The 57,478-nt window shown below is 69.3% G+C and carries 48 protein-coding genes and 4 pseudogenes (1 of these 52 cut by a window edge); 28 read left to right on the forward strand and 24 right to left on the reverse strand.

What is annotated here, in order from left to right; all coding sequences use genetic code 11:
- Positions 1–4,130 (forward strand): annotated as a pseudogene (locus AC5Y7D_RS19315) (PE family protein); the annotation flags it as partial.
- 237 nt (positions 4,131–4,367) lie between these two features.
- Here AC5Y7D_RS19315 and AC5Y7D_RS19320 read toward each other — a convergent pair.
- The gene (locus AC5Y7D_RS19320; protein ID WP_499926948.1) at positions 4,368–4,592 is read right to left on the reverse strand and encodes a hypothetical protein; all 225 of its coding nucleotides are present in this window, start codon (positions 4,590–4,592) and stop codon (positions 4,368–4,370) included.
- 118 nt (positions 4,593–4,710) lie between these two features.
- Between AC5Y7D_RS19320 and AC5Y7D_RS19325 the strand changes: the two are divergent.
- Positions 4,711–5,531: pseudogene (locus tag AC5Y7D_RS19325) on the forward strand (oxidoreductase); the annotation flags it as partial.
- A gap of 148 nt (positions 5,532–5,679) precedes the next feature.
- Here AC5Y7D_RS19325 and AC5Y7D_RS19330 read toward each other — a convergent pair.
- Complete coding sequence (locus AC5Y7D_RS19330; protein WP_499926784.1) at positions 5,680–7,443, reverse strand: PE family protein; 1,764 nt, start codon at positions 7,441–7,443, stop codon at positions 5,680–5,682.
- Positions 7,444–8,141: 698 nt separating this feature from the next.
- Between AC5Y7D_RS19330 and AC5Y7D_RS19335 the strand changes: the two are divergent.
- The 3 genes and pseudogenes from AC5Y7D_RS19335 to AC5Y7D_RS19345 all read left to right on the forward strand — a co-directional run.
- Positions 8,142–8,351, forward strand: a pseudogene (locus AC5Y7D_RS19335) (PE family protein); the annotation flags it as partial.
- A 124-nt stretch (positions 8,352–8,475) separates the two neighbouring features.
- Positions 8,476–8,727 (forward strand): hypothetical protein, encoded by a 252-nt coding sequence (locus AC5Y7D_RS19340; RefSeq protein ID WP_499926949.1) that lies wholly within the window; start codon positions 8,476–8,478, stop codon positions 8,725–8,727.
- 326 nt (positions 8,728–9,053) lie between these two features.
- Positions 9,054–10,454 (forward strand): FAD-dependent oxidoreductase, encoded by a 1,401-nt coding sequence (locus AC5Y7D_RS19345; RefSeq protein ID WP_499926786.1) that lies wholly within the window; start codon positions 9,054–9,056, stop codon positions 10,452–10,454.
- On the opposite strand, the gene manA is transcribed toward AC5Y7D_RS19345, so the two are convergent.
- The 4 genes from manA to AC5Y7D_RS19365 form a co-directional block, all read right to left on the reverse strand.
- Positions 10,438–11,676, reverse strand: a complete 1,239-nt coding sequence (gene manA, locus AC5Y7D_RS19350; protein WP_499926788.1) for a mannose-6-phosphate isomerase, class I — start codon at positions 11,674–11,676, stop codon at positions 10,438–10,440. The genes AC5Y7D_RS19345 and manA overlap by 17 nt on opposite strands.
- Positions 11,677–11,683: 7 nt before the next feature.
- Positions 11,684–12,754 carry a TobH protein gene (locus tag AC5Y7D_RS19355; protein ID WP_499926790.1) on the reverse strand — a complete coding sequence of 357 codons (1,071 nt, stop codon included), beginning with the start codon at positions 12,752–12,754 and terminating at the stop codon, positions 11,684–11,686.
- Positions 12,751–14,142, reverse strand: a complete 1,392-nt coding sequence (locus tag AC5Y7D_RS19360; RefSeq protein WP_499926792.1) for a phosphomannomutase/phosphoglucomutase — start codon at positions 14,140–14,142, stop codon at positions 12,751–12,753. Before AC5Y7D_RS19360 ends, AC5Y7D_RS19355 begins: the two co-directional genes overlap by 4 nt.
- Positions 14,143–14,240: 98 nt before the next feature.
- Positions 14,241–14,717 (reverse strand): DUF3499 domain-containing protein, encoded by a 477-nt coding sequence (locus AC5Y7D_RS19365; RefSeq protein WP_499926793.1) that lies wholly within the window; start codon positions 14,715–14,717, stop codon positions 14,241–14,243.
- 146 nt (positions 14,718–14,863) lie between these two features.
- Between AC5Y7D_RS19365 and AC5Y7D_RS19370 the strand changes: the two genes are divergently transcribed.
- The gene (locus AC5Y7D_RS19370) at positions 14,864–15,283 is read left to right on the forward strand and encodes a metallopeptidase family protein (RefSeq protein WP_499926934.1); all 420 of its coding nucleotides are present in this window, start codon (positions 14,864–14,866) and stop codon (positions 15,281–15,283) included.
- Positions 15,284–15,298: 15 nt separating this feature from the next.
- On the opposite strand, the gene AC5Y7D_RS19375 is transcribed toward AC5Y7D_RS19370, so the two are convergent.
- Positions 15,299–15,643 (reverse strand): WhiB family transcriptional regulator, encoded by a 345-nt coding sequence (locus AC5Y7D_RS19375; protein WP_499926935.1) that lies wholly within the window; start codon positions 15,641–15,643, stop codon positions 15,299–15,301.
- Between the two features lie 358 nt (positions 15,644–16,001).
- Here AC5Y7D_RS19375 and cofD point away from each other — a divergent pair, with 358 nt between their 5' ends.
- From cofD to AC5Y7D_RS19395, 4 genes are read left to right on the forward strand one after another with little or no spacing between them, the layout of a single operon-like run.
- Complete coding sequence (cofD, locus tag AC5Y7D_RS19380; protein WP_499926795.1) at positions 16,002–16,988, forward strand: 2-phospho-L-lactate transferase; 987 nt, start codon at positions 16,002–16,004, stop codon at positions 16,986–16,988.
- Between the two features lie 5 nt (positions 16,989–16,993).
- Positions 16,994–18,343, forward strand: coding sequence for a coenzyme F420-0:L-glutamate ligase (locus tag AC5Y7D_RS19385; protein WP_499926936.1), 1,350 nt, complete (start codon positions 16,994–16,996; stop codon positions 18,341–18,343).
- Entirely contained in the window at positions 18,340–19,908 is a 1,569-nt protein-coding gene (locus tag AC5Y7D_RS19390; RefSeq protein ID WP_499926796.1) for an Eco57I restriction-modification methylase domain-containing protein, read from the forward strand. The genes AC5Y7D_RS19385 and AC5Y7D_RS19390 overlap by 4 nt, the downstream gene beginning before the upstream one ends.
- On the forward strand, positions 19,905–20,444 hold the full coding sequence (locus AC5Y7D_RS19395) for an NUDIX domain-containing protein (RefSeq protein ID WP_499926798.1): 540 nt from the start codon (positions 19,905–19,907) through the stop codon (positions 20,442–20,444). Before AC5Y7D_RS19390 ends, AC5Y7D_RS19395 begins: the two co-directional genes overlap by 4 nt.
- 28 nt (positions 20,445–20,472) lie before the next feature.
- Here AC5Y7D_RS19395 and manB read toward each other — a convergent pair whose 3' ends face one another.
- The 3 genes from manB to rfbD are packed head-to-tail and all read right to left on the reverse strand — an operon-like array spanning position 20,473 to position 23,366.
- A complete protein-coding gene (manB, locus tag AC5Y7D_RS19400) occupies positions 20,473–21,552 on the reverse strand; it encodes a mannose-1-phosphate guanylyltransferase (protein ID WP_499926937.1) in 1,080 nt (359 codons plus the stop codon).
- A 1-nt stretch (position 21,553) separates the two neighbouring features.
- Positions 21,554–22,462: a glycosyltransferase family 2 protein gene (locus tag AC5Y7D_RS19405; RefSeq protein WP_499926800.1), complete on the reverse strand. Its 909-nt coding sequence runs from the start codon at positions 22,460–22,462 to the stop codon at positions 21,554–21,556.
- On the reverse strand, positions 22,455–23,366 hold the full coding sequence (gene rfbD / locus AC5Y7D_RS19410) for a dTDP-4-dehydrorhamnose reductase (protein ID WP_499926802.1): 912 nt from the start codon (positions 23,364–23,366) through the stop codon (positions 22,455–22,457). Before rfbD ends, AC5Y7D_RS19405 begins: the two co-directional genes overlap by 8 nt.
- A 63-nt stretch (positions 23,367–23,429) precedes the next feature.
- Between rfbD and AC5Y7D_RS19415 the strand changes: the two genes are divergently transcribed.
- The 4 genes from AC5Y7D_RS19415 to ctpC all read left to right on the forward strand — a co-directional run bounded on the left by AC5Y7D_RS19415 (position 23,430) and on the right by ctpC (position 28,337).
- A complete protein-coding gene (locus tag AC5Y7D_RS19415; protein ID WP_499926804.1) occupies positions 23,430–24,905 on the forward strand; it encodes an LCP family protein in 1,476 nt (491 codons plus the stop codon).
- Complete coding sequence (locus tag AC5Y7D_RS19420) at positions 24,893–25,612, forward strand: TIGR03089 family protein (RefSeq protein WP_499926806.1); 720 nt, start codon at positions 24,893–24,895, stop codon at positions 25,610–25,612. Before AC5Y7D_RS19415 ends, AC5Y7D_RS19420 begins: the two co-directional genes overlap by 13 nt.
- A gap of 253 nt (positions 25,613–25,865) precedes the next feature.
- The gene (locus tag AC5Y7D_RS19425; protein ID WP_499926807.1) at positions 25,866–26,147 is read left to right on the forward strand and encodes a DUF1490 family protein; all 282 of its coding nucleotides are present in this window, start codon (positions 25,866–25,868) and stop codon (positions 26,145–26,147) included.
- 3 nt (positions 26,148–26,150) lie between these two features.
- Entirely contained in the window at positions 26,151–28,337 is a 2,187-nt protein-coding gene (gene ctpC, locus AC5Y7D_RS19430; protein ID WP_499926810.1) for a manganese-exporting P-type ATPase CtpC, read from the forward strand.
- Positions 28,338–28,351: 14 nt separating this feature from the next.
- On the opposite strand, the gene AC5Y7D_RS19435 is transcribed toward ctpC, so the two are convergent.
- A complete protein-coding gene (locus AC5Y7D_RS19435) occupies positions 28,352–29,011 on the reverse strand; it encodes a cation efflux transmembrane domain-containing protein (RefSeq protein WP_499926938.1) in 660 nt (219 codons plus the stop codon).
- Between the two features lie 81 nt (positions 29,012–29,092).
- On the opposite strand from AC5Y7D_RS19435, the gene AC5Y7D_RS19440 reads away from it, so the two are divergent.
- The 3 genes from AC5Y7D_RS19440 to AC5Y7D_RS19450 all read left to right on the forward strand — a co-directional run bounded on the left by AC5Y7D_RS19440 (position 29,093) and on the right by AC5Y7D_RS19450 (position 33,750).
- Positions 29,093–30,022 (forward strand): SAM-dependent methyltransferase, encoded by a 930-nt coding sequence (locus tag AC5Y7D_RS19440; RefSeq protein ID WP_499926940.1) that lies wholly within the window; start codon positions 29,093–29,095, stop codon positions 30,020–30,022.
- The gene (locus tag AC5Y7D_RS19445; RefSeq protein ID WP_499926812.1) at positions 30,022–31,212 is read left to right on the forward strand and encodes a CoA transferase; all 1,191 of its coding nucleotides are present in this window, start codon (positions 30,022–30,024) and stop codon (positions 31,210–31,212) included. The genes AC5Y7D_RS19440 and AC5Y7D_RS19445 overlap by 1 nt, the downstream gene beginning before the upstream one ends.
- A 267-nt stretch (positions 31,213–31,479) precedes the next feature.
- A complete protein-coding gene (locus tag AC5Y7D_RS19450) occupies positions 31,480–33,750 on the forward strand; it encodes a SulP family inorganic anion transporter (protein ID WP_499926813.1) in 2,271 nt (756 codons plus the stop codon).
- Here the strand turns inward: AC5Y7D_RS19450 and AC5Y7D_RS19455 are convergent.
- From AC5Y7D_RS19455 to AC5Y7D_RS19480, 6 genes are all read right to left on the reverse strand, one after another.
- Positions 33,736–34,176 carry a response regulator gene (locus AC5Y7D_RS19455; RefSeq protein WP_499926815.1) on the reverse strand — a complete coding sequence of 147 codons (441 nt, stop codon included), beginning with the start codon at positions 34,174–34,176 and terminating at the stop codon, positions 33,736–33,738. The two genes, AC5Y7D_RS19450 and AC5Y7D_RS19455, sit on opposite strands and share 15 nt — an antisense overlap.
- Positions 34,173–35,693 carry a sensor histidine kinase gene (locus AC5Y7D_RS19460; RefSeq protein WP_499926941.1) on the reverse strand — a complete coding sequence of 507 codons (1,521 nt, stop codon included), beginning with the start codon at positions 35,691–35,693 and terminating at the stop codon, positions 34,173–34,175. The genes AC5Y7D_RS19455 and AC5Y7D_RS19460 overlap by 4 nt, the downstream gene beginning before the upstream one ends.
- 74 nt (positions 35,694–35,767) lie before the next feature.
- Positions 35,768–36,913: a PP2C family protein-serine/threonine phosphatase gene (locus tag AC5Y7D_RS19465; protein ID WP_499926942.1), complete on the reverse strand. Its 1,146-nt coding sequence runs from the start codon at positions 36,911–36,913 to the stop codon at positions 35,768–35,770.
- A 292-nt stretch (positions 36,914–37,205) separates the two neighbouring features.
- On the reverse strand, positions 37,206–38,375 hold the full coding sequence (locus tag AC5Y7D_RS19470; protein ID WP_499926817.1) for an acyl-CoA dehydrogenase: 1,170 nt from the start codon (positions 38,373–38,375) through the stop codon (positions 37,206–37,208).
- A 14-nt stretch (positions 38,376–38,389) separates the two neighbouring features.
- A complete protein-coding gene (gene purE / locus AC5Y7D_RS19475; protein WP_499926819.1) occupies positions 38,390–38,914 on the reverse strand; it encodes a 5-(carboxyamino)imidazole ribonucleotide mutase in 525 nt (174 codons plus the stop codon).
- Entirely contained in the window at positions 38,907–40,130 is a 1,224-nt protein-coding gene (locus tag AC5Y7D_RS19480; protein ID WP_499926821.1) for a 5-(carboxyamino)imidazole ribonucleotide synthase, read from the reverse strand. The genes purE and AC5Y7D_RS19480 overlap by 8 nt, the downstream gene beginning before the upstream one ends.
- A gap of 99 nt (positions 40,131–40,229) precedes the next feature.
- Here AC5Y7D_RS19480 and AC5Y7D_RS19485 point away from each other — a divergent pair, with 99 nt between their 5' ends.
- Entirely contained in the window at positions 40,230–40,904 is a 675-nt protein-coding gene (locus AC5Y7D_RS19485; RefSeq protein ID WP_499926943.1) for a GtrA family protein, read from the forward strand.
- On the opposite strand, the gene AC5Y7D_RS19490 is transcribed toward AC5Y7D_RS19485, so the two are convergent.
- The 4 genes from AC5Y7D_RS19490 to AC5Y7D_RS19505 all read right to left on the reverse strand — a co-directional run bounded on the left by AC5Y7D_RS19490 (position 40,859) and on the right by AC5Y7D_RS19505 (position 44,201).
- Positions 40,859–41,377 (reverse strand): PH domain-containing protein, encoded by a 519-nt coding sequence (locus AC5Y7D_RS19490; protein WP_499926823.1) that lies wholly within the window; start codon positions 41,375–41,377, stop codon positions 40,859–40,861. The genes AC5Y7D_RS19485 and AC5Y7D_RS19490 overlap by 46 nt on opposite strands.
- Before the next feature lie 20 nt (positions 41,378–41,397).
- Positions 41,398–42,213, reverse strand: a complete 816-nt coding sequence (locus tag AC5Y7D_RS19495) for a biotin--[acetyl-CoA-carboxylase] ligase (protein WP_499926825.1) — start codon at positions 42,211–42,213, stop codon at positions 41,398–41,400.
- 70 nt (positions 42,214–42,283) lie between these two features.
- Positions 42,284–42,568 (reverse strand): hypothetical protein, encoded by a 285-nt coding sequence (locus AC5Y7D_RS19500; RefSeq protein WP_499926827.1) that lies wholly within the window; start codon positions 42,566–42,568, stop codon positions 42,284–42,286.
- A 52-nt stretch (positions 42,569–42,620) separates the two neighbouring features.
- Complete coding sequence (locus AC5Y7D_RS19505; RefSeq protein ID WP_499926829.1) at positions 42,621–44,201, reverse strand: FAD-binding protein; 1,581 nt, start codon at positions 44,199–44,201, stop codon at positions 42,621–42,623.
- Between the two features lie 64 nt (positions 44,202–44,265).
- Here AC5Y7D_RS19505 and AC5Y7D_RS19510 point away from each other — a divergent pair, with 64 nt between their 5' ends.
- The 8 genes and pseudogenes from AC5Y7D_RS19510 to AC5Y7D_RS19545 all read left to right on the forward strand — a co-directional run bounded on the left by AC5Y7D_RS19510 (position 44,266) and on the right by AC5Y7D_RS19545 (position 51,197).
- Positions 44,266–45,906, forward strand: coding sequence for an acyl-CoA carboxylase subunit beta (locus AC5Y7D_RS19510; protein ID WP_499926831.1), 1,641 nt, complete (start codon positions 44,266–44,268; stop codon positions 45,904–45,906).
- Positions 45,897–46,157, forward strand: a pseudogene (locus tag AC5Y7D_RS19515) (acyl-CoA carboxylase subunit epsilon); the annotation flags it as partial. The gene AC5Y7D_RS19510 and the pseudogene AC5Y7D_RS19515, both read left to right, overlap by 10 nt.
- Complete coding sequence (locus tag AC5Y7D_RS19520) at positions 46,154–46,807, forward strand: Maf family protein (RefSeq protein ID WP_499926833.1); 654 nt, start codon at positions 46,154–46,156, stop codon at positions 46,805–46,807. The pseudogene AC5Y7D_RS19515 and the gene AC5Y7D_RS19520, both read left to right, overlap by 4 nt.
- A 10-nt stretch (positions 46,808–46,817) precedes the next feature.
- Positions 46,818–47,306, forward strand: coding sequence for a pyridoxamine 5'-phosphate oxidase family protein (locus AC5Y7D_RS19525; RefSeq protein WP_499926835.1), 489 nt, complete (start codon positions 46,818–46,820; stop codon positions 47,304–47,306).
- A gap of 14 nt (positions 47,307–47,320) precedes the next feature.
- The gene (locus AC5Y7D_RS19530) at positions 47,321–48,214 is read left to right on the forward strand and encodes a sulfurtransferase (RefSeq protein ID WP_499926837.1); all 894 of its coding nucleotides are present in this window, start codon (positions 47,321–47,323) and stop codon (positions 48,212–48,214) included.
- A 4-nt stretch (positions 48,215–48,218) separates the two neighbouring features.
- Positions 48,219–48,638 (forward strand): SufE family protein, encoded by a 420-nt coding sequence (locus tag AC5Y7D_RS19535; RefSeq protein WP_499926839.1) that lies wholly within the window; start codon positions 48,219–48,221, stop codon positions 48,636–48,638.
- A gap of 117 nt (positions 48,639–48,755) precedes the next feature.
- Complete coding sequence (locus AC5Y7D_RS19540) at positions 48,756–50,555, forward strand: acetyl/propionyl/methylcrotonyl-CoA carboxylase subunit alpha (protein WP_499926841.1); 1,800 nt, start codon at positions 48,756–48,758, stop codon at positions 50,553–50,555.
- 249 nt (positions 50,556–50,804) lie between these two features.
- Positions 50,805–51,197 carry an STAS domain-containing protein gene (locus tag AC5Y7D_RS19545; RefSeq protein ID WP_499926843.1) on the forward strand — a complete coding sequence of 131 codons (393 nt, stop codon included), beginning with the start codon at positions 50,805–50,807 and terminating at the stop codon, positions 51,195–51,197.
- On the opposite strand, the gene AC5Y7D_RS19550 is transcribed toward AC5Y7D_RS19545, so the two are convergent.
- From AC5Y7D_RS19550 to AC5Y7D_RS19560, 3 genes are all read right to left on the reverse strand, one after another.
- Entirely contained in the window at positions 51,168–51,956 is a 789-nt protein-coding gene (locus tag AC5Y7D_RS19550) for an RNA polymerase sigma factor SigF (protein WP_499926844.1), read from the reverse strand. The genes AC5Y7D_RS19545 and AC5Y7D_RS19550 overlap by 30 nt on opposite strands.
- Positions 51,957–51,963: 7 nt before the next feature.
- Positions 51,964–52,401, reverse strand: a complete 438-nt coding sequence (locus AC5Y7D_RS19555; protein WP_499926846.1) for an ATP-binding protein — start codon at positions 52,399–52,401, stop codon at positions 51,964–51,966.
- A gap of 379 nt (positions 52,402–52,780) precedes the next feature.
- On the reverse strand, positions 52,781–53,164 hold the full coding sequence (locus AC5Y7D_RS19560; RefSeq protein ID WP_499926848.1) for a hypothetical protein: 384 nt from the start codon (positions 53,162–53,164) through the stop codon (positions 52,781–52,783).
- 248 nt (positions 53,165–53,412) lie between these two features.
- Between AC5Y7D_RS19560 and AC5Y7D_RS19565 the strand changes: the two genes are divergently transcribed.
- Both AC5Y7D_RS19565 and AC5Y7D_RS19570 read left to right on the forward strand, forming a co-directional pair.
- A complete protein-coding gene (locus tag AC5Y7D_RS19565; protein WP_499926850.1) occupies positions 53,413–54,090 on the forward strand; it encodes a TetR/AcrR family transcriptional regulator in 678 nt (225 codons plus the stop codon).
- A 44-nt stretch (positions 54,091–54,134) separates the two neighbouring features.
- Positions 54,135–57,478, forward strand: partial view of an ATP-dependent helicase gene (locus tag AC5Y7D_RS19570; protein ID WP_499926852.1) — the 5' portion only. The gene runs 1,213 nt beyond the window's last position; 3,344 of the gene's 4,557 nt are visible here — the first part of the coding sequence; the start codon lies at positions 54,135–54,137; its stop codon lies off the right edge, out of view.

The raw sequence follows: 57,478 nt of genomic DNA on the forward strand, positions 1-57,478 counted from the left end.
GTCAGGGCGGAATCGGGGGGGCCGGCGGGGCCGGCGGGGCTGGTGGGGCCAGTGCGGGGTTGTTCAGTACGGCCGGGGCCGGCGGGGCCGGCGGGACCGGCGGTGTCGGCGGGGTCGGTGGGGTCGGTGGGCCGGGTGATGTGGTGCAGGCCGGCGGGACCGGCGGGATCGGGGGCACTGGTGGCGGCGCGGGGGCGGGCGGTGCGGGGGGCGCGGGGGTTTGGCTGTCCGCCCCGGGCGCGGACGGCGTTAACGGCCGCGGCGGGACCGGCGGGGTCGGCGGTGTGGGGGGTGTGGGGTCTTCCGGCGGTCCTGACAGCGTGGCCGGCGCGGGGGGCCTCGGTGGTGGCGGGGGACGCGGCGGGGCCGGCCTGGGTGGTGTCGGCGGCGGCGATGGTGGCACCGGCGGGGCCGGGGGCCGCGGCGGGGCCGGTGACGGCGTCATCGCCAACCTCCCGTTCAGGTTCGCGCAGTCCGGCGGGACCGGCGGGCTGGGCGGTGTGGGTGGTGTCGGTGTGGAGGGCGGACTGTTCGGCGCCGGCGGGGACGGCGGGGAGGGTGGTGTGGGCGCGCATAGCGGTGGGCAGGCCAGCGCCGGGCGCGGCGGTGTGGGCGGGGCCGGCGGCCTCGCCGGCGCTCAGGGGCCCGGGTACGGCGGTGGTGGTGGCGGTGGCGGCGGCGGTGCGCTGCTGGATCAATCCGGCGGGGGTAGCGCGGCGGGGGTAGTCACTGGCGGTGACGGGGGCCGCGGCGGTGCCGGCAGCGCTGTCAGTGCCGGCGGTGACGGGGGGACCGGCGGCGCAGCCACGATCATTGCGGACGGCGCGGGCAGTAATGTTTCCTTGAGCGCGGCCACCGGTGGCGTTGGCGGTGAGGGCGGCCTCGACGGCGGCCGCGGGGGCAGTGGCGGTCAGGCGATCGTCGCCGCCTCCGCGGGCAGCACCATCACGGCCGCCACCGCCACCGCCGGCGCCGGGGGCGCAGGTATTGACGGCGGCACCGGCGGTCGCGGCGGACCCGCGCAAGTGAGCGCGTTATCCACCGGCACGGTGAGCGGCAGTGCGATCGGTGGCGCCGGCGGTGACGGCATCGGCGCCAGCAGCATCGGCGGGGACGGCAGTCAGGCGCTCCTTTTCGCCGAGAACGGCGGGGCGGCGACCGGCACCGCGATCTCCGGCGCCGGGGGCGCCGGTATCGACGGCGGCACCGGCGGCCAGGGCGGCTTCGGGCAGGTTGCCGCATTCGGCGGTAAGGCGAGCGGCACCGCTACCGGGGGTGTCGGCGGTGATGGCACCGGCATCGGCAGCCACGGCGGCACCGGCGGCGCCGGCAACTTCGTAGCCTACTCAGACACGACGCTGACCGGCACGGCTACCGGCGGCGCAGGGGGCGCGGGATCCGACGGCGGCACCGGCGGGCAGGGCGGCGGTGGTGCACTGTACTCCGACCGCAGCACTGTTGCCGCCACCGCCGACGGCAGTGCTGCCGGCGGCAACGGCGGGGCGGGCAGCGGTGCCGGCAGCGTCGGCGGCGCCGGCGGTGAAGGCTTCTTCTTGGTCGAATCGGGCGGTACGGCGACCGGTACCGCCACCGGCGGCGACGGAGGCGCAGGCTCCGTCGGCGGTACCGGCGGTCAGGGCGGCGAGGCACAGATCTTGGCCAACACCGGCGGCACTGCCGGCGGCGATGCCCTCGGCGGCCACGGCGGGGCGGGCACCGGCGCCGGCAGCGTCGGCGGCACCGGCGGCAAAGGCTCCTTGCTGGCCGAATCAAGCGGTACGGCGACCGGTACCACCACCGGCGGCGACGGAGGCGCAGGCTCCGGTGGGGGCACCGGCGGCCTGGGCGGCGAGGCACGGATCTTGGCCAACACCGGCGGCACTGCCGGCGGCGATGCCCTCGGCGGCGACGGCGAGGCGGGCACCGGCGCCGGCAGCCTCGGCGGCGCCGGCGGCAAAGGCTCCTTGCTGGCCGAATCGGGCGGTACGGCGACCGGTACCGCCACCGGCGGCGACGGAGGCGCAGGCTCCGGTGGGGGCACCGGCGGCCTGGGCGGCGAAGCATGGATCGACGCCAACACTGGCGGCATTGCGGGTGGCATTGGGGGCGGTCAGGCTGCCGGCGGACACGGTGGGGCGGGCAGCGGCGCCGGCAGCCTCGGCGGCAACGGCGGCAACAGCTTCCTCGAAGCCGAATCGGGCGGTACGGCGACCGGTACCGTCACCGGCGGCAACGCGGGCGCAGGTATTGACGGCGGCACCGGCGGCGGCGGCGGCGGCCGCTGGGCGCGAATTCTCGCCCTGGCCGGCACTGTGAGCGGCACCGCGATCAGTGGCGCGGGCGGTGACGGCATCGGCAGCGGCAGCGTCGGCGGGGACGGCGGTGCTGCGCTCCTCGTCGCCGAAAGTAGTGGGTCGATGACCGGCACCGTAACCGGCGGCGCCGGCGGTGCTGGAATAGACGGCGGCAGCGGCGGTTCGGGCGGCGAAGTGCTTGCGAACGCGTATATCGGCGGTACAGCTAGCGCCACCGCCGTTGGGGGTGTTGGCGGTGTCGGCTCCGGCATCGGCAGCCGCGGCGGCCGAGGCAGCGAGGGTAACGTGCTCGCCAGCTCCGGCGGGACGCTGACCGGCAGCGCGACCGGCGGTGCCGGCGGCGACGCTGGTGCGGGCAGCGCCGGCGGCGACGGCGCTCCAGGCTTTTTGGTCACAACAAATGGCGCGGTGACCGGTACCGTCACCGGCGGCGACGGGGGCGCAGGCTCCGGTGGGGGTACCGGCGGCAACGGCGCTCAAGGCTCTTTGAGCGCCGGACCAAATAGCGCGGCGACCGGTACCGTCACCGGCGGCGACGGAGGCGCAGGCTCCGTCGGCGGTACCGGCGGCCTGGGCGGCGAGGCACGGATCTCGGCCAACACCGGCGGCACTGCCGGCGGCGATGCCCTCGGCGGCCACGGCGGGGCGGGCACCGGCGCCGGCAGCGTCGGCGGCACCGGCGGCAAAGGCACGATCGAGGCCTTCGGCGCCGGCAGCTCGGCGATCGGTACCACCACCGGCGGCGACGGAGGCGCAGGCTCCGGTGGGGGCACCGGCGGCCTGGGCGGCGAAGCATGGATCGACGCGAACACTGGCGGCATTGCGGGTGGCATTGGGGGCGGTCAGGCTGCCGGCGGCCACGGTGGGGCGGGCAGCGGCGCCGGCAGCCTCGGCGGCAACGGCGGCAACAGCTTCCTCGAAGCCGAATCGGGCGGTACGGCGACCGGTACCGCCACCGGCGGCGCCGGGGGCGCAGGTATTGACGGCGGCACCGGCGGCGACAGCAGCTTCGCGCGAATTCGCGCCGTGGACGGCACTGTGAGCGGCACCGCGACCGGCGGCGCCGGCGGGCAGGGCATCGGCGGCGGCAGCGTCGGCGAGGACGGCGGTGCTGCGCTCCTCTTCGCCGAAAGCGGTGGGGCGTTGACCGGCACCGCGACCGGCGGCGCCGGCGGTGCTGGAATAGACGGCGGCAGCGGCGGTTCGGGCGGCAGCGGCTCATTGAGCGCGTTTACCGGCGGTACAGCTAGCGGCACCGCCATTGGGGGTGTTGGCGGTGTCGGCTCCGGCATCGGCAGCCACGGCGGCCAAGGCAGCGACGGTCTTTTGTTCGCCTCCTCCGGCGGGACGCTGACCGGCACCGCGACCGGCGGTGCCGGCGGCGACGGTGGTGGGGGCAGCGCCGGCGGCAAGGGCGGTGTAGGCGTGATGGTCGCCACAACAAATGGCGCGGTGACCGGTACCGTCACCGGCGGCGACGGGGGCGCAGGCTCCGATGGGGGTACCGGCGGTCAGGGCAGTGGGGCACAGATCTTGGCCGACACCGGCGGCACTGCCGGCGGCGATGCCGTCGGCGGCAGGGGCGGGGCGGGCACCGGCGCCGGCAGCCTCGGCGGCAGCGGCGGAGCCGGCACCATCGAGGCCTTCGGCGCCGGCAGCTCGGCGATCGGGTGCACTGCCACCGGCGGCAACGGCGGCAACGGCGCTGCGGGCTTGACCGGCGGCAACGGCACCGACGCGACGATCAGCGCCCAAGGCGGCCAGAATCTGGACAATTCCACCGCGCAGGGCGCAGACGGGCTGAACAATCCGTAGCACCGGCCGGCTGACCGCATCGGCCGCAGCTGTGGGCGGGCGCCGGTCGCCTCGTTCGGGCCCAATCGCCCGCTGGGGCCCGCGACGCCCGTTCACCCCGGTGCCGGCGTACTAACCTGGAGCGCACGCAGCGCAGCCAGCATGAACGACGTTGACACCGACGAGCGCAGGCTGATGATGGGCCGTCAAGGGATGACCTGACTCGACCCACTTGGTGACAGATCGGTTCGAGCCTTTTCAGTTTGGTGAGGAGAAAGCCGAGATGTTGATGCTTCCGGTGGCCCTTGAGCCTTTGACGGTGGTGGTGGCGGTCGACCCCGGCAAGGTGATGAACCGAGTGTGGGTCAGCAACGGGAACGGACTGCTGGCGGAGCCGGTGTCGTTGCCGGTGGCGCGGTCGGGGATCGCGGCGCTAGAGAAGATGCTTGCTGTGCACGCCGGTGATCCGGTGTTCGCGATCAAGGCGACCGGGAGTCTGCACCGTGCGTGGGCTACTGAGTTGGACCTGCTGCACCCAGGGTCGGGCCGGTTCGAGACCGATGATCGCGACTGTTGCGGCGTTGACGTACCTGGCTCGTCGCCCGGCGAGCCGGCCAACCGCGCCACCGTGCCGCAGGACTGCCAACCTGCACCTGCTGATAGCCCGCGGTGCCGACGAGTTCGAAAGCCTTGTCTCCCGGTCTACTGGATGACATGGTGGCGGCGGGCGTGCCCATGCTGGAAAACCGCCCGGACTGCATTCACCTGGGTGCCGCGGGCTACGTCCTTGGCACCGGACATACCCTGCGCGACGAGTTCACCGCCTATGTGCCCAGCCGGCCCCACCCGGAGTGGCAGATCCGCGGGCGCGTCGGCGACATCGACAACGTCCAGATCGTGCAGCGCCCGGTCGCCGAGCCGCGCTTCGAGCCGGCGCTGCAGCGGGTGACCGGCGTGCTGCTGGAACCCGACGGAACGCGCAAGCCGAACCGGTCGGGGAACCCGCACATCATGCCTTCCCGGTAAGCAAGTGGCGCCGCTATCACAAACTGGACCGTTCTCCCGGCGGCATCGTCGCTTTCGGTGACGCGGTGGCCAGCTTCAATCCGACGTTCGGGCAAGGCATGACCATGACGTCGCTGCAGGCCGGGCGTCTGCGTCGGGCGCTGCACTGCCCCGACAACCTGGCCGCAGAACTCCACCGCCTGACGGCCAAGTCCACCTTTCCAGTGTGGATGATGAACGCGATCGGTGATGTGACGTTTCATCACGCAACCGCTAACCCCCAACCCCGCTGGCGGAAATCGGCCGGATCGCTCCGAAACCGGCCGCACCGTCGCTAACAACATGCGACCGTGGCTCACGGAGCAGCGGGAGCGCCGCCCACAGCGCCGCCGGGAAGTGCATGGCGTCAACTCCTAATTCCTAATCGAACCCGTATCGACATGTGAATGCTGTTACCGATCTTGCCTTCGAAAATCCCTCAACTGCTTCAGGATTCGACGCAAGTTCGTCATGTCACATCGACAACAAATTGTCGGAAGATGATCCTCAATCCGTTAACCGGGTGTCAGCCCGGTTGGCCATCGGGCCCAGCGGCGCCAAATCCTCCAGGATTGCCTGGATTACCATCAACTACCCCAGATCCGGCTGCGCCTCCCGCACCGCCGGTACCACCGGCTCCTCCGCGACCCCCGGCGCCGCCTGTGCCGTCCACACCGGAAAAGCCGATCAATCCACCAGCGCCTGCCGCGCCGCCGGCGCCACCGGTGCCACCAGTGCCGCCGGCACCACCTGCACCGCCGTCGCCTCCGTCACCGCCGTCACCACCGAAGGCGCCGCCAACGAGTACGCCACCGTCTCCGCCCGCGCCGCCACCGCCGCCGGGTGAACCGGTGCCGCCGACACCACCCGCACCGCCAGCACCTCCGTTGCCGCCGATGCCGGCCAGCAGCCCACCACGTCCACCGGCACCTCCAGCACCGCCGGGGCCGCCGATACCAGCGTTGTTGGCGCCCGGACCACCCGAACCGCCGTTGCCTCCGCCGCCGGGAGTGCCGCCTTGGTTGCTTTCCCCACCGCCTTGGCCGCCGGCGCCGCCGGCTGCGCCCGTGCCGCCATGTCCTCCTGCTCCGCCATTGCCTGCGAGACCCGCACCCGTACCGGCAGGCGAGGCGAGGCCCCCGATTCCACCGGCACCACCCGGGGCTCCGGCGCCACCATCGCCTCCGTTACCTCCATTGCCCCCGAAGGCGTCTCCTGCGCCCGGGTTGACGCCGACACCACCTGCTCCCCCGTTACCGCCGGGCGCACCGGTGCCGCCGTTGCCGCCGTTGCCCCCGTTGCCGCCGGTCACCGGGCCGTCGGCGAATTGTGCGCCGTCGCCGCCGGCGCCGCCGTTGCCACCGGCCTGCCCAGGCACGCCGGCACCGGACTGTCCGTTACGGCCAGGTGCGCCGCTGCCGAGCACGTTGCTGGCGCCACTCTTACCGTCCGGCGCCTGGCTGGTCTGGTCGGGTGTGGGATTGACTCCATTTGCTCCGGCACCGCCGACCCCACCGGCGCCGCCATCCCCACCGTTGCCGATCAGCCCCGCGTCACCGCCGGCGCCCCCTCTTCCGGGGAGCCCACCGGTCACCGCAGCGCCGCCTACACCCCCGCTGGCACCACTACCGAGGACACCGCCGCTGCCTCCGGCACCACCGTTGCCGCTGACCGTTGTACCCACTCCGCCGGCGCCCCCGCCACCGCCATTACCGAACAGCCACCCGCTACCGCCCGCACCACCCATGCCACCGGCGCCGGCGGTATGAGCCCCACCGACACCACCGCTGCCGCCGTTGCCAATCAGCCCCGCGACGCCGCCGTTACCGCCACGCCCACCAACGTCTGCCACACCGGACCCACCGTTGCCGCCGTTGCCCCACAGCAGTCCGCCGGGCCCACCGTCTTGCCCCGTTCCTGGCGCACCGTTGATGCCATTGCCGATCAGCGGGCGGCCAAGCAGCGTTTGGGTAGGCGCATTGATCGCGTCCAGCAGAATCTGCTCGACGCTGACGGCCTCGGCTCCTGCATAGGATTTCGCACCTGATGCCAACGCTGAGACGAACTGCCGGTGGAACGCCGCTGCCTGCGTGCTGACGATCTGATACTCCACAGCATGCGAGCTGAACAACGCCGCAATGGTGGCCGAAACCTCATCTTGTGCAGACTCCAGAACGCCCACGGTCTGGGCGGCTGCCGCGGCGTTGGCATCACTGAGCGCAGAACCGATACCGGCCACCTCGGCAGCGGCCGATATCAACCGCTCGGGCGCCACCATCGCAAATGACATCGAACACCTCGCTCCGCTAATTCGGATCTGACGAGTCGGGCGTTGACGCCGGGCCCGAGCTGGGTTGACGAGCTCAATAGCCTTTGTTACGAATGCGATTGAGATCAGTGCACATTACCTTAGCCGATTGCTCGCTACACGAGTCGATGCTGCGACGGCTGCTTCGACACAAGCGTCGTTGCGGAGGTAGAGCAGCAACCCGAAGCCCTGGTCCCCTTGGGTGGGGTAGCGGGCGGCACGAACAGACGAACCGGCTGGGACATTGCATAGTGGTCAGTGAGTTACCTACCAAAGTGACTCAAGCGACGGACACACCCCGCGATGATTCACGACAATGCTGCCCTGCTCGGCCAGCTCGAAGCTCTGAAGTCCACCCGATGCCGTCGCGATGTTCGCCGAAAGATCCGCACCGGGAAGCAGCAGCTTACCGAGGCCACGACCGCAGGGGCGTCAAGGCGGGGGTGTCCACGTCGGAGCTCTCAAGGATCTGCGCGGGCCTGGACACCGAGAGCAAGGCGTTTCGCACCCGTTAGCTTGACCCGCGTCGAGTTTCCCTACGTTTGAGCAATGTTGCCTGCGCTATCTGGAACCTCGCCACGTTATATGCGCAACCTTGCTCCTCCGGCGGGCAACGGCTCTAGAGTCGAGACCCGCGGTGGCTCAACTTGTTTCAAAACGATAGGAGCGTGGCGATGGCGATGGTCTCGGTGTGGGTGGATGCGGTCGCCGCTGCGGGTGAGCAGGTGGGGTTGGTGGGGTCGGTGGTGTGGGCGGCGGATGCGGAGGTGGTGGCGACGACGGGGGTGGAGGCGGCGGGTGGGGATGAGGTGTCGGCGGCGATTGTGGGGTTGTTCGGGGAGTACGGGCGGCAGTATCAGCACGGCGAGCGGGCAGCGGTGTTCGCTGAGCGATTCGGGGCGGCGTTGGGGGCGGCGGGGGCGTCATATGGGTCGGCGGAGGCCTTCAATATCGAGCAGTTGCTGTTGGGGGTGATCAACGCCCCCACCCAGGCGTTGTGGGGACGGAACCTGATTGGCGACGGGGCGGCGGGGGGCACCGGGACAGGCCGGCGGTGCGGGCGGGTTGTTGTGGGGTATCGGCGTTGTGGGCGGCGCAGGCGGCAGCACCTTCGGCGGTTCCGGTCAAGCCGGCGACGGCGGTGCGGGCGGCAGCGGCGGCAACGTTACCGCCGCCGGCAGCCGCAATCTCCTCAGCGCCGGCAATGGCGGCGCTGGCGGCGCCGGTGATCGCGGCGGCGACGGTAATTCACCCCTACCCAATTAGGCGGCAACGGTGGTCGTGGCGGCACCGGCGGCTTCTCGGTTGCGCAGGGCATTGCCGGTGGCAAGGGCGGTCGCGGCGGGGAGGTCGGCTGGGGCAACCGCGCCGCAGTTCCCTTCGGCGCAGCGGGCAACGGTGGTGATGGTGGCGAGGGCGGGTTCAGCTTTTTCGATCGCGGCGGCGACGGCGGTGCCGGCGGACCAGGTAACTTATCGGGAAACGATGGCAACCCCGGCGCTCCGGGATAGCGGTTGCCGTGCGCGTGCTCGGGGTTAATCGCATCGGATCGACGCTCCGCGCTGAACAAAGCGGACGGGTACGCTGCCCCAATGGTGGGGAGCCAAGAGAACAAGAATCATGCGGTAGTGATCGGCGCAAGCATCGCCGGGCTGTGTGCGGCCCGGGTGCTATCCGACTTCTACGCCCAGGTGACGGTCTACGAGCGCGATGACCTGCCCGGCGAACCGGCCAACCGCGCCACCGTCCCGCAGGATCGCCACCTGCATCTGCTGATGGCCCGCGGCGCCAACGAGTTCGAGAGCCTGTTCCCGGGTCTGCTGGACGACATGGTGGCGGCGGGCGTGCCGATGCTGGAGAACCGGCCGGACTGCATTCACCTGGGCGCCGCCGGCTACGTCCTTGGTACCGGACACACCCTGCGCGACGAGTTCACCGCCTACGTGCCCAGCCGGCCCCACCTGGAGTGGCAGATCCGCCGGCGCGTCCGCGACATCGACAACGTCCAGATCGTGCAGCGCCCGGTCGCCGAGCCGCGCTTCGAGCCGGCGCTGCAGCGGGTGATCGGCGTGCTGCTGGACCCGGCGCAACGCGGTGAGGAGCCGGAGTTTGTCGCCGCGGACCTGGTGGTCGATGCCGCCGGCCGTGGCACCCGGCTGCCCGTGTGGCTGGATCAGTGGGGATATCAGCGCGCGCCGGAGGCGACGGTCGACATCGGCATCAATTACGCCACCCACCAATTCCGGATGCCGGAAGGCCTGATCGCGGAGAAGGTGGTGGTGGCCGGCGCGTCGCACGACAAGTCGCTGGGATTGGGCATGCTGCATTACGAGGACCACATCTGGGTGCTGACCACCTTCGGAGTGGCGAATGCCAAGCCGCCGCGCACCTTTCCCGACATGCTCGCGCTCGTCGATGACCTGCTCCCGCCCCACTTCAGCGCGGCGCTGGCGCAAGCCGAACCGGTCGGCGAACCCGCATATCATGCCTTTCCGGTGAGCAGGTGGCGCCGCTATCACAAACTGGACCGTTTTCCCGGCGGCATCGTCCCGTTCGGTGACGCGGTGGCCAGCTTCAATCCGACATTCGGGCAAGGCATGACCATGACCTCGCTGCAGGCCGGGCATCTGCGTCAGGCGCTACACTCCCCCGGCGACCTGGCCGCAGAACTCCATCGCCTGACGGCCAAGACCACCTTTCCGGTATGGATGATGAACGCGATCGGTGACGTGACCTTCCATCACGCAACCGCCGACCCCCAACCCCGCTGGTGGAAATCGGCCGGATCGCTGTTCGAACAATTCCTCGGCGCCGCGGAAACCGATCCGGTGCTCGCCGAATGGTTTTTGCGCCGGTTCTCCCTGCTCGACAGCCTGTACATGGTCCCGCCGGCGCGAATTTTCGGCCGTACCGTCGCACACAACGTGCGACTCTGGCTGGCCGAGCAGCGCGACCGGGTACAGCCGCGGCGCGCCGTCACAAGCCCACGGTAGCCCGGAACACCTTGGCCGGCCGCTGCGCGGACAACCGGATCGGGCCGTCGTCGGCGCCGACCCAGGCCGCCGCGCCGCGCTCGAGGGTGAGCGACCCGGATTTGCCGTGCACGGTCAGCGAACCCTCGGCGCACAGCAGGATCTGCGGCCCGTCGTGGCTGCACGCCGCGTCGACTTCGTGACCGAGTTGATCGCCGTCGAGCACCAGCAGCGCCAGCGCGAACTCGTCGGTCGGGGTGTCGTAGACCCATTCCAGGCCGTCCCGGCGAATCGACGGCCGCAGCTGCGCCTCGGCGGTGGGCCTGAAGTCCAGCACCCGCAGCAGTTCCGGCACGTCGACGTGCTTGGGGGTGAGACCGCCCCGTAACACGTTGTCGGAGTTGGCCATGACCTCCACCGCGAACCCGCGCAGATAGGTGTGCAGGTTGCCGGCCGGCAGGAAGATCGCCTCACACGGGGCCAGGGTGATGCGGTTGAGCAACAACGCCGCCAGCACACCGGCATCACCGGGATAGCGCTCGCCGAGTTCCAGCAGCGTCTTGATCTCGGCTTCGAATTCCGTTGCCCCCGAACTGATGTAGTGGATCGCGCCGTCGAGCACGGCCGGCACCAGCACATCGAGGTCGGGCTGCGGCGCGGTGATCCAGGTGGTGAACAGCGCGCGCAGGCCGTCAGCGTCAGATTGGTCGTCGGACCCCTCGCTGAGCAGATCGATGAACGGATCCAGGTCGGACACATTCAGCGCCCGCAGCAACTCGGTGGTCCGCGACACCTGACGGAAACCGGCCAGCGCCTCGAACGGCTGCAACGCCACCAGCAGCTCCGGCTTGTGGCTGGTGTCGCGGTAGTTGCGGACCGGTGAGTTCACCGGGATACCGAGCCGCTCTTCGCGAGCGAATCCCTCGACCGCCTGGGCGGCGCTCGGGTGCGCCTGCAGCGACAGCGGCTCGTCGGCGGCCAGCACCTTGACCAGGAACGGAAGCACATCGCCGAACCGGGCCCGCGACGCCGGGCCCAGCTGCCCCTCCGGGTCGGCGGTCAGCGCGGTCAGCAAGGAGGTCTCGCCGCCCGGTGTCTCCAGCCAGGCGGGGTCGCCGGGGTGTGCGCCGAACCAGAGTTCGGCTTCAGGGTGTGCAGCGGGAACCGGCCGGCCGGTGAATTCGGCGATAGCGGTACGGGATCCCCATGCGTAGGTCCGCACCGCTCCGCGTAGCAGTTCCACCGTCTCTCTATCCCCGTGCCAGTCGCAGGTAAACCGCGGCCATCTCCAGCCGAACGGCCAATACTGCCAGTTGCTGCTCGGCGCGCCCCGCACCGGTCGGCACCGAGGGCTGATCCGGGACATCCTCCGCGCCGACCAGGTAGACGTCATCGAACCCGGCCACTCGCGCGGCCAGCACCGCGCGCTCCGCGGACAGTGTCAGCGCCAGCACGCGCATCCGCTGCGGCAACGGCCCATCGATCTGTTCGTCGTGGAAGAGCGCATCGGCGGGCTCGGCGTAAGCACGCGGGCCGCCGCGCAACGCGGCCAACGCGTCGCCCAGACCGGCGGCCGCGGCGACCTGTCGAGCGACCCGCAACAGCACCGAACTGCCGTGCCGGGCCAGCGCCAGGGTCGCCGCGCTGTCGCCGGCCAGCGCAACCTGACAGCCGGTCATCCGGGTGGCCAACGTCTTGGCCGGGTTGGTGAACAGGTCGCGGCCCGCGCTGTTGCGCAGCGCCTCGGCATCGAGTTCGTCGGCCAGCGCCGCCAGGTCGATGCTCAGCCGGGGATCCACGGTGTGCAACACGGCCAGGCCCGCAGCCAGGTACCGGCACAACCCGAACTCCTCGTGCATCGGCAACCGCGGCGAGAGCACCGCGACCCGGCCCGCCGTCGAGTCCCGCAGCGGCCCCTCGTACGGCGCCACCACCACCACCCGCGCACCCCTGCGCACCCCCGTCGCGGCCGCGCCCACCAGCGCGGGATCGCCGGGATCGTCACCGGCCACGATCAGCACATCGAGCGGCCCCACCCAGGGCGGCGCCTCGGTGACCAGCGTGATCGGCTCGGCGGCAGCGGTCGCCAACGTGGCCGCCAGCACGGCGCCCGCGGTCTCGGCGGCACCGCGCCCGGCCACCCAGATCACGCTGCGCACCCGATCCTCACCGCGCAGCGAGTCCAGTTCGCCTTCGCTGAGCGCGGCGGCCACGGCGCGCACCTGCGCACCGGCCATCGACGCCGCCCGCAGCAGGCCGTCCCGGTCGGCGGCGATCAGGCCTTCGGCGTCCTCGAGATCGACGGCACCGACGGCACTCACGGTCCGGCCCCGGTTGCCTGGGCCGCGATTTCGGCGCTGACCTGTGCGACCACCGCATCCACATCCTCGATGCTGCGCCCCTCGACATTGAGCCGCAATAGCGGTTCGGTGTTGGAGCTGCGCAGGTTGAACCAGCTGCCGTCGCCGAGGTCCACCGTCACGCCGTCGAGGTGATCGATGGACTGGATCCGGCTCGTGAACGTCTTCAGGACGGCGTCCACACAGGCCGGTGCGTCGGCGACGGTGAAGTTGATCTCCCCGGACGACTCGTAGCGCTGGTAGTCGGCGGTCAGCTCGGACAGCGGCCGGTGCTGTTCGCCAAGTGCGGCCAGCACATACAGCGCGGCCAGCATGCCGGAGTCGGCCCCCCAGAAGTCGCGGAAGTAGTAGTGCGCCGAATGTTCGCCGCCGAAGATCGCGTTGGTCTCGGCCATCAGCGCCTTGATGTAGGAGTGGCCGACGCGCGAACGCAACGGGGTGCCGCCGCGCTCGGCCACCAACTCGGGCACCGCGCGCGAGGTGATGACGTTGTGGATCACCGTCGCGCCGATCTCGCGTCCCAGTTCCCGGGCGGCCACCAGGCCGGTGACCGTCGACGGCGATACCGGTCGGCCCAGCTCGTCGACGACGAAGCAGCGGTCGGCGTCACCGTCGAACGCCAGGCCGATATCGGCCCCGGTTTCGCGCACATAGTTCTGCAGGTCCACCAGGTTCGCCGGGTCCAGTGGGTTGGCTTCGTGGTTGGGGAAGGTGCCGTCCAGCTCGAAATACAAGGGCAACAACGTAATCGAGTCGATTGCGCCGAACACCGCCGGCGCGGTGTGACCGGCCATGCCGTTGCCGGCATCCACCGCCACCCGCAGCGGGCGCAGACCGGAAGTGTTGACAAGTGAGCGCAGGTAAACCCCGTACTCGGCCAGCACGTCTTGGTCGGTGACCGAACCGACCGGGCCGTCGTGGCCGGGGACACCGGCGATCAGTTCGGCGCTGATGACCCCCAGCCCGGTGTCGGCGCCGACCGGCTTCGCACCGGCCCGGCACAGCTTGATGCCGTTGTATGCCGCCGGGTTGTGGCTGGCGGTGAACATGGCACCGGGGCAGTTCAGCAGGCCCGAGGCGAAGTACAGCTGGTCGGTGGACGCCAGCCCGACGCGCACCACGTCCAACCCCTGACCGGTGACCCCGTCGGCGAAGGCCGCCGACAATCCCGGTGAGCTGTCGCGCATGTCGTGGCCGATCACCACCCGGGCCGCGCCTTCGCTGCGCATCAGCCGGGCAAACGCGGACCCCACATCGGTGACCAGCGCATCGTTGATTTCCTCCCCCACCAGCCCGCGAACGTCATAGGCCTTGATGACACGGTGGACAGCCTCGGCGGGCCACGACATTCTCCGGTGCTCCTGACGCCCTGGGTGTATTCGACTCTTGGCCGTCAGCCTATCGGCCCGCCGGGGCCCGGCCGGTTCCAGACCCGAACGGCCGGGATCTACCGGGGCGGATCGGGCAGTACCCGAAGATGGCCACGCCGGCGTCCGGAGCGATGCTCGGGCGGTGCGAGCAGTCCGGCGGTCGGCGCAGTGGCGTGGGCGCCCGCAGGGTGCGTGTCGGCGACAACGCCACCGGCACGGGGCACGCCGTCGAAGCCCCCACTGGCCACGAAGCCGTTGACCAGCGCCGGCGTTCGCGCGGCGGCCGCGCCACCCTCACGCACGGCATCGGCCAGCGCCACCAGTTCGTCGTCCTCATCCGGATGGGTGGGCAGTGGCCCGGCATGGCGCACCAGTTCCCAGCCACGCGGTGCGGTGATGCGGCCGGCATGGTTGACACACAGATCCCACGAGTGCGGTTCCCGCGCGGTAGCGAGCGGGCCGACCACCGCCGTCGAGTCCGAGTAAACGAACGTCAACGTTGCCACTGCATAATGCGGACACCCGGGCCGGCAGCAGCGTCGGGGTACGTTCACGCTCGAAAGGCTATCGCGGGAAAACGCGGGTCCAGCGGCGGACACGCGCATCGGCGACGCCGATGTCCAACCGTTACCATCGGCGCGTGAGCGGGGAACGATCGGCTCTGCCGGCCGGCCGGCCGAGACGCCGGCGGGGCCGGGATCTGCGCGGTCCGTTACTCCCGCCGACGGTGCCCGGCTGGCGCAGCCGGGCCGAGCGGTTCGACATGGCGGTGCTCGAGGCGTACGAACCGATCGAGCGGCGCTGGCAGGACCGGGTCGCCGAACTCGACGTCGCGGTCGACGAGATCCCGCGCATCTCCGCCAAGGACCCCTACAGCGTGCAGTGGCCGCCGGAGGTGATCGCCGACGGGCCGATCGCCCTGGCCCGGCTGATACCGGCCGGCGTAGACGTCCGCGGAAACGCCACGCGAGCGCGAATCGTGTTGTTCCGCAAGCCTATCGAGCGACGGGCCAAAGACACCGTCGAACTCGGCGACCTGCTGCATGAAATCCTGGTGGCCCAGGTGGCCATTTATCTGGACGTGGAACCCTCGGTCATCGATCCCACGATCGACGACTGAACCGCTGACGCCTGCTCAGATAACCCCGCGTTTGAGGCGGCGACGTTCGCGTTCGGACAGACCGCCCCAGATGCCGAACCGCTCGTCGTGCGCCAGCGCGTACTCGAGGCACTCGTGCCGGACCTCGCAACCCAGGCAGATCTTCTTGGCCTCGCGGGTGGAGCCACCCTTCTCCGGGAAGAAGGCTTCGGGGTCGGTCTGCGCGCACAGCGCCTTGTCCTGCCATTGGTCGGCGGGGATCTCCTCGACCGGCTCCGGCTCGAACACGGCGGGCGCATCGGGAACAACGCTCAAATGAGGACGGACTGGCGGCATGATGGTTTCAGCCGGCTCGGGAGTGGTGTGCGGTGTGCCTCCCATTACGCCCCGAAGGTACTCATAGGACATGCTCCGCCTCCTCACTAATAGAGAGTGAAATGATTTCCCACTGTTCTGATGTACAGATACCTAATTCGAACAAGTGATCGAATCTCGGTCTGCGACACCGGAACCGGCCGGCCAACCGGGAAATGACACTGATGTGATTAGACACGGGCCGGGGACCGTGGTCAAGCACTTCGGCGCAATTCCATACCATCTCGTGATCGAATTTCGGCGATTCCGTTGTCGACGGAATGCGGCGTGTCGGGTACGAATTGATCACAAGTCCCTTGCGCCACATTGGTTAACAACAATCACCGCATCTTAACGTGTGCCGTCGGGCAGGTACTGTCCTGGTGTGAAAGTCACCGTTCTGGTCGGCGGGGTGGGCGGCGCCCGCTTCCTGCTCGGAGTGCAGCAGTTGCTGGGCTTGGGCAAGTTTGCTCAGGGCGAGGGTGGCGGCCATGAACTGGATGCCGTCGTCAACATCGGCGACGACGCCTGGATCCACGGCGTGCGAGTCTGTCCGGACCTCGACACCTGCATGTACACCCTGGGCGGCGGCGTCGACCCCGAGCGTGGCTGGGGCCATCGCGACGAAACCTGGCACGCCAAAGAGGAACTCGGCCGCTACGGCGTGCAGCCCGACTGGTTCATGCTCGGCGACCGGGACCTGGCCACCCACCTGGTGCGCACCCAGATGCTCAATGCCGGCTATCCGCTGTCGCAGGTCACCGCCGCGCTGTGCGACCGGTGGCAACCGGGCGCACGGTTGCTGCCGGCCAGCGACGACCGTTGCGAGACGCACGTGGTGATCACCGATCCGACTTCCGGTAGCAGGCGGGCGATCCATTTCCAGGAGTGGTGGGTACGCCATCGCGCGCAGGTGCCCACCCACAGCTTTGCGTTCGTCGGTGCCGAAAAAGCAACGGCCACAAGCGAAGCGGTGACCGCTATCGCCGAGGCCGACGTCATCATGGTGGCGCCGTCGAATCCCGTGGTCAGCGTCGGCGCCATCCTCGCCGTGCCCGGAATCCGGGCCGCGCTGCGGGCGGCCACCGCCCCGATCGTCGGCTACTCCCCGATCATTGGCGGAAAACCGTTGCGCGGCATGGCCGATGCCTGCCTGTCGGTGATCGGCGTGGACTCCACCGCCGAGGCGGTGGGCCGGCACTACGGCGCCCGCAGTGCGACCGGGATCCTGGACTGCTGGCTGGTGCACGAGGGTGACCGTGCCGAGATCGACGGAGTGTCGGTGCGCGCCGTCCCCCTGTTGATGAGCGACCCGCAGGCGACGGCGGACATGGTGCGCGCCGGACTCGACCTGGTGGGCGTCGCCGGGTGAGCGCGCTGCCGCCGGCCGGCGAGCACGGCTCAGCCGCCAAGATTGAAATCCTGCCCGTCACCGGCCTGCCCGAGTTCCGGCCCGGCGATGACCTGGCCGCCGCGCTCGCCGGGGCCGCGCCGTGGCTGCGCGACGCCGACGTGGTGGTGGTGACCAGCAAGGTGGTGTCCAAGTGCGAGGGCCGCCTGGTGCCGGCACCCGTCGCTGAAGAAGCACGAGACCGGTTGCGCCGCCAGCTGGTCGACGATGAAGCGGTCCGCGTGCTGGCCCGCAAGGAACGGACGCTGATCACCGAGAACCGGCTGGGGCTGATTCAGGCGGCGGCCGGAGTGGACGGATCCAACGTCGGGCGAACCGAATTGGCGCTGCTGCCGGTGGACCCGGACGGCAGCGCCGCCGCCCTGCGCGCCGCGCTGCGCGAGCGACTCGGCGTTACCGTCGCCGTGGTGATCACCGACACCATGGGCCGCGCGTGGCGCAACGGCCAGATCGACGCCGCCGTCGGCACGGCCGGTCTGGCGGTGCTGCACAACTATTCGGGTGCCGTCGACCGGCACGGCAACGAACTGGTAGTCACCGAGGTAGCCGTCGCCGACGAGATCGCGGCCGCCGCCGACCTGGTCAAGGGCAAGCTGACCGCGATGCCGGTGGCCGTGGTGCGCGGGCTGCGCCCGATCGACGACGGTTCGACAGCCCGCCACCTGGTGCGAGCGGGCACCGAAGACCTGTTCTGGCTCGGCACCGCCGAGGCCATCGAGTTGGGCCGCGCGCAGGCTCAGTTATTGCGCCGCTCCGTGCGCCGGTTCAGCGATCAGCCGGTGCCGCCGGATCTCGTCGAATCCGCGGTAGCCGAGGCCCTCACGGCGCCGGCCCCGCATCACACCCGCCCGGTGCGCTTCGTCTGGCTGCAGGACCCGGGCACCCGTACGCGATTGCTCGACCGGATGAAAGACAAGTGGCGCGCCGACCTCGCCGGCGACGGCCGGCCGGCGGACTCCGTCGAGCGCCGGCTGGCCCGCGGCCAGATCCTCTACGACGCAACAGAAGTCATCATCCCGTTCCTGGTGCCCGAGGGGGCGCACCGCTATCCCGACGCCGCCCGCACCGCGGCCGAGCACACCATGTTCACCGTGGCGGTCGGGGCGGCCGTGCAGGCGCTGCTGGTCGCGCTGGCGGTGCGCGGCGTGGGCAGTTGCTGGATCGGGTCGACGATCTTCGCCGGCGATGTGGTCCGCAACGAGCTCGCGCTGCCCGGCGATTGGGAGCCGCTGGGTGCCGTCGCGATCGGGTATGCGGCCGAACCGGCCGGTTTGCGCGACCCGGTTCCGTCCGCGGACCTGTTGATCCGCAGATGAAGACATTCGCGGGCAAGGCGGCCGTGACGGCCGACAAGATCCGCGGCGGCTACTACACGCCGGCGCCGATCGCCCGCTTTCTCGCCGAGTGGGTTACGCAGGCCGGGCCCCGGGTGCTGGAGCCGTCGTGCGGGGACGGACGGATCCTGCGCGAACTTGCCGCCCGCAGCGATCAGGCGCACGGGGTGGAACTCGTTGCCGGCGAAGCGGCGAAGGCGCGCGCGTTCGCGCCGGTGGACACCGCGGACCTGTTCTCCTGGCCGGGCGCGGCCGGCTGGGACGGCGTCGCGGGCAACCCGCCTTACATCCGTTTCGGACACTGGGACGCGCGGCAGCGCGAACCGGCGTTGGCGATGTTGCATCGAGAAGGCCTGCGGCCCAACAGATTGACCAACGCGTGGGTGCCGTTCGTGGTGGCGAGCACCACGCTGGTGCGCAACGGGGGCCGGGTGGGGCTGGTGCTGCCGGCCGAGCTGCTCCAGGTCTGCTACGCAGCGCAACTGCGGGACTTTCTGGTGAGCCGGTTCCGGGAGATCACCGTGGTGAGCTTCCGGCGCCTGGTGTTCGACGGCGTGCTGCAGGAGGTGGTGCTGTTCTGCGGCGTCGCCGGACGCGGCCCGGCGCGCATCCGCACGGTGCAGCTGGACGACGCGGCAGCGCTGGCCGACGTGGACTTGGACGTGCCGTCGGCTCCGGCGCTGTTGCACGAGCGGGAGAAGTGGACCGCGTACTTTCTCGACCCGGCGCAGATCAGCACACTGCGGGCCCTCAAGGACTCCCGCGCGATGACGCGGCTGGGCCGGGTGGCCGAGGTGGACGTGGGCATCGTGACGGGACGCAACAGCTTCTTCACCTTCACCGACGCGCAGGCCCGGGACCTGGGGGTCACGCGGCACTGTGTGCCACTGGTGTCCCGCAGCGTTCAGTTGTCCGGGTTGTTCTACGATATCGATTGCCGCACCAGCGATATGGCCGCCGGTCAGCGCACCTGGCTGCTGAACGCGCCGGCGCACCCGCACGACGGCGCGCTGCTCGCGCACATCGCGGCCGGCGAGGCGGCCGGCGTGCAGCGCGGCTACAAGTGCTCGCTGCGCAGGCCGTGGTGGACCACACCGTCGCTGTGGGTGCCGGATCTGTTCATGCTGCGCCAGATTCACCTGACCCCGCGTCTGACGGTCAACGCCGCCGCGGCGACCAGTACCGACACCGTGCACCGGGTGCGGGTCGCGGCCGGCACCGAGCCCGGTGCGCTGGCCGCCGTCTTCCACAACAGCGCGACGTTCGCCTTCGCCGAGATCATGGGCCGCAGCTACGGCGGCGGCATACTGGAGCTCGAGCCCGCCGAAGCCGAACAGTTGCCCATCCCCCCGCCGGGGTGCGCCGGCCCCGACCTGGCCGCCGATGTCGACCTGTTGTTGCGGGCCAACGAGATCGAGAAGGCGCTCGACCTGGTGGACCGACGTGTGCTGATCGAGGAGCAGGGGGTGTCGCCAGAGGTGGTGGCGCGGTGCCGCGCGGCCTGGGTCGCGCTGCGGGATCGGCGGACCGGCAGAGGGTCGCGGTGAGCGTGCGCGACTCGGTGATCGCGCTGCTCACCGACTGGCAGGCACCGAACCCGGCTCAGGACGCGTTGCGGGAGGCGGTGCTGGGGTTTGCGCTCGCCCGCGCCGACGCCTGCCTGCGGGCGTGCGAACCCGGCCACATCACCGCCTCCACCTTGGTGCTCGACGACGCCGGCACGCAGGTGTTGCTCACCCTGCACCCCCGGCTGGGCCGCTGGGTGCAGCTGGGCGGGCACTGCGAGGACCACGACGCGGACATCCTCGCCGCCGCTGCCCGCGAGGCCACCGAGGAATCCGGCGTCCCGGGTTTGCGGCTGCGGCCCGAACTCGTTGCGGTGCACGTGCATCCGGTCACCTGCTCGCTGGGGATTCCGACGCGGCACATGGACCTGCAGTTCATGGCGCACGCCCCGGCTGGCGCGCGGATCGTGCTCAGCGACGAGTCCGACGACCTGCGGTGGTGGCCGGCCGACGAGTTGCCGCCGGGCACCGACCACGCGCTGGAGCACTTGGTGCGGCAGTCCTTGCGCCGAGTGTGAAGCTGGCCGCACGTTCGCGCGGGAACGCTCAGACGTCCGAGGAGTAGCGGATGCCGCCGTCGGGAATCCGCACGCCCGGCCACACCCGCGCGCCGCGCAGCAGTTCGCACCGGGCGCCGATGTCGGCGCCGTCGCCGATCACACCGTCGCGGATCAGCGCCCGGGGGCCGATGCGGGCCCCGAAGCCGATGATCGAGCGCTCGATCACGCAGCCGGCCTCCACCTTGACGCCGTCGAAGATGACCGCGCCGTCCAGCCGGACGCCCGGACCGATCTCGGCGCCGCGCCCCACGACCGTGCCGCCGATCAGCAGCGCCCCGGGCGCCACGGCCGCGCCGTCGTGCACCAGACTCTCCGCACGCTGGCCTTGCAGCGCCGGCGACGGCGCAATGCCGCGCACCAGGTCCGCCGACCCGCGGACGAAATCCTCCGGAGTGCCCATGTCGCGCCAGTACGTGGCGTCGACGTAACCGCACACCTTCACCGCAGGATCCGACAGCAGCGCCGGGAATACCTCGCGCTCCACCGAGACCTCACGGCCGCGCGGGATCCGGTCGATGATGTGGCGGGCGAAGACGTAACACCCGGCGTTGATCTGGTCGGTGGGCGGGTCCTGGGTCTTCTCCAGGAACGCGGTGACGCGGCCCTCGGTGTCGGTCGGTACGCAACCGAACGCCCGGGGATCGCTCACCCGCACCAGGTGCAGTGTGACATCGGCCCGGTGGTCGGCGTGAAAGGCCAGCAATTGGCCCAGGTCGGTGCCGGACAACACGTCACCGTTGAAGACCATCACGGTGTCGTGCCGCAGCCTGCTGGCCACATTGGCGATGCCGCCGCCAGTGCCCAGCGGTTTCTCCTCCGTCACGTAGTCGATCTGCAAGCCCAGCTTGGAGCCGTCGCCGAACTCGGCCTCGAACACCTCGGCCCGGTACGAGGTGCCCAGCACCACATGCTCGATGCCGGCCGCGGCGATCCGCGACAGCAGGTGGGTGAGGAATGGCAGCCCGGCCGTCGGCAGCATCGGCTTGGGCGCCGACAGCGTCAGCGGCCGCAGCCTGGTGCCCTTGCCGCCGACCAGCACCACCGCATCCACGTCATGGGTTGCCAACTCAGCGCCGCCCTTCTGCCAGTTCTTTTCCAGACACGCGGCGCGACCGGCGCAGGGCATTGCGCACCATCACGCGCGAACGCACCGCCAGGGATGCCCGCAGCGTCCAGCGCAGCGGAGCCCACCACCACCCAGGGTGCCGGTCGGCCAGGAAGATATAGGTACTGCGGTGGTGTGCGGCCAGATGGCGGCCCGGGTCGCGTCCGGTCGAGTGGCCCTTGTGATGCAACACCTCGGACGACGGCACATATACGGACAGCCAGCCGGCCTTGCCGAGCCGGTCGCCGAGGTCGACGTCTTCCATGTACATGAAATAGCGCTCGTCGAAGCCACCGATCTGGTCGAACGCCGACCGCCGCACCAGCAGACACGATCCGGACAGCCAGCCGACCTCCCGCTCACTGGGATCGAGGTGCTCCTGACGGTAGGCGCGCGTCCACCGGTTGCGCGGCCAGACCGGCCCGAGCACCGCATGCATGCCGCCGCGGACCAGGCTGGGCAGGTGGCGCGCCGAGGGGTACACCGACCCGTCCGGGTCGCGAATCAGCGGGCCCAGCGCGCCGGCGCGCGGCCAGCGGGCCGCCGCGTCCAGCAGGGCGTCGATGCTGCCCGGGCCCCACTGCACATCGGGGTTCGCCACGATCACCCACTCGTCGTCCCACTGGCCGTCGCGCAGCGTCGCGACCGCACGGTTGACGGCCGTTCCGTATCCCAGGTTGGCGCCGGTGGGCATCAGCCGCACGTTCGGGTAGCGCTCGACGGCCGCCTCCGGTGCGCCGTCGGTGGAGCCGTTGTCGGCCAGCACCACGCCGACCGGCCGGTCGGTGGCCAGCGCCAACGACGCCAGGAACCGTTCCAGGTGCGGGCCCGGCGAATAGGTCACCGCGACGACCGGCAGCACGTCACTCACGCGTAGAGGGTAACGGTCGATCGGATGCCGCCGTCAGCGCCGCGTTGAGCGCCTCGCGCCAGGGCCGCAATGGCGTCAGGCCGGCGGCGGCCCAGGACCGGCCGGACAGTGCGGAGTAAGAGGGCCGCATCGCCGGCCGCGGGAACTCGGCGGTGCTGCACGGCTGCACCCGCCGGGGGTCTGCGCCGCTCTCCTCGAATACCGCGCGGGCCTGTTCGTAACGGGACACCACGCCCTGGTTGGCGACATGCAACAGCCGGCCCCGCACGGGGCTGCCGGCCAGCTCCAGCAGGGCCGCGGCCAGGTCTGCGGCGTAGGTCGGCGAACCGGTCTGGTCGTCGACGACTTTGATAGGACCGGCAGCGACATCCCTGGCGGCCAGCCGCTGCATGACGGCGACGAAGTCGCCTCTGCCGCACCCGCCGGTGTACACCCAGGCGGTGCGCACCACGACGGCTTCCGGCAGCGCCGCCAAGACGGCCCGCTCCCCGGCGAGCTTGCTCCGGGCGTACACGCCCTGCGGGCCGGTGCGGTCGTCCGGTTCGTAGGGCCGCGGGTCCGAGTCTCCGAAGTCGCCGTCGAAGACGTAGTCGGTGGAGATGTGGATCAGCCGGGCGCCGACGCGCGCGCAGGCCCGGGCCAGGTGCTCCGGCCCGGTGGCGTTCACGGCGTACGCGCCGGTCTCGTCGCTCTCGGCGCCGTCGACGTCGGTGTAGGCCGCGCAGTTGATGACGACGTCGCCGGCCCGGACCAGCCCGTCCGCCGCGGACGGGTCGGTGATGTCGAACTGCGTCGAGGTTCTGGCCAGCACGGGGCGACCCACGCGGGCGGCCCGCGCGGTCACCAGGGTGCCCAGCTGCCCCCCGGCACCCGTGACCACTAGCCGTTCCGGCCCGCTCGACATGCTCCGAGTCTGGCACGCCGAGCCCGGCTACCCGGAAAGCGGCTGTTGCACAAGTAGCCTACAGTGATGCCTGCGCAAAGTGTGGCTCGTGTGACTCGTGTGATGTGCACCGCCCTCGCCGTGGTGGTGGTGCTCGGCACCGGGGTGGCCTGGAGCAACGTCCGGTCTTTCGAGGACGGCATCTTCCACATGTCGTCACCCTCACTCGGCCACGGCGCCGACGACGGCGCCATCGACATCCTGCTGGTCGGGCTGGACAGCCGCACCGACGCGCACGGCAACCCGTTGACCGCCGAGGAGCTGGCCACGCTGCGCGCCGGCGACGAGGAAGCGACCAACACCGACACCATCATCCTGGTGCGGATTCCCAACAACGGGAAGTCGGCGACGGCGATCTCGATTCCCCGCGACTCCTACGTCTCGGCCCCCGGCCTGGGCAAGACCAAGATCAACGGCGTCTACGGCCAGACCCGCGAGATCAAGCGGACCAGCCTGGTACAGGCCGGCGCTTCGGCCGCCGAAGCCGCCACCGCGGGCACCGAGGCCGGGCGTGAGGCGCTGATCAAGACGGTGGCCGACCTCACCGGCGTCACCGTCGACCACTACGCCGAAATCGGCTTGCTCGGCTTCGCCCTGATCGCCGACGCCCTCGGTGGAGTCGACGTGTGCTTGAAAGATGCTGTGTACGAACCGCTCTCGGGCGCCGACTTTCCGGCCGGCCGGCAGCGACTCAACGGCCCGCAGGCGCTGAGCTTCGTCCGCCAACGCCACGAACTGCCGCGCGGCGACCTCGACCGCGTGGTGCGCCAGCAGGCGGTGATGGCGTCGCTGGCCCACCGGGTGATCTCCGGCAAGACGCTGTCCAGCCCGGCCACGCTAAAGCGCCTCGAACAGGCCGTACAGCGGTCGGTGGTGTTGTCCGCGGGGTGGGACATCATGGATTTCGTCCAGCAGGTGTCCAAGCTGACCGGCGGCAACGTCGCGTTCGCCACCATTCCCGTGCTCGACGGCGCCGGCTGGAGCGACGACGGCATGCAGAGCGTGGTGCGGGTGGACGCGCATGCGGTGCAGGACTGGGTCGGCGGGCTGCTGCACGAGCAGGACCAGGGCAAGACCGAGGAACTCGCGTTCACACCGGGCAAGACCACGGTCAACGTGATGAATGACACCGACATCAACGGACTGGCCTCGGCGGTGCTGGATGTGCTGAGCGCCAAGGGCTTCACCGCCGGATCGGCCGGCAACAACGAGGGCGGCCACGTCAAGAACAGCCAGGTGCGCTCCGCCAAGACCGACGATCTGGGTGCCCAGGAGGTCGCCCGGCAACTGGGCGGGCTGCCCGTCGTGGCCGACTCCTCGATTCCGGCCGGGCAGGTGCGGGTGGTGCTGGCCAACGACTACACCGGCCCGGGCTCCGGGCTCGACGGCGCGACGCCGACGGCGGCGCGGGCCGCCACCGTCGGATCGGTCAACAGCAACGTGCCGGCACCGTCGCCGATCCTTACCGCGGGTTCGGAGAATCCGGAGTGCATCAACTGAACCCGACACTCTCCGGGGCGATACTGGACCCGTTGCTGCGCGCCGACCCGGTGGGTCCGCGCATCACGTATTACGACGACGCCAACGGCGAACGGATCGAGCTGTCCGCCGTGACGCTGGCCAACTGGGCCGCCAAGACCGCCAACCTGTTTCGCGACGAGCTGGGCGCCGGGCCGGACAGCCGGATCGGCGTGCTGCTCCCGGCGCACTGGCAGACGGCGGCGGTGCTGTTCGGGGTGTGGTGGATCGGCGCCGAGGCGGTACTGGACGGTCCGGCCGATATCGCGCTGTGCACGGCCGACCGGCTGGACGAGGCCGACGCCGCCGTCTCCGGTGGCGAGGTCGCGGTGCTGTCGCTGGACCCGTTCGGGCGCCCCGTCCCCGATCTGCCGATCGGCGTCACCGACTACGCCACCGCGGTGCGCGTGCACGGCGACCAGATCGTGCCCGAGCCCCGGCCCGGTCCGGCTCTGGCCGGTCAGTCGGTCGGCCAGCTGGTCGCCGCCTGCGCCGAATCGGCGGCGATGCAAGGTCTGACGGCCACCGATCGGGTGCTGTCCACCGCGTCCTGGGCACGGCCGCAGCACCTGGTCGACGGGCTGCTGGCGGTGCTGTCCGTCGGCGCATCGCTGGTCCAGGTGGCCAATCCCGATCCGTCGGCGCTGCCACGGCGGATCGAGATGGAAAAGGTGACCAAGGTCCTGTAGCCGGGTTCTCCCAGCCTGCAAAGTTGGCGCGGAAGTGCGAGTACGGCCCGCCAGATCTACAGTCTCGGTGCAGCGCGGCGCCGGGCACAGCGCCCTGACTCGCTACCACTGCGGCGCGCTGCGGTAAAGCGCGAGGATGGCCCGCCAGATGTAGAGTCCCGCAGGCGCGACACCTCACGACACATGTTGATATTGCAATATTTCAATGTTACTGTCGGTCGCGACGGGAACACGACGGGAAAGGATTCCAACCATGGCTGTGCAGGTGCTCTTGGCGAAGGCGGCTTCGACGGTGATCACCGGTTTGGCGGGCGTGACCGCCTACGAGGTGCTCAAGAAGGCGGCCAAGAAGGCGCCGCTGCACCAAACCGCGGTTGCCACAGCCGAACTGGGCCTGCGCGGGACCCGCAAGGCCGAGGTGGCCGCCGAGTCGGCCCGGCTCAAGATCGCCGACGTGATGGCCGAGGCCCGTGAGCGCATCGGCGAGGAGGCACCCACCCCGGCCGTCGGCGACGTCCACGACCACGACCACTGAGCCATGGCCCTCGCGCTGGTACCAGATCTCGCCGCGGCCACCGACCCCGCGCTGCAGGTGATCTCCGACGCGGCCGGGCGGATGCGGGTTCGGGTGGACTGGGTCCGCTCCGATTCGCGGCGCGCCGTCGCCGTGGAGGACGCCGTCGCCAAGTGCAACGGTGTCCGCGTCGTCCACGCCTACCCGCGCACGGGCTCGGTCGTCGTCTGGTACTCCCCCAAACGTTGCGACCGCGCGGCCGTGCTGGATGCGATCACCGGCGCGGCTCTTGTCGCCGCCGAACTGATCCCGACACGCTCACCCCATTCCGAGGAGATTCGCAACGCCGATGTGCTGCGCATGGTGATCGGCGGCGTGGCCCTGGCCCTGCTCGGCGTGCGCCGTTACGTGTTCGCGCGGCCGCCGCTGCTGGGGCCTAGCGGCCGGATGGTGGCCACCGGGGTCACCATTTTCACCGGCTACCCGTTCTTGCGCGGCGCCCTGCGCTCGGTGGGGTCGGGCAAGCTCGGCACCGACGCACTGGTCTCCGCGGCAACCGTGGCCAGCCTGATCCTGCGCGAGAACGTCGTCGCCCTCACCGTGCTGTGGCTGCTCAACATCGGCGAGTACCTGCAGGATCTGACGTTGCGCCGGACCCGGCGGGCCATCTCGGAGTTGCTGCGCGGCAACCAGGACACCGCCTGGGTCCGGCTCACCGAAGGGCCCGATGCCGGCACCGAGGTGCAAGTGCCGATCGACACGCTGGAAATCGGTGACCAGGTGGTCGTGCACGACCATGTCGCGATCCCGGTCGACGGCGAAGTGGTCGAGGGTGAGGCCGTGGTCAACCAGTCCGCGATCACCGGCGAGAATCTGCCGGTGAGCGTCACGGCCGGAGCGCGCGTGCACGCTGGTTCGGTGGTGATACGCGGGCGTCTGGTGGTGCGCGCCCAGGCGGTCGGAAACCAGACCACCATCGGCCGCATCATCACCAGAGTCGAAGAGGCACAACACGATCGGGCCCCTATCCAGACCGTCGGCGAGAACTTCTCCCGTCGGTTCGTGCCGACGTCGTTCGTCGTCTCGGCGCTGACCCTGCTGGTGACCGGCGATGTGCGGCGCGCCATGACCATGCTGCTGATCGCCTGCCCGTGCGCGGTGGGACTAGCCACCCCGACGGCGATCAGCGCCGCGATCGGCAACGGCGCGCGCCGCGGCATCCTGATCAAGGGCGGATCACACCTCGAACAGGCCGGCCGGGTGGACGCGATCGTCTTCGACAAGACCGGAACGCTCACCGTCGGCCGCCCGGTGGTGACGAATATCGTTTCGTTGCACAAGGATTGGGAGCCCGAACAGGTACTGGCCTACGCCGCCAGCTCGGAGATCCACTCGCGCCACCCGCTGGCCGAGGCGGTGATCCGCTCCACCGAGGAACGCCACATCAGCATCCCGCCGCACGAGGAGTGCGAGGTGCTGGTCGGTCTGGGCATGCGAACCTGGGCCGACGGCCGCACCCTGCTGCTGGGCAGTCCCGGCCTGCTGCGCGCCGAGAAGGTCAAGGTGTCCAAGAAGGCGCAGGAGTGGGTCGGCAGGCTGCGCCGCCAGGCCGAGACGCCGCTGCTGCTGGCCGTGGACGGTGTGCTGGTCGGGCTGATCAGCCTGCGCGACGAGGTGCGGCCGGAGGCCGCCGAGGTGCTGACCCGGCTGCGCGACAGCGGAGTTCGCCGGATCGTCATGCTGACCGGGGACCATCCCGACATCGCCGAAGTGGTCGCCGACGAACTGGGCATCGACGAGTGGCGCGCCGAGGTGATGCCCGAGGACAAGCTCGAGGTGGTGCGCCAACTGCAGGACGACGGGTACGTCGTCGGGATGGTCGGCGACGGCATCAACGACGCGCCGGCGCTGGCGGCCGCGGACATCGGCATCGCGATGGGCCTGGCCGGCACCGATGTTGCGGTGGAGACGGCCGACGTCGCACTGGCCAACGACAACCTGCACCGCCTGCTGGACGTGCGTGACCTGGGCGCCCGCGCGGTGGACGTCATCCGGGAGAACTACGGGATGTCCATCGCGGTCAACGCGGCCGGGCTGCTCATCGGTGCGGGGGGCGCCCTGTCACCGGTGCTGGCCGCGATCTTGCACAACGCGTCGTCGGTGGCCGTGGTGGCCAACAGTTCCAGGCTGATCCGCTACCGGCTGGATTAGTCAGGCTGGATCAGTCAGCAACAGTCCTGACCGCGCCAGGCCAGCACGCCCTGCCAGACGGCGACGCCGGCCACCGCCAGCCCGATCGCGGGATCGATCCACCACCCGGCGGGCCAGGCGGCGGTGACCGCCAGGCCGATCAGCACCCCGGCCGCCTGCGTGGCACAAAGGTAGTTCTGCGTGCCCTCGCCCTCGGTCGCGCCGGAGTGCAGCCGCGCGCCCACCCGATGATTGGCCCAGCCGAGCACCGGCATCAGCACCAGGGCCAGCGCGGTCAGTCCGATGCCGATCACCGAGGTCTCGGCATGCTGGCCGCCGACGATATGACGCACCGACTCGGCGGCGACGTAGGGCGCCACCAGCCAGAAGGACAGCGCGACCCCGCGTTGGGCGCGCCGCTCTGCGGTTTGCGACAGAATGCGGTCGCCGGTGAACCGCCACAGCACCATGGCACTGGCCAGGCCCTCGGATGCGCCGCCGAGCGCCCAGCCGGTCAGTGCCACCGATCCGACCGTCAGGCCCTCCCACAATCCCACGCCGCCTTCGGTGAGCAACACCGCCAGGCTGACCCATGCGAGCCGGCGGGCCCATACGACGTTGCGCTGCCAGCCGTCGGGCAGTGGCGCGGCGGGGGCAGCGCCGCAGACGTCGTGATCATGGGCGCCAGTCGCCATTTCCATTCCACGATGCTAGCGGCGGTACGGACACCGGGCGTGCACCGATCGTCGCGGGCGGGGCCGGGAGTTAGTGTGCTGGTGATGCGCACCGACGACGACACCTGGGACCTGGCGTTCAGTGTGGGTGCCACGGCCACCATGGTGGCGGCCGGACGCGCCCGGGCCGACCGGGCAGGACTGATCGACGACCCCTTCGCCGAGCCGCTGGTGCGCGCGGTCGGCATCGACTTCTTCACCCGCTGGGCGTGCGGCGACCTGGATACCGCGGACGTCGACTTTCCCGACGCCCCGTGGGGCATGCAGCGCATGACCGACCAGCAGGCGGCGCGCACCCGCCACATCGACGAGTTCTTCGCCGCCACCCAGGCCGCCGGCATCCGTCAGGCGGTCATCCTGGCCTCCGGCCTCGACGCACGCGGCTACCGGCTGCCGTGGGCCCGGGAGACGACCGTTTTCGAGATCGACGTCCCCCAGGTCATCGAGTTCAAGACCGCCACTTTGGCCGCCCTGAGCGCCACTCCCACCGCCGACGTGCGCCCGGTCCCGGTCGACCTGCGCCATGACTGGCCGTCGGCGCTTTGCCGGGCCGGGTTCGACGCCGGCCGCCCCAGCGCCTGGGCCGCCGAGGGACTCTTCGGGTACCTGCCGCCGGCGGGCCAGGATCTGCTGCTGGACAACATCTCGGCGCTCAGCGCAGTGGGCAGCCGGCTGGTGGCCGAGGTCTTCTTCAGCGCCCCGGCCAGCCGGGAGCTGTACGACGCCATCTTCGGCCGGTGGTACGAGCACGGGCTGGACGTCGAGATGGACCGGCTGGGCTACCCGGGCGACCGCAACGACGTCGCGACGTACCTTCAGCGACACGGGTGGGACGTCACGCGGACCCCGCTCAACGAATTGCTGGTAGCCAACGGATTTCGGCCGCACGCCACCGGCCGGTCCACCGACGAAACCATGTTCACCGAGAACTACTACTGCACTGCGGTGCTGCAGGTAGGAAGGTCCAGCTGATGCCGAACTCCGCCAAGCCCCTGGACGGCTACCGGGTACTCGACTTCACCCAGAACGTCGCCGGGCCCCTGGCCGGCCAGATACTGGCCGACCTGGGCGCAGAGGTCGTCAAGATTGAGGCTCCGGGTGGCGAGCAGTCCCGGCGGCTCACCTCCGTACTGCCCGGCCGCCCGCCGCTGGCCACCTACTTTCTGCCCAACAACCGGGGCAAGAAATCGGTGGCGGTGGACCTCACCGAGGAGGCCGCCCGACACCAGGTCCTGCGGCTGGCCGATACCGCCGACGTCGTGCTCGAGGGCTTTCGGCCCGGCGTCATGGAACGCCTGGGCCTGGGTCCCGACGAACTGCGGGCGCGAAACCCCAGACTGATCTATGCGCGCCTGAGCGCGTTCGGCGGAAACGGCCCGAACGGCACCCGCCCCGGCGTCGACCTGATGGTGGCCGCCGAGGCCGGCATGTGTACGGGCATGGCCACGCCGAGCGGCAAACCGCAGATCATCCCGTTCCAGCTCGTCGACAACGCCAGCGGGCATGTGCTCGCCCAGGCGGTGCTGGCCGCGCTGCTCAATCGGGAGCGGCACGGGGTGGGCGACCTGGTGCAGGTGGCGATGTACGACGTCGCCGTCAGCCTGCAGGCCAACCAGCTGACCATCCACCTGAACAAGCCCGCCGGGCAACCCACATCCAAGCCGGCCACATCGCCGGCGAAGAAGCGCAAGGGGGTGGGCTTTGCCACCCAGCCGTCCGACGCTTACCAAGCCTCCGACGGCTACCTGGTCATCAGCGCATACGTGCCCAAACACTGGGCGAAGTTGTGCCAGATCATCGGCCGACCCGACCTCATCGACGACGAACGGTTCGCCGATCAGCGCTCCCGGGCGATCAACTATCCCCAATTGACCGACGAACTCGAATCGGCGCTGGCCGCGAAGACCGCCGCGGAATGGGTGCAGCTGCTGCAGGAAGGGGGCTTGATGGCCTGCCTGGCCTACACCTGGAAGCAGGTGGTCGACACGCCGTTGTTCGCCGAGAACGACCTTTCGCTGAAGGTGGGCAGCGGGGACGCCGCGGTGACGGTGATTCGCACCCCGGCGCGTTACTCGAGCTTCGACGCCAGGGTCACCGAGCCGCCGCCGGCCGTCGGTCAGCATAATGACCTGTTCCTGGGCACAGCCGGCACGAACGGCTGAACCGCGACGCACACCGAACACCAAGGTTCGCGGCGCAGCCGGGACGCTGCGAAACGCTTTCTTTGAATTGCCCATGAAACTGCCCGGTGTTTGCCGGATAGCCGAGGCGTGCATGGAGTATTTGGTCAGACGTCGGTCGCGGGATTCACATAATTAGCTCGACGCAGATGTGGCCGAATGCCTGGTTCCGACCCATGGACACCCGATCGACCCCGCCCGTTAACGCCGGTCCGATTGCCTGAACACGCACCGGCCACGAGGAGTTTCATGAGCAGCGCTGTGAACGGATCCACCGGGGCGTCCCGGGTCCAGACGTTTCTCGTGAACCTGCGGCACGACTTGCCGGCATCACTTGTCGTCTTCCTGGTCGCGCTGCCCCTTTCGCTGGGTATCGCGATCGCCTCGGGAGCACCGCTGATGGCCGGTTTGATCGCCGCCGTCAGCGGCGGCATCATCGCCGGATCGATCGGCGGATCGGTGCTGCAGGTCAGCGGTCCGGCTGCCGGCCTGACGGTCGTGGTGGCGGGATTGATAGAAGACTTCGGCTGGGGCATGACCTGTGTGATCACCGTCTGCGCCGGCGCGGTACAGATCCTGCTGGGTCTGGTGCGGGTGGCGCGTGCCGCGCTGGCCGTCGCGCCGGTAGTGGTGCACGCGATGCTGGCCGGCATCGGCGTCACCATCGTGTTGCAGCAGTTCCACGTGCTGTTGGGCGGATCGTCGCGTAGCTCGGCATGGGCGAACATCGAGGCACTGCCCAGCGGCATCCTCAATCACGAGTTGCATGAAGTGATCGTGGGCAGTGTCGTGATCGCCATCCTGTTGCTGTGGCCGAAACTGCCGCCCAAGGTCAGGTTCGTCCCGGGTGCCCTGGTGGCCATCTTCGCGGCTACGGCGCTGTCGCTGTTGGTGAACCTGCAGGTCGAGCGGATCAACCTGTCGGGCAGTTTCTTCCAAGCTATCGGCTTGCCGCAACTGCCGCCGATGGCGCCGGGTGGACACCCGTGGACGCAAGAGATCGGCGCGGTGGCCCTGGGCGTGGTGACAGTCGCATTGATCGCCAGTGTCGAGTCGTTGCTGTCGGCGGTCGGTATCGACAAGCTGCACAACGGCCCGCGGACGAACTTCAACCGGGAGATGATCGGGCAGGGCAGCGCGAACCTGGTGTCCGGCCTGCTGGGCGGATTGCCGGTCACCGGGGTCATCGTGCGCAGTTCCACCAACGTGGCCGCGGGTGCCCGTACCCGCACATCGGCGGTGCTGCACGGCGTCTGGATCCTGCTGTTCGCGTCACTGCTCACTAGCCTGGTCGAGCTCATCCCCAAGGCCGCACTGGCCGGGCTGCTCATCGTGATCGGCATTCAGCTGATCAAGCTGGCGCACGTCCAGGTCGCGGTGCGGACCGGCAATTTCGTGATCTACGCCATCACCATCCTGTGTGTGGTGTTCCTCAACCTGCTCGAGGGTGTGGCAATCGGACTGGCCATCGCGATCGGCTTCCTGCTGGTGCGGGTGATCCGTGCGCCGATCGAAGCCAGGCCGGTCGGCGGAACATCCAAGCAGTGGCAGGTCGACATCGACGGCACCTTGAGCTTCCTGCTACTACCACGGCTGACCAACGTGCTGTCGACGCTGCCGCCAGGCTCCGACATCACCCTGCACCTCAACGCCGACTACATCGACCACTCGATCTCCGAAGCGATCTCGGACTGGAAGATCGCCCACGAGGCGACCGGCGGAACGGTAGACATCGTCGAGACCTCGCCCGCGAATATGTCCAGTGCGCACAGCAGCCCACCCAAACGCCACTACACGGCCCGCTCACTGCGCGAGGCGCCGTGGCCGTCGCGGCGCGACCGCAACGGCGAAGGTGCCGACGCGTCGATCCTGGACGGCGTCCGGGAATACCACCGCAAAGGGGTCCGCACGCTGCACCACCACGTGGCAGAGCTGGTCAGTTCGCCGAACCCGGACGCGTTGTTCCTCACCTGCGCCGACTCCCGGATCTTGCCGGATACCATCACCGCCAGCAGGCCCGGCGACCTCTACATCGTCCGCAACGTCGGCAACCTGGTGCCGACCGATCCGGCCGAACACTCGGTGGACGCCGCCCTGGACTTCGCCGTCAACCAACTCGGCGTCAAATCGGTTGTGGTGTGCGGACATTCGTCGTGTCGGGCCATGCAAGTACTGCTCGACGACGGCACCGATGCACCGGATCGCCCCATCCGCCAGTGGCTGGCGTACGCGGATGACAGCTACCACGCATATCGGGACAACCATCCGGCACGCGTCAGCAGCACCCTGAACGGCTTCGCTTTCAGCGAACTGGACCAATTGGCCATCGTGAACGTTGCTGTCCAGGTGGAACGGCTCAACCGCCATCCGCTGATAGCGCCCCTGGTGGCCGCCGGGCAATTGCGCGTCGTCGGCATCTTCTTCGATTTCGCGACCGTGCACGTGCACGAAGTGGACCAGCACGGCATCGTGCACGCTCCGGAGAAAACCCCGGAAGCAGCGACGTCAGGCGTTGGGTAGGCGCACCACCTGGACGAAGAATTCGTCGATCTGCCGGACCGCGTTCATGAACTGGTCCAGATCCACCGGCTTGGTGACGTAGGCGTTGGCGTGCAGTTTGTAGCTGCGCAGAATGTCTTCCTCGGCCGAGGACGTGGTCAGCACGACGACCGGGATGCGACTCAGCTCGGGATCGGACTTGATCTTCTCCAGCAGGTGCCGGCCGTCGTATTTCGGCAGGTTGAGGTCCAGCAGGATCAGATCGGGCCGCGGCGCGTGTTCGTAGGCGCCCCTCCGGTAGAGGTAGTTCAGGCCCTCCTCGCCGTCGTGCGCCACGTGCAGCCTGTTGTTGAGCTTGTTGTGCTCGAACGCTTCCCGGGTGATCAACTCGTCCCCAGGGTCGTCTTCGACGAGCAGGATATCGATTGCGCGGCCGGGCGATGTCATTCGTGCACTCCTTCTCCAGTGGCCTCAGCGTCGGGTTCAGCGATGGGCAGCGTGAATTCAAACCGGGTTCCATCGGTGTAAGAGGTGTCGATCCAGACGGTCCCGCCGTGGTGTTCGACAATTTTCTTGCACATCGCAAGCCCCAGCCCTGTTCCACCATAGGTGTCCCGGCCGTGCAAGCGCTGGAAGATGATGAAGACCTTGCCGACGAACTCCTCCGGGATGCCGATGCCGTTGTCGGACACGCTGAACACCCAGTGGTCGCGCTGACGGTCGACACCGGGGCGGCAATCGATGACGATCCGCGGTGCGCGGTCTTCGCGCCGGAACTTCACCGCATTGCCGATCAGGTTCTGCCACAACATCGTCAGCAGCGTCGGATCACCGCAGACTCGCGGCAGCGGTGGCTTCGGGCGCACGATCTCGGCGCCCGATTCCTCGATCGCCGTGGCGAGGTTGGCGACCGCGGAATCCAGTGCCGTCTCCAGTTCCACCTCGGTGTACTTCGAGTTCAGGCGGCCGACCCGGGAGAAACTGAGCAGGTCGTTGATCAGCACCTGCATGCGCTTGGCGCCGTCGACGGCATAGTCGATGTACTGGATGCCCCGCTCGTCGAGCTGGTCGCCGTAGCGCTTCTCCAGCAGCTGGCAGAACGAGGCCACCTTGCGCAACGGTTCCTGCAGATCGTGCGACGCCACGTAGGCGAACTGTTCGAGCTCGGCATTGGACCGGCGCAGCTCGGCGGCCTGCTCGTCGAGTTGGCGCTGGGCTTCCTGGGACGCGTCGAGTTCCGCCACGATCCGCTGCCGCATGTTCTCCACGTCGACGGCGATGCCCCGGACATCGGCCGGCCGGGGCGGCGGCTCGATGCGGTCGTTGAAATGGCCGTCGGTGATGCGCCGGCAGACCGCGGCCAGCGCGGCCAGCGGACGGGTGACCGCACGCTGCACCAGCAACCCCAGCAGGGCGGCGGTGGCGAAAAAGAACAGCACCATGGCGCCCAGCACCCTGTCCCGCCAGTCGTTCATGCGCAGCAGTTGGGCGGCCCCCCGGTCGCGGGCCGCGGCCAAGTGCGCATTCTGGGTAGTGAACAGTGCACGCAGGTAGTCGAATTGGGCTTTGCCGAGTGCCGCCGCGGCACCCGGCACCACCGTGGGCGCGTTCGGTGCCACACTCGCGATGAGTGGCTCGGCGTAGTCTCGGCGCCAGTTGGCGGCGGTCGTCTCGATGGCGTCCAGGTCGGCGGTCAGATCGGGCCGCCGGCTCAGCCGCTTCCGGAGATCCTGGGCGGCCGCCCGCTCGGCGTTGACTCCGTCGTAGTAGGGGGTGAGAAACTGCCGATCGGCGGAGATCAGGTAACCACGCAGCCCTGTCTCCTGATCACGCAGCGCCGACTGCAGCTGATACGCCGACACGCGCGACGGCTGAATGTCATCTCTGAGCTCTTGCGACACCTGGTCGGTGCGATCCAGCAGCACCGCGCCGACCACCGCACCCAGCAGTACCAGTACCCCCATCGTGGACAGCACGACGACCAGCCAGCCCCGCACGGTCAGCCGCTGGTTGGGCAGCGAACCCGACGCATCGTTCCTCACGAGCGGTCGGTCCGCTCCACCCGGACCACGGCGATGTCATCGGTAAGCCCGCCCTGGGGCTGGGCCAGCTCCTGGGCTCCGTCGATGAGCGCGTCGACGAACTCCGCGGCGCCCAAGCGCGCATGGCCACGCGCCAGCGCCAGCAAGCCGTCCTCACCGAGCCGCCGGCTACCCCGGCCCGCGTAACCCTCGAAGAGTCCGTCGGTCAGCAGCAGCAACCCGTGACCGGCGGGCAGATCCAGCTCGTGTTGTGGCCAGTGGCTGCCCCGCAGGCCCAGCGCCGGTCCGAACGGCGGCTCGATCCACTCCACCGAACCCGGGCCGTGCAGCAACATCCCCGGATGACCCGCGCGGATTGAGGTGATTGCGCCCTCGGCCGGAATCGCCAGGCTCAGCACGGTGGCGAACACCCCGTTGTCGGCGCGTTCGGCGTGCAGCACCCGTTCCAGCTGACGCATCTGATCGACCCCGGCGATTCCGGCGAAAGTCAGTGTGCGCCAAGCGATCCGCAATGCCGCGCCCAGCGCCGCCTCGTCCGGACCGTGGCCGGCGACATCGCCGATCAGCACGTGGGTGACCCGGTCGGGGGTTTGCACCACGTCGTAGAAGTCGCCGCACAACAGGGCGTTCTCGCGGCTGGGCCGGTACCGGGCGACGATGTCGACGCCGGGGTTGTCCAGCAGTAGCGGTGAGGGCAACAGGCCCCTTTCCAGCAGCGCGTTCTCGCGGGCCCGCAGCTGGCTGGCGTGCAGGTCGGCGGCGATCAACTCCGCGCGCTTGCGCTCGATCGCGTAGAACAGCGCCCGCCGCAGCATCTCCGGCTCGACGCGGCCCTTGACCAGGTAGTCCTGCGCCCCGGCGGCGACCGCGGACGCACCGAAGTACTCGTCGTTGAAACCGGTCAGCACGACGATAGGCACGGTGGCATCGCTCTTGAGGATGCGGTCCAACGCGTCGATGCCGTTCGCGTCCGGCAGGTTGAGGTCGAGCAGGACACAGTCGGGGCGGGCGGAGGCGAGTTGGCGCTCGGCGTGCTCCATCGATTGCGCCCACACCACCTCGATGTCGGCGACGGTGTCGGCGATGAGTTCTTCGACCAGCACCGCGTCGGCGCGGTCGTCTTCGACCAACAGCAAAGACAGCGACTGCCAACTCGCCGCTTGAGCCACTGGATCGCCCACCGCCGTCAAGGACCCGTCACACGTGAGCGTGCACGCGCGATTGCGCTTGTCACATCACACCCCCCTGGGCAGTGCAGATATTCGTGGGTGGACAACGCGAAGGGCACGGCCGGTGCGCCGGCACCGGCCCTGCTTTCGTTGCCTCCCCGACTGGCTGCTCAATCGCGGGGACTTTGTCCTCAGGTGGATCGTAGGCGGTTGGAATGGGTCTTTCTCGTGAAGCGCCGACTGCGTGGCGTCCACTTCGGCGCGGTCAGCGCAATAGCGCCCTGGACATCACCACGCGCTGAATCTGGTTGGTGCCCTCGTAGATCTGGGTGATCTTGGCGTCGCGCATCATCCGCTCGACCGGGAAGTCGACGGTATAGCCGGCGCCGCCGAACAGCTGCACGGCATCGGTGGTGACCTCCATGGCCACATCCGAAGCCAGACACTTCGACGCCGCGGAAATGAAACCCAGGTTGCCCTCACCCCGCTCGGCGCGCGCCGCGGCCGAGTAGACCATCAACCGGGCGGCCTCCACCTTCATCGCCATGTCGGCGATCATGAACTGGACGGCCTGGAAGTCGCTGATCGACTGACCGAACTGCTTGCGGTCCTTGGTGTAGGCGATCGCGGCGTCCAGCGCACCCTGGGCGATGCCGACCGCCTGTGCGCCGATGGTCGGGCGGGTGTGGTCCAGGGTGGCCAGCGCCGTCTTGAACCCGGTGCCGGGGTCGCCGATCATCCGGTCGCCCGGGATCCGGCAGTTCTCGAAGTACAACTCCGTGGTGGGTGAGCCCTTGATGCCGAGCTTGCGCTCCTTGGGACCGATGGTGAAGCCCTCGTCGTCGATGTGCACCATGAACGCCGAGATACCGTTTGCGCCCTTGTCGGGGTCGGTCACCGCCATCACGGTGTACCAGCTCGACTTGCCGCCGTTGGTGATCCACGCCTTGGCACCGTTGAGGATCCAGTCGCCGCCGTCGGCCTTGGCCCGGGTGCGCATGGACGCCGCGTCCGAGCCGGCCTCGCGTTCGCTCAGCGCGTAGGAGGCCATGGCCGTGCCGTCCGCGATCGACGGCAGCACCTGCTTCTTCAGCTCGTCCGAGCCGCGCAGGATCAGGCCCATGGTGCCCAGCTTGTTGACCGCGGGGATCAGCGAGGCGGAGGCGTCCACGCGGGCCACTTCCTCGATGACGATGCAGGCCGCCACCGAGTCCGCGCCCTGACCGCCGTATTCCTCCGGCACGTGCACGGCATTGAAGCCCGACGCGTTGAGCGCGTCCAAGGCCTCCTGCGGGAAGCGGGAGTTCTCGTCCACGTCAGCGGCGTGCGGGGCGATCTCCTTCTCCGCCAGCGCGCGAATCGCCGCCCGCAACTCCTGGTGTTCCTCCGGCAGTTGGAACAGATCGAACGACGGGTTTCCGGCCCATCCAGCCATCTCCGGCCTCCTTGCTAGTCGCGGCTTAACTTACCCGCAAGTCTCTGCAGTTCCGCATCCTTGGCCCGCACACTCTGGGCCAGCTCCTCCTGAAACGCGAGAATCCGGTCCCGGAGTTCCGGGTCGGAGCAACCCAGCATTCGGACCGCCAGCAGTCCCGCGTTGCGCGCACCGCCGATGGACACCGTCGCCACCGGAACACCGGCCGGCATCTGCACGATCGACAGCAGCGAGTCCAGCCCGTCCAGCCGGGCCAACGGCACCGGCACACCGATCACCGGCAACGGCGTCGCGGAGGCGACCATTCCCGGCAGGTGTGCCGCACCACCGGCCCCGGCGATGATCACTTGGAGGCCACGATCGGCCGCTCGGCCGGCGTAGTCGAACATCACCGCCGGGGTGCGGTGCGCCGAGACCACCCGGACTTCGTGAGCGACCCCGAACTCGGTCAGCGCCATGGCGGCGTCCTGCATCACCGTCCAGTCGCTGTCGCTGCCCATGATCACCCCGACGCGTGGGGGGTGAGTCGGGTTATTCATGCGGATCCCATCCGTCCGTCCATTGCGCGTGAGACAACCAGTGTGCCGCCAGCTCCGCACGCTCGCGCAGCTCGGCGAGGCCATCGGCGCCGACCGCCCGCGTGCCGAGGAGGTTGACGTGCCCGACCTTGCGGCCGGGACGCTCGGCCTTGCCGTAGAGATGGACACGCGCGTCGGGCATCCGGGCGAACAGGTGGTGAATGCGTTCGTCGACGCTCATCGCCGGGGTCTGCGGCGCACCCAGCACGTTGGCCATCACCGTCACCGGCACGACGGCCTCGGTGTCACCCAGCGGGTAGTCCAGCACCGCCCGCAGATGCTGCTCGAACTGGCTGGTGCGGGACCCGTCCATGGTCCAGTGCCCGGAGTTGTGCGGCCGCATCGCCAGCTCGTTGACCAACAGGGCACCATCGGTGGTCTCGAACAGCTCGACGGCCAGCACGCCGACGACGCCCAACTCGCCGGCCAGCCGCAACGCCAGCTGCTGGGCGTCGGAGGCCACGTCCGGGGACAGATCCGGTGCGGGCGCGATCACCTGCACGCAGATACCGTCGCGTTGCACCGTCTCGACCACCGGCCACGCCGCCCCCTGGCCGAACGGTGATCGGGCTACCAGCGCCGACAGTTCGCGCCGTAGCGCCACCCGCTCTTCGAGGACAACCGACACCCCGGCGGCCAGGTAGTCGGACGTGATCTGGCGGGCGTGGCCAAGATCACGCGCCAGCTGCACACCGCGGCCGTCGTAGCCGCCGCGCGCCGCCTTGACCACCAGCGAGCCGCCCACCTCTGCCGCGAACCCGTCCAGCTCACCGAGAGCGTCTGCGTCTTCAATGCCGAGGTAGCGCGGCACCGGCGCACCGAGGGCCTCCAGGCGCCGCCGCATCACCAGCTTGTCCTGGGCGTGCACCAACGCCTGCGGCGGCGGCAGCACGTTGACACCCTCGGCGACCAGCTTCTCCAGCAACTCGGTGGGTACGTGCTCGTGGTCGAAGGTCAGTGCGGTGGCGCCGACCGCGACCCGGCGCAGGTCCTCCAGGTCGGTGTGGGAGCCGACCACCACGTCGGGGCTGACCTGAGCCGCCGGTTCGTCGGTGGTGTTAGCCAGCACGCGCAGGCTTTGCCCCAGCGCGATGGCGGCCTGGTGGGTCATCCGGGCTAACTGCCCACCGCCGACCATGGCTACCAGCGGGGTACGTGGTCTCGGCACGGCCATCATGTTGTCATGGCACCTGACCGGCGTGTTTTCCGGCTCTCGTACCAAATCGTTATGTACCATTTTGCGCCGAATTCGAGATCGTCCGTAGACTGGCGTGCTGTGTCCTTTGCCGATGCCACAATTGCGCGCCTCCCCGGGGTGGTCCAACCCTTTGCGATGCGCCATCACGAGCTGATCAAATTTGCCATCGTCGGCGGCACCACATTCATCATCGACTCGGTGATTTTCTACACGCTCAAGCTCACAATCCTCGAACCCAAGCCGGTCACCGCGAAGGTGATCGCCGGGATCGTAGCGGTCATCGCGTCCTACGTGCTGAACCGGGAGTGGAGCTTCCGCGACCGCGGCGGCCGTGAGCGCCATCACGAAGCCCTGCTGTTCTTCGCGTTCAGCGGCGTGGGCGTGCTGTTGAGCATGGCGCCGCTGTGGTTCTCCAGCTACGTGCTGCAACTGCGGGTGCCGAACGTGACCCTGACGGTGGAGAACCTGGCCGACTTCCTGTCGGCCTACATCGTCGGCAACCTGCTGCAGATGGGGTTCCGGTTCTGGGCGTTCAGGCGCTGGGTGTTCCCGGACCAGTTCGCGCGCAACCCGGACAAGGCGCTGGAATCGGCGCTGACGGCGGGCGGCATCGCCGAGGTCTTCGAGGACGCGCTAGAGGGCGGCTTGGAAAATGGCAACGTCACACTGTTGCGGTCCTGGCGCAACCGGCGCGGCAAGGGCACGGCTCAGCTCGGCGACTCCTCCGAACCCAGGGTGTCGAAGACTTCGTGATACAGCAGCGCGTGCACTTCGCGTAGCCGCGGAATGTTGTAGAACTCCAGCGGGTCCTGCGACGCCGACTCGATGATCAGCGTCCCGGTACGGAACATCCGCTCGAAGATCCTGTCGCGGAACTCCACACTGTTGATCCGCGCCAGCGGGATGTCGATGCCACTGCGGGTCAGCACGCCGTGCCGGTACATCACCCGCCGGTTCGTGACGACGAAATGGGTGGTCAGCCACGTCAGGAACGGCCAGACCGTCAGCCAGCCGACGATGATCAGCCACAGGCCCCAGACCACCCCGTAGACGATCTTCTTGGCCATCGGCTGCCATTGCGTCGAGTCGACGAATCCGGAGCCGAGGGCGGCCAGTCCGGTCACGAGAATGAGCGCCAGGGCCGGCATGATCAACCGCTTCCAGTGCGGATGGCGATGTATCACGACCTTCTCGCCGGCGGCCAGGGCGTTGTCCGGATAACTCATGAGCGTGACACTATCGATTGTCACCGCAGGTGCACGACATCTCCCGCGGAAATGACGACGGTCTCGCCGGACCTGGCGGCGTCACTCTCCCAGGTTTCCAGGCACAGCCGGCCCTGGTCGTCGACGTCGCGCGCGATCCCGACTATCTGCCGGCCACCGGGTAGCTCGGCGCGCACCCGGGAGCCCAGGGTCAGGCTGCGCGCCCGGTAGTCGTTGGCCAACTGCGGGTCGGCGCCGTCGGCGGCGCGCCACGCGGCCACCCGCTCGCCGAATTCGCGCAGGATGCGGCAGATGAGGACGTCCCGCTCGGGGTGCTCGACGCCTTCGTCGCGCAGCGAGGTGGCTCCGGCCACTCCCGGTGGGGCCGCGGTCACGTTCAGGCCGACTCCGATCACCGCGAACGGCTGCCGGACCTCGGCCAGGACGCCGGCCAGCTTGCCATGCCCGGCCAACACGTCGTTGGGCCACTTGAGACCCGCTTCCACGGTGGTCGCGGTGGCCACCGCGTCCGCCACCGCGAGACCGGCGGCCAGCGACAACCAGCCCCAGCCCGCGGTGGGCACGTCGTCCACCCGTACGCCGACCGACATGGTGATCTGCTCCCGGGGAGTCGCCGACCACTCCCGGTCGTGTCGCCCGCGCCCGGCGATCTGATGCTCGGCGATCAGCACCTGCCCGTCGATGTCGGTCCCGGACGCGGCGCGCGCCAGCAGGTCGGCGTTGGTGGAACCGGTCTGCGCGACGACGTCGAGTCGCCGCCAGTACACCTGGTCGCCGGTCACCTGGGCGCGTAGTGCGGCCTCGTCGAGCGGCCTGGGCTGTTCGCGGTCGGTCATCCGCCCAGCTTAGAGCGACCACCGGTGCGGATCCGCGTGCCGCAGAGATGCCGCCTATGAGAGCGGTCGATCAGAACAACCCGCTGGCGCCAGCCTCGCCCGCACCGGTACTGCCTCCTGAGGCGACGCCTCCTGTGCCGCGCCAACCCCCTTCCCCACCCACGTAGCCACCGGGCCCTCCGCTACCGCCGGCCCCGCCGATCACTGTCACGGCATCCCCGTCCGCCCCGCCGATCACAGCGTTCCCACCGCGCGGAGTACCGGCGATGTGGAACTGGAAGACGTCCCCACCAGTGGCCTCACCGTTCCCGCCTGCTCCGCCGTCACCGCGCAGCACCACCCAGCCCTCCGTCACCACTCGACCAAAGACGAGTCCGCCGGCGCACCAAGTCCGGGATTCGCCGAAGTCAGTTATCCGGCAACGCGCCCAGCATGTCGCGGACGGCCAGGTAACTGAACAACATGCTGGTGCCGATCGGGTTGCCGCCACCGGGATAGGCCGTCCCGCTGGGCGCCGCCATCGTGTTGCCGGCTGCGTAGAGACCGGGGATCGGGTGGCCGGAGGTGTCGAGCACCCGCGCGGCGCTGTCGGTGCGCAACCCGCCTTTGGTGCCCAGATCCGAGATGCCGAACGCGGCGGCGTGGAAGGGCGGTGTGTCGATGGGCACCAGCGGGGACGCGCCGTGGGAGAACGCCCGATCGAACGCCTCGTCACCCCGGCCGAAGTCCTCGTCGACGCCGGTGGCGGCGAAGTCGTTGAAGCGGGCGACGGTGGCAGCCAGCCGATCACCGGGCACGCCGATCCTGGCGGCCAATTCCCCTAGCGTGTCGGCGGTGTGCCACAAGCCGGCGGCGACGTACTTCTCGGTCTCGACGATGGACACATTAGCGGCCTTGACCGGCGGCCGCTCGCCCTCTCTGTCGTCGTAGATCATCCAGTACGGCAGGGTCAGGGAACCGTCCTGGAGTTGGGCAATGATCTCGCGCCCGGCACGGTCGTAGGCCCGGGACTCGTTGACGAACCGGTTGCCGTCCTGGTTGACGAAGATGCCGCCGGTGAACCACAACGCGAAGGCACTGCGACCGTCGGGATGGGTCATGCCCGGCGACCACCACGCCTGATCCAGCAGATCGGTGTCCGCACCCGCCGCGATGCCCGCCTGCAGCGCCTGGCCCAGGCTGCCCGGTCCGCCCATGGTGTCGCGCGCGACTCCGGGCACGCCGTACCGGTGGCGAAGGTCGTCGTTGTTCTCGAAACCCCCGGCCGCCAACAGCACCCCACGCCGGGCGCGGATAGCCACCCGCTCGCCCGCCCGCTCGACGATCGCGCCGGTCACGGCGCCGTCGGTGACGACAAGCTCGACCAGCGTCGCGTTGAGGCGCAGCGAGGCGTTCGGATACTGGCCGATGGCCTTGAGGAACCGCGCGATCAGCGCCCGGCCGCCGACGTAATAGTCGGGCGGGGTCGGGGCGCCGAGCCGGTCGGTGTCCAGCGGCCCGCGGATGGCGTCGCGCAGTTCCGGTGCGGCGGCAACCTTCAGCGGCTTGGCCGCGATGTGGCGCTGGCCGTCCAGGCGCGCCTTGGGCGCTTTGCCGTAGTAGTCGGGCCAGGGCAACGGCACGAACTTCAGGTCGGGGTCCTGCTCCAGGTATTCGACCAGCGGCGCCCCGCCGCGGACGAAGGTTTCCTGCAGCTCGCGCGGAGTCCTGTCACCGACCACCGCGTGGTAGTAGGTGAGCGCGTCGTCGATGGTGTCCTCGACACCGTTCCAGTTGCCGGCGCGCCGCAGCACCGGGTTGCACGGAAACCACACTCCGCCGCCGCCGGAATACGCGGTGGTGCCGCCGAACCGCTCGGTCGCCTCGATGAGCAGCACGTCGAGGCCTTCGCGGGCGGCGGTGTAGGCGCCGGTGACGCCCCCTCCGCCGGACCCGGCGACCAGGACGTCGTGCTCTTCCGACCAGTCCACCGCGTTGCGGGCGCCCATCACCGGAGACTACTTAAGGGCTGGTTAAGGAGCGGGCAGGGGGCTGCCGATAACATCGACTCCCATGACAAGCGTTGCCGACCACACGGCGGAACCCGCTGCCGAGCACACCATCGACATCCACACCACCGCAGGCAAGCTGGCGGAGCTGCACAAGCGCCGCGAAGAGTCGCTGCACCCGGTCGGCGAGGCGGCCGTCGACAAGGTGCACGCCAAGGGCAAGCTGACGGCCCGCGAGCGCATCACCGCGCTCCTCGACGAGGACTCGTTCGTCGAACTCGATGCGCTGGCCAAGCACCGCAGCACCAACTTCGGGCTGGAGAACAACCGGCCCGTCGGCGACGGCGTGGTCACCGGTTACGGCACCATCGACGGTCGCGACGTGTGCATCTTCAGCCAGGACGCGACGGTGTTCGGCGGCAGCCTCGGTGAGGTCTACGGGGAGAAGATCGTCAAGGTGCAGGACCTGGCCATCAAGACCGGCCGGCCCCTGATCGGCATCAACGACGGCGCCGGCGCCCGCATCCAGGAGGGCGTCGTCTCCCTCGGCCTCTACAGCCGGATCTTTCGCAACAACATCCTGGCTTCGGGCGTCATCCCGCAGATCTCGCTGATCATGGGCGCCGCCGCCGGCGGGCACGTCTACTCCCCGGCCCTGACCGACTTCGTCATCATGGTCGACCAGACCAGCCAGATGTTCATCACCGGGCCCGACGTGATCAAGACCGTCACCGGCGAGGACGTCACCATGGAAGAACTCGGTGGCGCCCACACCCACATGGCCAAGTCGGGCACGCTGCACTACGTGGCCTCCGGCGAGCAGGACGCCTTCGACTGGGTGCGCGACCTGCTGAGCTACCTGCCCCCCAACAACGCCACCGACGCCCCGCGCGAACCCTTCCCCGTTCCGGTCGGCGCCATCGAAGACAACCTCACCGACGAGGACCTCGAGCTGGACACCCTGATCCCGGACTCACCCAACCAGCCCTACGACATCCACGAGGTCATCACCCGCATCCTGGACGACGACGAGTTCCTGGAGATCCAGGCCGGTTACGCCCAGAACATCGTGGTCGGGTTCGGGCGCGTCGACGGGCGGCCGGTCGGGCTGGTCGCCAACCAGCCCACCCAGTTCGCGGGCTGCCTGGACATCAACGCCTCGGAGAAGGCCGCCCGGTTCGTCCGGACCTGCGACTGCTTCAACATCCCGATCGTGATGCTGGTCGACGTGCCGGGCTTCCTGCCAGGCACCGGCCAGGAATACAACGGCATCATCCGGCGCGGGGCCAAGCTGCTGTACGCCTACGGCGAGGCCACCGTCCCGAAGATCACCGTCATCACCCGCAAGGCCTACGGCGGCGCCTACTGCGTCATGGGGTCCAAGGACATGGGCTGCGACGTCAACCTGGCGTGGCCCACGGCGCAGATCGCGGTGATGGGCGCCTCGGGTGCGGTCGGGTTCGTGTACCGGCAGCAGCTGGCCGAGGCCGCCAAGAACGGCGAGGACGTGGACGCGCTGCGGCTGCAGTTGCAGCAGGAATACGAGGACACGCTGGTGAACCCCTACATCGCCGCCGAGCGTGGCTACGTCGACGCGGTGATCCCGCCGTCGCACACCCGCGGTTATATCGGGACGGCGCTGCGGTTGCTGGAACGCAAGATCGCAGTGCTGCCGCCGAAGAAGCATGGGAACATTCCGCTATGAGCGAGGTCAGTGACGTCAGCGAGGCTCAACTGCCCGGGCACCCGCACGAACCGCACATCCAGGTCCTGCGCGGGCATCCGACCGACAAGGAGCTGGCCGCGCTGGTCGCCGTCCTGGGCACCATCGGCCATGTGCCCGAACCGCCGGAGCCCGAGCACACCCGGTGGGGCCTGCCGGTGGACAAGTTGCGGCTGCCCGTCTACAGCTGGCAGCGCATCACGCTGCAGGAAATGACGCACCTGAGTCAATGACACGGCTGGTACTGGGGTCGGCCTCCGTGGGTCGGCTCAAGGTGCTGCGGCAGGCGGGGGTGGATCCGCTGGTGCGCGTCTCCGGCGTTGACGAGGACGAGGTGATCGCCGCGCTCGGGACGGACGCCGCGCCGGCTGAGGTGGTACGCACGCTGGCGCGCGCCAAGGCCGAACAGGTGACGGAACTGCTCAGCGACGACCGCGATGTACCCGCGGATTGCGTTGTGCTGGGCTGTGATTCGATGCTTTACCGGGACGGCCGGTTGCTCGGCAAGCCGGACTCCGCCGCAGATGCGCGCAGGCAATGGCGGTCGATGGCCGGGCGCACCGGCCAGTTGCACACCGGGCACTGCCTGGTTCGGGTCCGCAACCACGACATCGTCCGGGTGGAGGCCGAAACATCAGTCACCACAGTGCATTTCGGCACGCCCACGGATTCCGACCTGGAGGCCTATCTGGCCACCGGTGAGCCGCTGCGGGTCGCCGGCGCGTTCACGCTGGACGGCCTGGGCGGGTGGTTCGTCGACGCGGTCGACGGCGACCCGTCGACCGTGATCGGGGTGAGCCTGCCGCTGCTGCGCGCGCTGCTGGCGCGGTGCGGGCTGTCGGTCGCCGATCTGTGGGCGGGAAACGTCGGACCCTCGTCCTAACCTGTCATCCATGGCCACTTGGACAGAGTTCGTCACCGGGGCCCCACAGATCGCGGCCACCTTCATCCGTCGTCACCGGGCCGCGCGCAACTTGTGCATGCTGGCCACCCTGCGCCGCGACGGCTTCCCGCGGATCAGTCCGATGGAGCCGCGGATATTCGAGGACAAGTTGTGGATCACCGGAATGCCGGACACCACCAAATACCGCGACCTGCAGCGCGACCCGAGACTGTGCCTGCACACCGCCACCGTCGACACCGAAGTGACCGACGGCGACGCCAAGCTGTGGGGGCGGGCCTATGTGGTGCCCCACGGCGATCTGCATCGGCGCTTCGCCGAGGCGCTGTTCGACGAGATCGGGCTCGATCTGCGGGGCGGGCAATTCGATCTGATCGGCGTCGACATCACCGGAGCGTCGGCGGTACACGTCAGCGACGGTCACCTGGACATCACCAGCTGGAAGCCCGGCCAGGCCGAACGAGTGGTCCGCAAGCACTGAGTAGGCTTTGACTCGTGCCGCTTCCCCCGGACCCAAGTCCCACCCTGCAGGCCTACGCCCACCCCGAACGGCTCGTCACCGCCGACTGGCTGTCCGCCCACCTGGGCTCACCCGGTCTGGCGATCGTCGAATCCGACGAGGACGTGTTGCTGTACGACGTCGGTCATATCCCGGGTGCCGTCAAGATCGACTGGCACACCGACCTGAACGACCCGCGCGTGCGCGACTACATCGACGGCAAGCACTTCGCCGCGCTGATGGACAGCAAGGGCATCGCCCGCGACGACACCGTGGTGATCTACGGGGACAAGAGCAACTGGTGGGCGGCCTACGCGCTGTGGGTGTTCACCCTGTTCGGCCACCCCGATGTGCGGCTGCTCAACGGTGGACGCGACCTCTGGCTGGCCGAGCGGCGCGACACCACGCTGGAGGTCCCGCACCGGAGCGCGTCCGGCTACCCGGTCGTGCAGCGCAACGACGCACCGATCCGTGCCTACAAAGACGACGTGCTGCACGCCCTGGGGAGTGAGCCGCTGATCGACGTGCGCTCCCCCGACGAATACACCGGCAAGCGCACCCACATGCCCGACTATCCCGAGGAAGGGGCACTGCGCGCCGGCCACATCCCCACCGCGCGTTCCATCCCGTGGGGCAAGGCAGCCGACGAGAGCGGGCGCTTCCGCAGCCGCGAGGAGCTGGAAGAGCTGTATGGCTTCCTGGAGCCCGACGACAAGACCATCGTCTACTGCCGCATCGGCGAGCGGTCCAGCCACACCTGGTTCGTGCTGACCCACCTGCTGGGCAAGCCGGATGTGCGCAACTACGACGGCTCGTGGACCGAGTGGGGCAACACCGTGCGGGTGCCGATCGTCGCCGGTATTGAGCCGGGTGAAGTACCAGGGCGATGAACCGATGAGCATGCCGGCGCCCCTGGCGGAAGTGGTGTCCGACTTCGCCGAGGTTCAGGGCCAGGACAAGTTGCAGCTGCTGCTGGAGTTCGCGAACGACCTCCCCGGGCTGCCACCCGATCTGGCCGAGGCGGCGATGGAGCCGGTGCCCGAGTGTCAGTCGCCGCTGTTCCTGCATGTTGACGCCGGCGATCCCGAACGGGTGCGGTTGCACTTCAGCGCTCCGGCCGAAGCACCGACCACCCGCGGCTTCGCCGCCATCCTGGCGGCCGGGCTGGACGGGCAGTCCGCCACTGCGATCCTGGCGGTACCCGAGGATTTCTACACCGAGCTGGGTCTGGCGGCTCTGATCAGCCCTCTTCGGCTGCGTGGCATGTCTGCGATGCTGGCCCGCATCAAGAGGCGGCTGCGCGAGGCCGAGTGAATAGGGGAACCGCGTGACCGGGCTCGCGGCGCGCCGCATAAACTTCCCCGTTAAGACTTGTAAGAAATTCTCTTAAAGAGAATCGCGACCGAAAAGACGTCGATACAGGAGGCGCCAGTGCCCAATCACGCCAGCAGGATCGCCAGGATTTCTAAGGTGCTTGTCGCCAACCGCGGGGAGATCGCGGTCCGGGTGATCCGGGCAGCACGGGACGCCGGACTGGCCAGCGTGGCCGTCTATGCCGAACCCGACGCCGAGGCACCCCACGTACGCCTGGCCGACGAGGCGTTCGCGCTGGGCGGGCAGACCTCGGCCGAGTCCTACCTGGACTTCGGCAAGCTGCTCGACGCAGCAGCCAAGTCCGGTGCCAACGCTGTGCATCCCGGCTATGGCTTCCTGTCCGAGAATGCCGACTTCGCCCAGGCGGTGATCGACGCCGGCCTCATCTGGATCGGCCCCAGCCCGCAGTCGATCCGCGACCTCGGCGACAAGGTCACTGCCCGCCACATCGCGGCGCGGGCGCAGGCCCCTCTGGTGCCCGGCACGCCGGACCCCGTCAAAGACGCCGACGAGGTGGTGGCCTTCGCGAAGGAATACGGGGTGCCGATCGCGATCAAGGCGGCGTTCGGTGGCGGCGGTCGCGGCATGAAGGTGGCCCGCACCATCGAGGAGATCCCCCACCTGTACGAGTCGGCGGTACGTGAAGCGGTGGCCGCGTTCGGCCGCGGCGAGTGCTTCGTCGAGCGCTACCTGGACAAGCCGCGCCACGTCGAGGCGCAGGTCATCGCAGACACCCACGGCAACGTCGTCGTCGCCGGCACCCGGGACTGCTCGCTGCAGCGCCGCTTCCAGAAACTGGTCGAGGAGGCGCCGGCGCCCTTCCTGACCGACGCCCAGCGCAAGGAGATACACGAGTCGGCCAAGCGGATCTGCAAAGAGGCGCATTACTACGGCGCCGGCACGGTCGAGTACCTGGTCGGCCAGGACGGTCTGATCTCGTTCCTCGAGGTCAACACCCGTCTGCAGGTCGAGCACCCGGTCACCGAGGAGACCGCGGGCATCGACCTGGTGTTGCAGCAGTTCAAGATCGCCAACGGCGACAAGCTGGACATCACCGAGGACCCGACACCCCGCGGGCACGCCATCGAGTTCCGGATCAACGGCGAAGACGCCGGGCGCGGCTTCCTGCCGGCTCCCGGCCCGGTCACCAAATTCCATCCGCCCAGTGGCCCCGGTGTACGGCTGGACTCCGGCGTCGAGACCGGCTCGGTGATCGGCGGGCAGTTCGACTCGATGCTGGCCAAGTTGATCGTGTACGGCGCCGACCGCACCGAGGCGCTGGCCCGGGCCCGGCGCGCACTGGACGAATTCGAGGTCGAAGGCCTGGCCACGGTCATCCCGTTCCACCGTGCGGTGGTCGCCGACCCCGCTTTCATCGGCGACGAGAACGGCTTCACCGTGCACACCCGCTGGATCGAGACCGAGTGGGACAACAAGGTCGAGCCGTTCAGCGGCGGCGAACCCATCGACGAGGAGGAAAGCCGGCCGCGGCACAAGGTGGTTGTCGAGGTCGACGGACGCCGGGTCGAGGTCTCGCTGCCCGGCGACCTGGCGCTGTCCAACGGCGCGCCCGACGCCGTGGGTGTGGTGCGCCGCAAGCCCAAGCCGCGCAAGCGGGGCGCGCACTCGGGGGCGGCCGCCTCCGGTGACGCGGTGACGGCACCCATGCAGGGCACCGTGGTCAAGGTCGCCGTCGAGGAGGGCCAGGAGGTCGCAGTGGGCGACCTGGTGGTGGTCCTGGAGGCGATGAAGATGGAGAATCCGGTCACCGCGCACAAAGACGGTGTCATCACCGGCCTGGCGGTGGAACCGGGGGCGGCCATCACCCAGGGGACGGTACTGGCCGAGATCAAGTAGGCGCGGACCGCTTGCCGCGGGTGCGCCCGTCGCGTCGGGAATCCGGCGCACCGTTTGTCGACCGTGCCCGCCGCGGGTACGGTTCGAAGGAGGTTGAGTTCACAGCCGCCTGGAAACACCGTCCTGTAGGTGCGTCAGCGTCGCAGGGGATGCAGCGAACTCCCCTGAACGTTCGTTTCTGACCGCGGCACTGCGCACACTCGATGTGATCCACAGCTACGAATAATCGTCGACTGATGGAGTTCACAAATGTCTGTGACCCAAAGCTGGCTGAAATGCCCGAACGCCGAGTTCAACGCCCAGTGGGAACACGACTCTGCCATGGTCAGCGCATACGGCGAGATCGACGCCGGCAACGCTGATCAACTCGCGGAGTACGTCGCGCGCTGCATGGAGCAGTGCCGCTGGCTGACCCTGGACCTCACCGGACTGAAATTCATTGGCACTGCAGGCTTTTCGGCCCTGCACCGGATCCACGTGATGTGCTCGGCCGCCGACGTGCGCTGGGCGATCGCGCCCAGCACGCCGGTGTCGCGGTTGCTGCGAATCTGCGACCCGGACGGCGAATTGCCCACCAGCGAGCCGAAGCGGTCCGGGCCTCCGCACTCCCGGCTACTCCAGCTGATCCCGGAGACGAGTTAGGGATTTGGCCAGCAGCCGGGACACGTGCATCTGCGAGATCCCGACCCGCTCGGCTATCTGCGTCTGCGTCATGGATTCGAAGAACCTGAGTACCAACACCATTCGTTCGCGCTCCGGCAGCGCCTCCAGCAGTGGCCGCAGCGCCTCGCGGTTCTCGATGCGATCCAGGCCCTGATCGACGTCACCCAGCGTGTCGGCGATGGCGCGCGCGTCGTCGTCTTCATTGCCGCTACCGCTGTCGATGGACAGCGTGTTGTAGGAGCTGCCGGCGACCAGGCCCTCCACCACCTCAGCGCGGTCCATTCCCAGCTCGGCGGCGAGTTCGGTGGCGGTGGGCGCCCGGCCCAGTCGCTGGGACAGTTCGGCGGTGGCGGTGCCCAGCCGCAGGTGCAGCTCTTTGAGCCGGCGCGGCACCTTCACCGACCAGCTGTTGTCCCGGAAGTGCCGGCGGACCTCACCCATGATGGTGGGCACCGCGAAAGAGACGAAATCCGAACCGGTTTCGACGTCGAACCGGACGACGGCGTTGACCAGACCGACGCGCGCCACCTGGATCAGGTCATCGCGGGGTTCGCCACGGCCCTCGAACCGCCGCGCGATGTGATCGGCCAGCGGCAGGCAACGTTCCACGATCTTGTCCCGGTGGCGCTGGAACTCCGCCGAGCCGGCGGCGAAGCCCGCCAGCTCACGGAACATGTCCGGGACATCGGCGTATTCGTTAGGTCGCGAACTGGAACCGCCGGCAGCTTGTTCTGTCAACTGGCAGTCACTTACTGGGGGCCGCCCGTCGTGCGGTCAACGAAATGCCGAAGACACTGCCCGTGGTAGCGGGCTCGCGACCGTCATGGAATGTCTGGACATCGTCGGCCAGCGAGGTCAGCACATGCCAACTGAAGCTGCCCGGCGCCACCACGTCGTGGGTGTCGCAGGCGGCGGAGGCCTCCACCACCAGCTCGTCGTCTCGTGGGTCGACCACCAGCGTCAGGGTTGCCCCGGGCGTGGCCGAGCGGATCAGGCGCGTACACACCTCGTCGACCGCCAGCCGCAGGTCCGCGACGGCATCGAAGTCAAGGTCCTCGAAGGTGCCGATGGCACCTACCAGGGTGCGCAGCATCGCCAGGTTCTCGAGGCGCGCGGCAACGTTCAGTTCGACGGCACGGTACCCGCGTTGCCGCCCGTCAGCGCGCTGATCAGCATCGGTCATTTGGCCTCCCGGCAATATTCGACCGACACTACCCGTGGCAGGGGTCCGGCCTGGGGCGCCGGATTGCGGCCCACTGTGGACCATGGGGTCGAGCCGGTTGGTCATGATCGCCACCGCGTATTCAACCAGTTGCGGGCGAGGCAGACTTGACCGACCCAGTCAGTACGCGCCGACTCGAGCGCGACGTGGTTGTTGCCGGGGTGATGCTGGTCGTTCTGATCGTGGTAGCTGTCTGTGTCGGTGATTTCATGATCTTGTCCCCCATGATGGGGTAACCACCCTGCTGGACTGCCGATACTCATCATGGTGCAGACCTGATACCCCATAGTCGCGCCGGATAAAACTCCGGAAAGCGGGATTTCAGGTTGTGATCTCGATTTCAGAGCGCCAGCGCCGGGCCCGCGATCGGCGGCACACTCATGGACAGGGCCACCAGCATCAGCGTCAGCAGGAACCACCCGGCGCCGTGCCAGCCCCACCAGGTGCCCTCGTCACGCCACACCCGGTAGGTACGCAGGAACGCCCACAGCCCGGCCAGCAGCAGGATCAGCGGGCCGCCGAGGGCCAGCATGGTCCGCTCCGGTGGTCCACAGGCCACGGTGTCGATGCTCGTCCCGCCACAGGTGCTGACCCACAACGCGGCGACAACCACGAAGCCGATCCCGGCGGCGGTTGCCAGAGCGGCGAACCGCATGGCGGCGTGCACCTCCTGGTCGTCATGTCCGGCATGACCACCGCGCAATCTCTCGTCGGCTGTGCGCATCGCAGCACCTCTGTATCTCGCCCATCGCTCGCGGCAACTGCCAGATCATGGAACGGCCGCGCCCCGTTTTTGGTTCATTACCCAGCCTGAAAGCTTGACAAACCGGCTGCGGTCCGCGTCACAGCACTGCCGCCGCCCGTAACGCGCCGCAGCCGATGCCGGTACCGAGGCCGACAACCTGGGCCGAAATCCGGCCGAATCATCCGCCGTGGCAATGCACATATCCACCGTGAGTAATATCAGTCCTTATGGCGACAGCCAGGAGGCGGTTATCCCCGGAGGATCGACGCGCCGAACTGCTCGCTCTGGGGGCGGAGGTCTTCGGTAAGCGACCCTACGACGAGGTGCGGATCGACGAGATCGCCGAGCGCGCCGGGGTCTCGCGCGCCCTCATGTACCACTACTTCCCGGACAAGCGGGCGTTCTTCGCCGCGGTGGTCAAGGACGAAGCGGACCGGCTCTACGCGGCAACTAACACCCAGCCGGCCCCGGGCATGACGATGTTCGAGGAGATCCGGATGGGCGTGCTGGCCTACATGGCCTACCACGAACAGAATCCGGAGGCCGCCTGGGCGGCGTACGTGGGCCTCGGCCGCTCCGACCCGGTCCTGCTCGGCATCGACGACGAAGCCAAGAACCGCCAGATGGAACACATCATGAACCGCATCAATGAGGTGGTGGGCGGGATACCGGATCAGGCGGCACTTGAACCCGAGGTGGAACGCGACCTGCGGGTCGTCCTGCACGGGTGGCTGGCGTTCACCTTCGAAACCTGCCGGCAGCGGATCATGGACCAGACACTGGAAGCCGACCGGCTCGCCGACGCCTGCGCGCACACGCTGCTGGACTCCATCGCCCGGGTCAAAGACATCCCGCCGCAGCTGGCCGAGGCCATGGCCACAGCCCGGTTCAAGCCGCAGGTATAGGCGGCCGGCCCGGATTTGTCGGTGCCGCTTGGCACGATGACAAGGTGAGTACCAAACGGCCGCCGGCTACGCCGTCTGATGCGCTGACCCGATTCAGTGCGATCACCCGTGACTGGTTCGCCGGCACCTTCGCCGCACCCACCGCCGCACAGGCCGAGGCGTGGGCGGCGATCGCGAACGGCGACGACACCCTGGTGATCGCACCGACCGGCTCGGGCAAGACGCTGGCCGCATTTCTCTGGGCTCTCGACAGCCTGGCTGCCGCGCCGGACCGCCCCGCGGGCACCCGGGTGTTGTACGTCTCGCCGCTCAAAGCCCTCGCGGTCGACGTCGAACGCAACCTGCGCACCCCGCTGGCCGGGCTGACCCGCCTCGCCCAGTCCCGCGGTCTGCCCGCACCCGAGATCAGCGTGGGTGTCCGTTCCGGCGACACTCCGCCCGCGCAGCGCCGCCAGCTCATCACCCGGCCGCCCGACGTGTTGATCACCACCCCCGAGTCACTGTTCCTGATGCTGACTTCGGCGGCGCGGGAAACCCTGACCGGCGTGCAGACCGTCATCGTCGACGAGATTCACGCCATCGCGGCCACCAAGCGCGGCGCGCATCTGGCACTGTCGCTGGAACGCCTCCGGGACCTGTCTGAGGACCTGCGCGACGGCCGGCCCGCCCAGCGCATCGGCCTGTCGGCGACCGTGCGTCCGCCGGAAGAGCTGGCCCGGTTCCTGTCCGGGCAGTCCCCGACCACCATCGTCTCGCCGCGGTCAGCCAAGACGGTCGAGCTGTCGGTGCAGGTGCCGGTGCCCGACATGGCCAACCTGGCCAACAACTCGATTTGGCCCGACGTCGAGGCGCGACTGGTCGACCTGGTCGAATCGCACAACTCGACCATCGTGTTCGCCAACTCGCGGCGGCTGGCCGAGCGGCTCACCGCACGGCTCAACGAGATTCACGCCGAACGCTCGGGTGTCGAGTTGACGTCGGGCGGCAACGCACAGGTCGCCGCGGGCGCACCGGCCCACGTCATGGCCGGCGGGCAGACCTTCGGTGCGCCGACGCTGCTGGCCCGTGCGCACCACGGGTCGGTCAGCAAGGAACAGCGCGCCATCGTCGAGGAGGACCTCAAGAACGGGCGTCTCAAGGCGGTGGTGGCCACCTCCAGCCTCGAGCTCGGCATCGACATGGGCGCCGTTGATCTGGTGATCCAGGTGGAGGCGCCGCCGTCGGTGGCCAGCGGCCTGCAGCGTATCGGGCGGGCCGGCCACCAGGTCGGCGAGGTCTCCCGCGGCGTGTTGTTTCCCAAACACCGGACCGACCTGATCGGCTGCGCGGTGAGCGTGCAGCGGATGCTCACCGGGCAGATCGAAACCATGCGGGTGCCCGCCAATCCGCTCGACATCCTGGCCCAGCACACGGTGGCCGCGGCCGCACTCGAGCCGCTCGACGCCGACCGATGGTTCGACACCGTGCGGCGCAGCGCGCCGTTCGCGACACTGCCGCGCAGTGTCTTCGAGGCGACCCTGGATCTGTTGTCCGGCAAGTACCCGTCCACCGACTTCGCCGAGCTTCGGCCGCGGCTGGTGTACGACCGCGATAACGGCACGCTTACCGCACGCCCGGGTGCCCAGCGGCTGGCCGTCACCTCCGGCGGCGCCATCCCCGACCGCGGGCTGTTCACTGTCTACCTGGCCACCGATTCCGAGAAACCCTCGCGGGTGGGCGAACTCGACGAGGAGATGGTCTACGAGTCGCGCCCCGGAGACGTCATTTCGCTGGGCGCCACCAGCTGGCGCATCGTCGAGATCACCCACGACCGGGTGCTGGTGGTGCCCGCCCCCGGGCAGCCCGCGCGGTTGCCGTTCTGGCGCGGTGACGACGCCGGGCGACCCGCCGAACTCGGCGCCGCACTGGGCGCGCTCACCGGCGAACTGGCCGCCCTGACCCGGGACGGGTTCGACAAACGTTGTGCAGGTTGGGGTTTCGACGACTACGCGACCGACAACCTGTGGGGGTTACTGGACGAGCAGCGCGCCGCCACCCGGGTGGTGCCCACCGACACCACACTGCTGGTGGAACGATTCCGGGACGAACTGGGCGACTGGCGGGTGGTCCTGCACTCGCCCTACGGTCTGCAGGTGCACGGTCCGCTGGCGCTGGCGGTGGGCCGCCGGCTGCGTGAGCGCTACGGACTCGACGAGAAGCCGACCGCTTCGGACGACGGCATCGTGGTGCGGCTGCCCGATACCGAAGACGCGCCGCCGGGCGCCGAACTGTTCGTGTTCGAGCCCGACGAGATCGACCCGATCGTCACCGCAGAAGTCGGTGAATCGGCACTTTTCGCGTCGCGGTTCCGCGAGTCGGCCGCCCGTGCGCTGCTGTTGCCCCGCCGCCATCCCGGTCGCCGTTCGCCGCTGTGGCAGCAGCGGCAGCGGGCCGCCCAGCTACTCGAGGTGGCCCGCAAGTACCCCGACTTCCCCATCGTGTTGGAGACGATCCGCGAATGTCTGCAGGACGTCTACGACGTGCCGATGCTGAGCAACCTGATGGCGCAGATCGCTCAACGCAAGGTGCGGGTGATGGAAGCCGAAACCGCGAAACCGTCACCGTTCGCCGCATCCCTGCTGTTCGGCTACGTCGGCGCCTTCATGTACGAGGGCGATGTCCCGCTGGCCGAGCGACGTGCCGCGGCCCTGTCGCTGGACAGCACGCTGCTGGCCGAACTGCTCGGCCGCGTCGAGCTGCGCGAGCTGCTCGATCCCGACGTCATCGCCGGTACCGGGCGTCAGTTGCAGCATCTGTCCGGCGAGCGGGCCGCCCGGGATGCCGAGGGCGTCGCCGATCTGCTGCGCCTGCTCGGCCCGCTGACCGAAGAGGAGATCGTCGCGCGCACCACCACCTCTGACGTCGGCGGCTGGCTGGAGGGCCTGCGCGCCGCCCGCCGGGCGTTGACGGTGTCGTTCGCCGGGCGCAGCTGGTGGGTCGCTGTCGAGGACATCGGCCGGCTACGCGACGGCGTCGGCGCGGCGGTACCCGTGGGCCTGCCCGCGGCGTTCACCGAATCGGTGGCCGACCCGCTGGGCGAATTGCTGGGCCGCTACGCGCGGACTCACCCGCCGTTCAGCACCGCCGAGGCGGCCGCCCGGTTCGGGTTGGGGCTGCGGGTCACCGCCGACGTGCTGGGCCGCCTAGCCGCTGACGGCCGGCTGGTGCGAGGTGAGTTCGTCGCCGCGACGGGCAGCGGCCCCGGATCCGAGCAGTGGTGCGATGCCGAAGTGCTGCGCATTCTGCGGCGCCGATCGCTGGCCGCACTGCGGGCCCAGGTCGAGCCGGTCAGCACCGCCGCCTACGGGCGGTTCCTGCCGGGCTGGCATCAGGTCGGCGGGCCCGACGC

The organism is Mycobacterium sp. NGS49, assembly GCF_059812565.1.

What these genes read in the sequence shown, in the direction of transcription:
- AC5Y7D_RS19330 (WP_499926784.1), bottom strand. Translation starts at nt 7,443, where the DNA reads ATGTCATTTGCGATGGTGGCGCCCGAGCGGTTGATATCGGCCGCTGCC.
- AC5Y7D_RS19345 (WP_499926786.1), top strand. Translation starts at nt 9,054, where the DNA reads ATGGTGGGGAGCCAAGAGAACAAGAATCATGCGGTAGTGATCGGCGCA.
- AC5Y7D_RS19360 (WP_499926792.1), bottom strand. Translation starts at nt 14,142, where the DNA reads ATGTCGTGGCCCGCCGAGGCTGTCCACCGTGTCATCAAGGCCTATGAC.
- AC5Y7D_RS19375 (WP_499926935.1), bottom strand. Translation starts at nt 15,643, where the DNA reads ATGGGAGGCACACCGCACACCACTCCCGAGCCGGCTGAAACCATCATG.
- AC5Y7D_RS19390 (WP_499926796.1), top strand. Translation starts at nt 18,340, where the DNA reads ATGAAGACATTCGCGGGCAAGGCGGCCGTGACGGCCGACAAGATCCGC.
- rfbD (WP_499926802.1), bottom strand. Translation starts at nt 23,366, where the DNA reads ATGTCGAGCGGGCCGGAACGGCTAGTGGTCACGGGTGCCGGGGGGCAG.
- AC5Y7D_RS19425 (WP_499926807.1), top strand. Translation starts at nt 25,866, where the DNA reads ATGGCTGTGCAGGTGCTCTTGGCGAAGGCGGCTTCGACGGTGATCACC.
- ctpC (WP_499926810.1), top strand. Translation starts at nt 26,151, where the DNA reads ATGGCCCTCGCGCTGGTACCAGATCTCGCCGCGGCCACCGACCCCGCG.
- AC5Y7D_RS19435 (WP_499926938.1), bottom strand. Translation starts at nt 29,011, where the DNA reads ATGGCGACTGGCGCCCATGATCACGACGTCTGCGGCGCTGCCCCCGCC.
- AC5Y7D_RS19445 (WP_499926812.1), top strand. Translation starts at nt 30,022, where the DNA reads ATGCCGAACTCCGCCAAGCCCCTGGACGGCTACCGGGTACTCGACTTC.
- AC5Y7D_RS19450 (WP_499926813.1), top strand. Translation starts at nt 31,480, where the DNA reads ATGAGCAGCGCTGTGAACGGATCCACCGGGGCGTCCCGGGTCCAGACG.
- AC5Y7D_RS19455 (WP_499926815.1), bottom strand. Translation starts at nt 34,176, where the DNA reads ATGACATCGCCCGGCCGCGCAATCGATATCCTGCTCGTCGAAGACGAC.
- AC5Y7D_RS19460 (WP_499926941.1), bottom strand. Translation starts at nt 35,693, where the DNA reads ATGGGGGTACTGGTACTGCTGGGTGCGGTGGTCGGCGCGGTGCTGCTG.
- AC5Y7D_RS19470 (WP_499926817.1), bottom strand. Translation starts at nt 38,375, where the DNA reads ATGGCTGGATGGGCCGGAAACCCGTCGTTCGATCTGTTCCAACTGCCG.
- purE (WP_499926819.1), bottom strand. Translation starts at nt 38,914, where the DNA reads ATGAATAACCCGACTCACCCCCCACGCGTCGGGGTGATCATGGGCAGC.
- AC5Y7D_RS19480 (WP_499926821.1), bottom strand. Translation starts at nt 40,130, where the DNA reads ATGATGGCCGTGCCGAGACCACGTACCCCGCTGGTAGCCATGGTCGGC.
- AC5Y7D_RS19490 (WP_499926823.1), bottom strand. Translation starts at nt 41,377, where the DNA reads ATGAGTTATCCGGACAACGCCCTGGCCGCCGGCGAGAAGGTCGTGATA.
- AC5Y7D_RS19495 (WP_499926825.1), bottom strand. Translation starts at nt 42,213, where the DNA reads ATGACCGACCGCGAACAGCCCAGGCCGCTCGACGAGGCCGCACTACGC.
- AC5Y7D_RS19505 (WP_499926829.1), bottom strand. Translation starts at nt 44,201, where the DNA reads ATGGGCGCCCGCAACGCGGTGGACTGGTCGGAAGAGCACGACGTCCTG.
- AC5Y7D_RS19510 (WP_499926831.1), top strand. Translation starts at nt 44,266, where the DNA reads ATGACAAGCGTTGCCGACCACACGGCGGAACCCGCTGCCGAGCACACC.
- AC5Y7D_RS19520 (WP_499926833.1), top strand. Translation starts at nt 46,154, where the DNA reads ATGACACGGCTGGTACTGGGGTCGGCCTCCGTGGGTCGGCTCAAGGTG.
- AC5Y7D_RS19525 (WP_499926835.1), top strand. Translation starts at nt 46,818, where the DNA reads ATGGCCACTTGGACAGAGTTCGTCACCGGGGCCCCACAGATCGCGGCC.
- AC5Y7D_RS19535 (WP_499926839.1), top strand. Translation starts at nt 48,219, where the DNA reads ATGAGCATGCCGGCGCCCCTGGCGGAAGTGGTGTCCGACTTCGCCGAG.
- AC5Y7D_RS19545 (WP_499926843.1), top strand. Translation starts at nt 50,805, where the DNA reads ATGTCTGTGACCCAAAGCTGGCTGAAATGCCCGAACGCCGAGTTCAAC.
- AC5Y7D_RS19555 (WP_499926846.1), bottom strand. Translation starts at nt 52,401, where the DNA reads ATGACCGATGCTGATCAGCGCGCTGACGGGCGGCAACGCGGGTACCGT.
- AC5Y7D_RS19560 (WP_499926848.1), bottom strand. Translation starts at nt 53,164, where the DNA reads ATGCGCACAGCCGACGAGAGATTGCGCGGTGGTCATGCCGGACATGAC.
- AC5Y7D_RS19565 (WP_499926850.1), top strand. Translation starts at nt 53,413, where the DNA reads ATGGCGACAGCCAGGAGGCGGTTATCCCCGGAGGATCGACGCGCCGAA.